The 55720-nt window shown below is 59.8% G+C and carries 37 protein-coding genes and 3 pseudogenes; 28 read left to right on the top strand and 12 right to left on the bottom strand.

Annotated features, from left to right (window positions below):
• The first annotated feature begins 683 nt into the window (after positions 1-683).
• The 6 genes from AC0L3O_RS19155 to AC0L3O_RS19130 all read left to right on the top strand — a co-directional run bounded on the left by AC0L3O_RS19155 (position 684) and on the right by AC0L3O_RS19130 (position 7549).
• Positions 684-2477 carry a putative bifunctional diguanylate cyclase/phosphodiesterase gene (locus AC0L3O_RS19155; RefSeq protein WP_473616291.1) on the top strand — a complete coding sequence of 598 codons (1794 nt, stop codon included), beginning with the start codon at positions 684-686 and terminating at the stop codon, positions 2475-2477.
• Between the two features lie 69 nt (positions 2478-2546).
• Positions 2547-3068: a ubiquinone biosynthesis methyltransferase UbiE gene (locus AC0L3O_RS19150; protein WP_287240397.1), complete on the top strand. Its 522-nt coding sequence runs from the start codon at positions 2547-2549 to the stop codon at positions 3066-3068.
• Positions 3065-4243 carry a class I SAM-dependent methyltransferase gene (locus tag AC0L3O_RS19145; RefSeq protein WP_128168955.1) on the top strand — a complete coding sequence of 393 codons (1179 nt, stop codon included), beginning with the start codon at positions 3065-3067 and terminating at the stop codon, positions 4241-4243. Before AC0L3O_RS19150 ends, AC0L3O_RS19145 begins: the two co-directional genes overlap by 4 nt.
• Positions 4244-4257: 14 nt before the next feature.
• Positions 4258-6624 carry a SpoIIE family protein phosphatase gene (locus AC0L3O_RS19140; RefSeq protein ID WP_287240522.1) on the top strand — a complete coding sequence of 789 codons (2367 nt, stop codon included), beginning with the start codon at positions 4258-4260 and terminating at the stop codon, positions 6622-6624.
• Between the two features lie 2 nt (positions 6625-6626).
• Complete coding sequence (locus AC0L3O_RS19135; protein WP_287240399.1) at positions 6627-7190, top strand: slr1658 superfamily regulator; 564 nt, start codon at positions 6627-6629, stop codon at positions 7188-7190.
• 20 nt (positions 7191-7210) lie between these two features.
• The gene (locus AC0L3O_RS19130; protein WP_023797948.1) at positions 7211-7549 is read left to right on the top strand and encodes a slr1659 superfamily regulator; all 339 of its coding nucleotides are present in this window, start codon (positions 7211-7213) and stop codon (positions 7547-7549) included.
• 230 nt (positions 7550-7779) lie between these two features.
• On the opposite strand, the gene melA (AC0L3O_RS19125) is transcribed toward AC0L3O_RS19130, so the two are convergent.
• The 6 genes and pseudogenes from melA (AC0L3O_RS19125) to melA (AC0L3O_RS19100) form a co-directional block, all read right to left on the bottom strand.
• Entirely contained in the window at positions 7780-9153 is a 1374-nt protein-coding gene (gene melA, locus AC0L3O_RS19125) for an alpha-galactosidase (RefSeq protein WP_473616289.1), read from the bottom strand.
• Positions 9154-9176: 23 nt separating this feature from the next.
• Positions 9177-10847, bottom strand: coding sequence for an ABC transporter ATP-binding protein (locus tag AC0L3O_RS19120; RefSeq protein ID WP_473616292.1), 1671 nt, complete (start codon positions 10845-10847; stop codon positions 9177-9179).
• A gap of 15 nt (positions 10848-10862) precedes the next feature.
• Positions 10863-11987, bottom strand: a pseudogene (locus AC0L3O_RS19115) (ABC transporter permease); the annotation flags it as partial.
• Positions 11984-12997, bottom strand: a complete 1014-nt coding sequence (locus AC0L3O_RS19110) for an ABC transporter permease (RefSeq protein WP_128173701.1) — start codon at positions 12995-12997, stop codon at positions 11984-11986. The pseudogene AC0L3O_RS19115 and the gene AC0L3O_RS19110, both read right to left, overlap by 4 nt.
• Positions 12998-13120: 123 nt before the next feature.
• A complete protein-coding gene (locus tag AC0L3O_RS19105; RefSeq protein ID WP_473616288.1) occupies positions 13121-15205 on the bottom strand; it encodes an ABC transporter substrate-binding protein in 2085 nt (694 codons plus the stop codon).
• A gap of 205 nt (positions 15206-15410) precedes the next feature.
• Positions 15411-16876 (bottom strand): annotated as a pseudogene (gene melA, locus AC0L3O_RS19100) (alpha-galactosidase).
• 232 nt (positions 16877-17108) lie between these two features.
• On the opposite strand from melA (AC0L3O_RS19100), the gene AC0L3O_RS19095 reads away from it, so the two are divergent.
• From AC0L3O_RS19095 to AC0L3O_RS19080, 4 genes are all read left to right on the top strand, one after another.
• Positions 17109-17975: an AraC family ligand binding domain-containing protein gene (locus AC0L3O_RS19095; protein WP_473616287.1), complete on the top strand. Its 867-nt coding sequence runs from the start codon at positions 17109-17111 to the stop codon at positions 17973-17975.
• 465 nt (positions 17976-18440) lie between these two features.
• Positions 18441-19655, top strand: coding sequence for a glycosyltransferase family protein (locus tag AC0L3O_RS19090; protein ID WP_023797956.1), 1215 nt, complete (start codon positions 18441-18443; stop codon positions 19653-19655).
• Between the two features lies 1 nt (position 19656).
• The gene (locus AC0L3O_RS19085) at positions 19657-20901 is read left to right on the top strand and encodes a glycosyltransferase (RefSeq protein ID WP_287240405.1); all 1245 of its coding nucleotides are present in this window, start codon (positions 19657-19659) and stop codon (positions 20899-20901) included.
• Complete coding sequence (locus AC0L3O_RS19080) at positions 20898-22088, top strand: glycosyltransferase family protein (protein ID WP_473535951.1); 1191 nt, start codon at positions 20898-20900, stop codon at positions 22086-22088. The genes AC0L3O_RS19085 and AC0L3O_RS19080 overlap by 4 nt, the downstream gene beginning before the upstream one ends.
• Positions 22089-22179: 91 nt before the next feature.
• Here the strand turns inward: AC0L3O_RS19080 and AC0L3O_RS19075 are convergent, their stop codons facing one another.
• A complete protein-coding gene (locus AC0L3O_RS19075) occupies positions 22180-22854 on the bottom strand; it encodes a class I SAM-dependent methyltransferase (RefSeq protein ID WP_473616285.1) in 675 nt (224 codons plus the stop codon).
• A complete protein-coding gene (locus AC0L3O_RS19070; RefSeq protein ID WP_473535948.1) occupies positions 22796-23287 on the bottom strand; it encodes a hypothetical protein in 492 nt (163 codons plus the stop codon). Before AC0L3O_RS19070 ends, AC0L3O_RS19075 begins: the two co-directional genes overlap by 59 nt.
• Positions 23288-23316: 29 nt before the next feature.
• On the opposite strand from AC0L3O_RS19070, the gene AC0L3O_RS19065 reads away from it, so the two are divergent.
• The 3 genes from AC0L3O_RS19065 to AC0L3O_RS19055 all read left to right on the top strand — a co-directional run bounded on the left by AC0L3O_RS19065 (position 23317) and on the right by AC0L3O_RS19055 (position 27773).
• Positions 23317-26031 carry an ABC transporter transmembrane domain-containing protein gene (locus AC0L3O_RS19065; RefSeq protein WP_287064591.1) on the top strand — a complete coding sequence of 905 codons (2715 nt, stop codon included), beginning with the start codon at positions 23317-23319 and terminating at the stop codon, positions 26029-26031.
• A 302-nt stretch (positions 26032-26333) separates the two neighbouring features.
• Positions 26334-26783 carry a cyclic nucleotide-binding domain-containing protein gene (locus AC0L3O_RS19060; RefSeq protein WP_091594718.1) on the top strand — a complete coding sequence of 150 codons (450 nt, stop codon included), beginning with the start codon at positions 26334-26336 and terminating at the stop codon, positions 26781-26783.
• Positions 26784-26918: 135 nt separating this feature from the next.
• Positions 26919-27773, top strand: a complete 855-nt coding sequence (locus AC0L3O_RS19055; RefSeq protein WP_473535946.1) for an MBL fold metallo-hydrolase — start codon at positions 26919-26921, stop codon at positions 27771-27773.
• A gap of 1 nt (position 27774) precedes the next feature.
• On the opposite strand, the gene AC0L3O_RS19050 is transcribed toward AC0L3O_RS19055, so the two are convergent.
• Both AC0L3O_RS19050 and AC0L3O_RS19045 read right to left on the bottom strand, forming a co-directional pair.
• Positions 27775-28539, bottom strand: coding sequence for a polysaccharide deacetylase family protein (locus AC0L3O_RS19050; protein WP_128173707.1), 765 nt, complete (start codon positions 28537-28539; stop codon positions 27775-27777).
• Positions 28536-29624, bottom strand: a complete 1089-nt coding sequence (locus AC0L3O_RS19045; protein WP_128173708.1) for a glycosyltransferase family 4 protein — start codon at positions 29622-29624, stop codon at positions 28536-28538. Before AC0L3O_RS19045 ends, AC0L3O_RS19050 begins: the two co-directional genes overlap by 4 nt.
• A gap of 73 nt (positions 29625-29697) precedes the next feature.
• On the opposite strand from AC0L3O_RS19045, the gene AC0L3O_RS19040 reads away from it, so the two are divergent.
• The 8 genes from AC0L3O_RS19040 (at position 29698) to AC0L3O_RS19005 (ending at position 40701) form a co-directional block, all read left to right on the top strand.
• Positions 29698-30876 carry a DUF3095 domain-containing protein gene (locus AC0L3O_RS19040; RefSeq protein ID WP_473535945.1) on the top strand — a complete coding sequence of 393 codons (1179 nt, stop codon included), beginning with the start codon at positions 29698-29700 and terminating at the stop codon, positions 30874-30876.
• A gap of 111 nt (positions 30877-30987) precedes the next feature.
• Positions 30988-32331, top strand: coding sequence for a nucleotide sugar dehydrogenase (locus tag AC0L3O_RS19035; protein ID WP_128173812.1), 1344 nt, complete (start codon positions 30988-30990; stop codon positions 32329-32331).
• Positions 32332-32536: 205 nt separating this feature from the next.
• The gene (locus AC0L3O_RS19030) at positions 32537-33877 is read left to right on the top strand and encodes an adenylate/guanylate cyclase domain-containing protein (protein WP_128173710.1); all 1341 of its coding nucleotides are present in this window, start codon (positions 32537-32539) and stop codon (positions 33875-33877) included.
• Between the two features lie 165 nt (positions 33878-34042).
• Positions 34043-35938 (top strand): ABC transporter ATP-binding protein, encoded by a 1896-nt coding sequence (locus AC0L3O_RS19025; protein WP_023797969.1) that lies wholly within the window; start codon positions 34043-34045, stop codon positions 35936-35938.
• Positions 35939-35964: 26 nt separating this feature from the next.
• Positions 35965-37833, top strand: a complete 1869-nt coding sequence (locus AC0L3O_RS19020) for an ABC transporter substrate-binding protein (protein ID WP_473616284.1) — start codon at positions 35965-35967, stop codon at positions 37831-37833.
• A gap of 2 nt (positions 37834-37835) precedes the next feature.
• Positions 37836-38834 (top strand): ABC transporter permease, encoded by a 999-nt coding sequence (locus AC0L3O_RS19015; RefSeq protein WP_023797971.1) that lies wholly within the window; start codon positions 37836-37838, stop codon positions 38832-38834.
• Entirely contained in the window at positions 38831-40012 is a 1182-nt protein-coding gene (locus tag AC0L3O_RS19010) for an ABC transporter permease (RefSeq protein WP_091594734.1), read from the top strand. Before AC0L3O_RS19015 ends, AC0L3O_RS19010 begins: the two co-directional genes overlap by 4 nt.
• Positions 40013-40221: 209 nt before the next feature.
• The gene (locus AC0L3O_RS19005) at positions 40222-40701 is read left to right on the top strand and encodes a class I SAM-dependent methyltransferase (RefSeq protein WP_473535943.1); all 480 of its coding nucleotides are present in this window, start codon (positions 40222-40224) and stop codon (positions 40699-40701) included.
• A 51-nt stretch (positions 40702-40752) separates the two neighbouring features.
• Here the strand turns inward: AC0L3O_RS19005 and AC0L3O_RS19000 are convergent, their stop codons facing one another.
• Positions 40753-42168 (bottom strand): DUF5939 domain-containing protein, encoded by a 1416-nt coding sequence (locus AC0L3O_RS19000; RefSeq protein ID WP_473616283.1) that lies wholly within the window; start codon positions 42166-42168, stop codon positions 40753-40755.
• Positions 42169-42359: 191 nt separating this feature from the next.
• Between AC0L3O_RS19000 and AC0L3O_RS18995 the strand changes: the two genes are divergently transcribed.
• From AC0L3O_RS18995 to AC0L3O_RS18975, 5 genes are all read left to right on the top strand, one after another.
• Positions 42360-43184, top strand: a complete 825-nt coding sequence (locus AC0L3O_RS18995; RefSeq protein WP_473616282.1) for a hypothetical protein — start codon at positions 42360-42362, stop codon at positions 43182-43184.
• Between the two features lie 74 nt (positions 43185-43258).
• Positions 43259-43783: a GNAT family N-acetyltransferase gene (locus AC0L3O_RS18990; RefSeq protein ID WP_128168936.1), complete on the top strand. Its 525-nt coding sequence runs from the start codon at positions 43259-43261 to the stop codon at positions 43781-43783.
• A 58-nt stretch (positions 43784-43841) separates the two neighbouring features.
• Positions 43842-45227 carry a hypothetical protein gene (locus tag AC0L3O_RS18985; RefSeq protein WP_473535940.1) on the top strand — a complete coding sequence of 462 codons (1386 nt, stop codon included), beginning with the start codon at positions 43842-43844 and terminating at the stop codon, positions 45225-45227.
• A 288-nt stretch (positions 45228-45515) separates the two neighbouring features.
• On the top strand, positions 45516-48815 hold the full coding sequence (locus tag AC0L3O_RS18980; protein WP_287259416.1) for an ATP-binding protein: 3300 nt from the start codon (positions 45516-45518) through the stop codon (positions 48813-48815).
• An 18-nt stretch (positions 48816-48833) separates the two neighbouring features.
• On the top strand, positions 48834-49514 hold the full coding sequence (locus tag AC0L3O_RS18975; protein ID WP_023797979.1) for a redoxin domain-containing protein: 681 nt from the start codon (positions 48834-48836) through the stop codon (positions 49512-49514).
• 59 nt (positions 49515-49573) lie between these two features.
• Here the strand turns inward: AC0L3O_RS18975 and AC0L3O_RS18970 are convergent, their stop codons facing one another.
• A complete protein-coding gene (locus AC0L3O_RS18970) occupies positions 49574-52552 on the bottom strand; it encodes a trifunctional glycosyltransferase/class I SAM-dependent methyltransferase/polysaccharide deacetylase (protein WP_031254518.1) in 2979 nt (992 codons plus the stop codon).
• A 915-nt stretch (positions 52553-53467) separates the two neighbouring features.
• Between AC0L3O_RS18970 and AC0L3O_RS18965 the strand changes: the two genes are divergently transcribed.
• Positions 53468-54133 carry a coiled-coil domain-containing protein gene (locus AC0L3O_RS18965; protein ID WP_031254520.1) on the top strand — a complete coding sequence of 222 codons (666 nt, stop codon included), beginning with the start codon at positions 53468-53470 and terminating at the stop codon, positions 54131-54133.
• 7 nt (positions 54134-54140) lie between these two features.
• Positions 54141-55720, top strand: a pseudogene (locus tag AC0L3O_RS18960) (OmpA family protein); the annotation flags it as partial.

Genomic DNA, 55720 nt, shown 5'->3' with positions numbered 1-55720 from the left:
ATCGCAACGTATGTCTTCTTTTCCATGCCAAACCAGCGCTCGCATGCTTAATCTCCGTAGGCCCGGTTCGCGGCGTCATGAGAGCGACCTCGGCCGCTTTCCTTCAGGCTGCGAATTGGCTTTCCGGGGTCCAACCGCGAGGCAGCATCCATGTTCCCCGCCTCCGTTAAAAAACTTAGGCCGGCTTTTGTAGGTGGGGCTGTTGGCAGTGTCGGAGCGTCGAGAAGGCGGTGGCCGCCCTGCCGGACATCGTTAAGAAGGTCAAGGAAGATTCGCGGCTTCGCCGTGGGCGTGGTGCATGGCGGCAACGTGAAGGGGCCGGTTGCGAGTCGGGGTGGAGAAGGTTGGATTTCAGGTGCTCTCCCTCTACCACCTTCAAAATTGCCCAAACAATTCTCCGGCCCCTTCATGGCTTCCCGGAAGCCCAGCGTTTGCGGGATGTGCGGCCGAAAGCTGGGGAGAGCGGAAACAACTTTCCCTTCAATCTGCTCTCCGAATGTCCATCATTCTCCGAAGCTGGGGAACCTTTTGGATCTTCGGTCCGGCCCATCCGCGCACAAACTTTGCGTTTCCGCCAATGGTTCGGCCAATGGCGTCTCTATGACTTGCCCGCAAGCACCGCCGCAACCTATAGGTTTGCAACTAGCCTTATGGTTTGCTAGCTTCACCGTAGGGATGAGGAGATGCGGATTTTGTACCGCCTTTGGAAGTGGCTCTTACGTCCGAAAGCGCTGGGTGCCGGAGCGAGCAGGGAGGAGCTATCACCGAGTCATCCGTCCTCCATCAGCGAAGCACGTCTCCTGGACTTTTTGGCGAACACGACTGATGGTGTGTCGTTCTATGATCAGGACTTCCGCCTGACGCACTACGCAACCAACCTCAAAAGCATCCACAGCCGCCCGCCAGTTGCGGGCGACGCTCTGTGGGAGATTTATCCGAACGTCGACACTGAGCTCATCGAAAAATTTGTTCGCGTGCTGCGCGGCGGCACTCCAATAAATGTCAATCTCCAGCGATCGCTGGGGGAGGCGCCCCGTTCCGCTGTCGTTTTCGGCGCTGCGAATGGAATTGGAATCATTGAATCCAGAGAAAGGGAGCGGGGCGGGCGGGGCTCACCGGAAGAGCAAGAGCGTATGATGCTCCTTCATCAGGCGACGCACGACGCATTAACCGGATTGCAGAACCGGCGGGGGTTCAGCGAAAACCTGCAACAAGCTCTGTCGGTGGTCGATGAGCCAAATGCCACTGCCCTGCTGCAAATCGACCTTGACGGTTTCAAAGCGGTCAATGACACGCTCGGCCATGGCACGGGCGATACGTTGCTTCAACTGGCAGCAGGCCGGATCCGGGACACGCTGCAGGACGGCGAACTCGCATACCGGTTAGCTGGAGACGAGTTCGCCGTCATTCAATCGCGTACGGGACAGCCCGCCGAAGCGGAACGCCTCGCGGGGGCGTTAATTGAAGCATTCAAGGCGCCGTTCATGATCAACGACATCCCCGTCTTCGTCGGCGCGAGCATCGGAATTGCATTCGGACCGGGACACGCGACCGAGGGCGAGCAGTTGATGAAGGCCGCGGATATCGCCCTTTATGCCGCCAAAAGAGACGGACGCGGCTGTGCGCGAATTTTCAATCGCTCGATGCAGCTCCTGCTCGAACAGCGTGAAAACCTGAGGCGCAGTCTTCGAATGGCGCTGGACCGGAACGAGCTTTATCTTGAATATCAACCGCTCATTCGGGCTCCCGCGTCGGTCGTGGGCTTCGAAGCGCTGCTGCGATGGCGGCATCCCGAAGTCGGGACCATTCCTCCGAGCGTGTTCATACCGATCGCCGAAGCCGACGGTCTCATGGACGAGATTGGACGATGGGTGATCGAAGAAGCCTGCCGCCAAGCAACGAGATGGCCGTCTTCACTGACGGTCGCCGTGAACCTGTCGCCGGAGCAGTTCCTGAGCGGTTCGCTCACGGACACGGTTGCTCAGATCGTCGACGCAGTCGGAATCCGCGCCGACCGGCTTGAGCTCGAGATTACCGAAACCGTTCTTCTCGAGCAAACCGTCGACAACATTGACACACTGAATACCCTGAATGTCCTCGGGATAAGGATCGCGCTAGACGATTTCGGCACCTACTACTCCTCGTTGAGTTACCTTAAGAACTTCCCGTTCGACACATTGAAGATAGACCGATACTTCATAAAAGACTTAGAAACCGATCGAAAAAGTCAGACGATCGTGCGATCGATCATAGGCATGGCGCACGGCTTGGGGATAAGCGTCACCGCGGAGGGGGTTGAAACGCCGGGACAAGCACAGTGGCTGATCAGGGAAGACTGTGATTACCTCCAGGGCGATTTCCTTGGACGGCCACTCGGAGCCGAGGCGACGCGCGATTTCATCAGGCGATCTCCCAAGGAACTAATACGCGAAAGTGGGGACGAAATCTGGCGATCCAGCGTCCGGCCCCATGCATAGCGGCGTGGACGAAACTGAGGGGTCGCATCGCTTGACTAAAATGCAGCCAGAAACGAGTGAGGAACGCCAATGAATATTGCTTCTCATGCCGAAGATGGCGAAGCAGTCTTTGAGACAATGATCCAGATCGATTTGGACGTCAAAACTTTTATGTCTGATTGGATACTCTGCGATCAACTCTCGACCTACTCGGCGCGGATGATCAGCCATAACAGAACTGACTCCGTACGGCATTCAAACCTCTTTTCCTCTGCGTTGAACGAATTATTGGAGGTCGCCTTTCGTACGCGGCATTACGGCGGTGAAATAGCCTGTAGAGTGTCCCGCCGGGGCGAGACGGACAGGATCGAACTGACGTTCCCTTGCATGCCCGAAGAACGACAATTCTTTGAAGAAGCGGTGTTTCAAATTACGGGATCCGAGGCAATGGAGCGCTATCTCAACTCAGTGTCCGGAGACCTCGCGCCCAGTCGTGAAGTCGTTCTCCTGGAACTCGCCATCGACTACAACGCGACCCTTCGAGTCGAGCAAGTCGGCGCTGAAATCATCACTCTTGTCGTCGATCTTCCGCTTGAGGGCATGCCAAGTTGAGCGCGTACAACCTTTTCCCGCGTTTCAGAGCGCAATACGATGCAAACGATCAGGAGTTCTCGATATCGGGAATACTGCGGCCCCAATCGATCGATGAGCTTGCGCCCAGCATTGCCCTGTTGAAGGAATCAATCGCTCGTGTACGCGGCACTCTGTACGTAAACGTCAAACGATTGACGCAAATGAACAACACCGCATTTCATGCTTTCTCGCGGGTCATTATTGACGCCTGTCGCGTTCGACCAGATCTCAGGTTCGTACTCGTAACGTCAAGCGTTGTCGGGTGGACGACCAGAAAATTCGGGCGCCTGAACGGAATCGAAGCGAACATCACTGTTCAAGAGTATGACAGTGATTTCTATCCGGGGCAGAGCTTCCTCGAAGAAGGCGGGTTCATTCCGATCCTCCGCACACAGACGAAGATGACTTGGCGCCACGAGCGCACAATCTTGCCGCGACACGGCATGCAACCCGGTATCATCATGGCCGACATCTGTTGCGGAATTGGTGATTTCGCCGTACTCGTGCAGAAAGAATTTCAGCCATCACGGATTGTCGCTCTCGACCATTCCAGATCAAGCCTTGCTTATGCGCGAAGCGTGGCTGCGGCGTTCGATATCGGAGGAATTGAATACACCTATGGCGACGCGTCAGAAATGCTGCTCGACCAAGATCAGTTTGACTTGGTCACATGCCGACACTCCCTGCAGGTGTTCAACAAGCCCGAACTGATTCTCAAGGAACTCTTTCGCATCTGCAAGCCGGGGGGACGCGTCTACATCACGAATGAAAAGAACTCGCACTGTCTGGGCGAACCGCGCGCCGATAGCATCCAGTGGACCTATAATGAAGTCGCCAAGCTTTGGGCGCACTTCCAGATGGATATCGAGCTTGGCCCCAAAAGCCGTCGATACCTGGTCGAAGCGGGGTTCGAAGACATTCGAGTCGAGTCTTTCGTGGTCACCAACCACGACGGCGATCCGCAGGACTTCGCAGATGTCGTCGCGGCATGGGAGAACGTCTATGCAGGCGAGATGGCGACAAAGCGAGGTGACCCGCCGGCGTTCATCAGACGGTTCCGACAGGGTTTCCAGGATCACATTTTCGCTGCGCTCCACCCCAAGGGATATGCCGGCTGGCCAATCTGGGTTGCATCGGGACGTAAGCCACTGTGAGCGAGTCGCATGCCATTTCCCCCAAACCCTGGTCCGTTTTCCGGCCTAACAGCTTCCGCGCGAAATTCATAATCGTTGTAGGCGGGGCGGTGCTGTTCGACCTCCTGGTCGGTGGGAGCGTCGCCCTGTGGAACGTCAACCGGCTTTCCCGCGACGCGACGTACCAGATCGAGAGCGGCCTCACCAAGGCGAGCCAGGAATACCTCCAGAATTATATCGAGACGACTGCTCTGCGCGCCGATCTCCTGTTCGACCAAATGCACTCCGAGGTTACCGCACTTGCAGGCTCCATGCAGAGACTGATCGATCATCCAGAGGCGAAGGAGGCAATCGGCAACGCGCTGGCGACGGACTCCTATTTCAATGCGCCGCTTATACATGACCCCAAGGGAAACTGGATGCAGAGCCCACAAGGGTCGCCTTCGGTCTTGAGTATCTGGGGATATCTTCTCTCCCCCGATGGCCGACCGAAGCCCGAAATTCTCCACAAAATTCAGGAGAGTGCGGCGTTCGACATTTTTGGCCCAAGCCAAATGGCAACAGGCGCCAGGAAGTTGCAGGTCTATTACGTTGGACCGAAGGCAGCACCTATCATGCGCACGACTCCTTACTCCGATCAGGCGCAAACCTTCGACAAGCTCTATCCGGGCCACAACAACGCAAATTTCTGGGATTTCTTCTTTCCTGGCGTCTATGAGCGCTGGCAGGGGTGGATCAGGGACCCGAATTCGCGCCCCGTAAAAGGCGATGACATCACGGCGACTGCCCCATATATCGATGCGATTACCGGTAAGCTCATAGTGAGTTTCTTCCATCCGCTCTGGACGAAGGACCGCAAGGATGTCGCCGGCATGGTCGCTTCCGACGTAACGCTCGATCAACTCGCTGAAATCGTCGAAAGCGTGAAGGTCGCTGAGACGGGCTTCGGTTTTCTCACCATGTCGAATGGCAATGTGCTCGCGATCAAGCCCGAAGGCGAGAAAACGCTCGGGCTCAAGATTGCAAGCGGTGCGGCGGGTCAAGGCGTTACCGGACTCGATCGCTCGCTCAAAAAGAGTACGCATTCGGCCGTTGCGGCGCTCGAACTTCCTGCCGACGACAAGACGGTCATCAAGCATATTTCGATTTGGGAGGATGGCGAAGCCGAACCTCACATCGTCGCGCTTCGCCGACTGGAGGCAGTCAATCTCTGGAACAGCACGGGGTCCATCACAGCCGAAAACCAGATGCTCGGCTTCGTCGTCCCGGAGCGGGAAATCTATGCTTCCCTGCTTGCAGCGCAACAGAGCATTTCCAGCGCGACCAACCGGATCCTGGTCTCCCAGATCATCGCAATTATCATTTCGCTCCTGATTGTCTTTGCGGCTGTCTTCGGAATCTCAAAGCGGATCACCGCAGGCCTCAGCGCGCTTGCAGCAGCCGCAAAGCGGCTCCAGGCACAAGACTATTCAGTTCGAGTAAGCATTCCGACGCATGACGAAGTGGGAGAGGTGGGGGTCGCGTTCAACCGGATGGCGGAGGAGATCAGCTTCCATACGGAAAATCTCGAGCAAATCGTCGATGAAAGAACGAAGGAGCTTGAAGACGCAAATCAGGAGATTTCCGCCCTCAACAGCAAATTGCGAGATGAGAACCTCCGCCTTGGTGCAGAGCTTGCAGTTGCCAAACATATCCAGATGATGGTTCTGCCGAGAGCCAGCGAACTCGAAGCCATCCACGGGGTCGAAATCGCCGCTTATATGCGGCCGGCCGACGAGGTCGGCGGCGACTACTACGACGTCTTGCAAGAGGGATCGCGGGTCAAGATCGGGATCGGCGATGTGACAGGCCACGGGCTCGAAAGCGGTGTGCTGATGCTGATGGTTCAATCCGTTGCACGCGCACTGCAGGAGACTGGCGAGGACAATCCACGTCAGTTTCTCGATCGACTGAACAGAGCCATCTATAAAAATATCGAACGGACCAACACCGACAAGCATCTCTCGCTGGCCTTTCTTGACTTTGAGAATGGGAGGGTGACCCTGTCAGGGCAGCATGAGGAGGTTCTCGTCGTTCGTGCAAATGGAGAGATCGAGCGTATCGATACCGCCAATCTTGGTCTGCCGATCGGCCTCGAACGCAACATCTTGCCGTTTATCGCAACGCGCGACATTCCGTTCAACAGCGGCGATGTGATCGTGCTCCACACGGATGGTGTGACCGAGGCGGAAGATCAGGAGGGAAAATTGTTCGGTTTGATACGCCTCTCTAACAGTGCGCGCCACTATCATCGCAGGAGCGCCGAGGAGATCAAAACTGGAATTATTGAGGACCTGATGGCGCATATCGGAACACAGAAAATCCACGACGACATCACGCTCGTGATCATGAGGCACAAGTAGGAATGACAACACTGTTCGGAACAGCCGACTTTGCAATTGGAATGAGAGAGAGCGTCAGCCGCGTGCGATTGTTCGATGGACCTCTCGACCTGAGTTGGCATCATTGCGCTACTACTTCGGACTTCATCGCGGACGTTTTTGCCCTGCGCTTCCAGTCTTCTCGCAACGACTACAGGGAAGTGCGACACAGCATTGGCTATCTAGTCAACGAACTGATTGAAAATGCGGTCAAGTTTCGTGCGCCAGGCGAGATCACGATCGAGGCGGCCATAGAATCGGAAAGCTTTAAAATCAAGGTTTCGAATGTTGTTGACGTCGAAACAACCGCTAAATTTCAAAATCTTCTGTCGGAGATCACAGCCGGCGATCCGGGTGAGCTCCTGATCCAGCGAATCGAAGAGAATGCCGCGGACCCTCAGACAACAAATTCCGGTCTTGGATTGCTGACGTTGATGAACGACTATGGCGCGAGCCTGGCTTGGGTCTTCAGCCCCGCCGACGAAAGGGACCAGGTTCGCCTGGAAACATATGCTTCAATTGTGGTATCATCAGAAACTTATAACTAAAACGAAATGAAGACAAAATCGTGGACATAACAACGACAAATTATCGCGTGTGGAACGAAGGAAGCGATGTGTATTTTGACGGCGTAATGAGGTTGTCCAGTTCTGAGGCCTATGCGCCCATTTTGCAGCTAATGATGAATGTCCTTACCTCCAATCCTACTACTATAACGATACATGTATCAGACTTGGAGTTCCTTAACTCGTCGGGCATCAATTTATTGGCCAAATTTACCATAGAGGTCAGAAAGCATCCAGAGATCCAACTCATTGTCCGGGGAAGCTCGGAAATACCTTGGCAGTCGAAATCGCTGCCAAATCTCAAAAAACTACATCCTGCGATGGTACTCTTCGTTGGCTGACAGGCGGGTTTATCCAGGCGCCAAAGACCATTCGGCTACACTTTCCGGACGTCTGCCTTTTGAGATGCGAATCGAAAAGGACGGGAGCGGGCTCATACGCTCTGGCATCCGGCTGAATGCCGCTTCCGAGGCGGCGGCCGAAAGGCCGGTCAGGGTCATGACTTCCGGTACGGCTGAACGTCGGCGTTGGAGACGCCATATCGCGGTTCCAAACCAGGACCGTTCCGTCCTTACGCTGCCTGCACGTTTTTCGAGATCCGCGCCCACTCCGGAATCCAGTCGCGGTGCGCGGCGAGCAGGTCGTCGACCAGCGACCAGATCTGGTCGAGATCGAGCTCGGCGGCGGTATGCGGATCCATCATCGCCGCGTGATAAAGATGCTCGCGGTTTTCCGTCATCAACGCCGCGACAGTCAGTTCCTGCACATTGACATTGGTGCGGATGAGCGCCGTCAGTTGCGGCGGCAAGGTGCCGATGAAGGTCGGCTGGATGCCGGACGCATCGACCAGGCACGGCACTTCGGCCGCGCAATTTTCCGGCAGCGAGGTGATGCAGCCATTGTTGCGGACATTGCCGTAAATAACCGAGGGCTCGCCGGTCCAGACCGAGTTCATGATCGAGGAAGCATATTCATGGCTCTCCTCGATCTCGATGTTCTCGGCGCTCCGGTAGGCGGCCGCCTGCCCTTTCCACCGCTCGATCTGCTCGATGCAGCGCTTGGGATATTCATCGAGCGGAATGCCGAATTTCTCGATCAGATCGGGCCTGCCGTCCTTGATGAAATAGGGCGTGTATTCGGCGAAATGCTCCGAGCTTTCGGTGACGAAATAGCCGAGGCGGGTCAGCACCTCGTAACGCACCTTGTTCGGGCAGCGCGGATTCCAGTGGCTGGGTTTCGGAAATCGCCCGTCGCGGTAGCCGCGCACGAGATCCGGATAAAGGTCGCGGTAGCTGCCATCGGCCTGCCGATGCTCGAATTTCAGGTAGAAGGCCATGTGGTTGATGCCGGCGGCACGGTAACGGATTTCCTCGAGCGGGATTTCGAGATCTCGGGCGAGCTCGAAAGCCGTTCCCTGCACCGAATGGCAGAGACCGACCTGCTTGATGAGCGGATACTTTTCCGCAATCGCCCAGGTGTTGATCGCCATCGGGTTGACGTATTGCAGGAGGATTGCGTCGGGGCAGATTGCCATCATGTCTTCGCAGATTTTCCAGAGGTGCGGAACGGTGCGCAAACCCCGCATGATGCCGCCAACGCCGAGCGTATCGGCGATCGTCTGGCGCAGGCCGTATTTCTTCGGCACCTCGAAATCAGTGACCGTGCAGGGCTCGTAGCCGCCGATCTGGAAGGCAACGACGACGAAGTCCGCGCCTTCCAGGGCCTTGCGCTGGCTGGAATGCGTCTCGATCGTCGCCGCAGAGCCAAGCGTCTTGACCAGCTTTCCGGCGACGATCTTGCTTTCTTCCAGGCGCTGCGGATTGACGTCCATCAGCGCGATGGTAGCGCCCGAAAGAGACGGCCGCTGCAGCACATCGCCGATGACATTCTTCATGAAGACGGTGGAACCGGCCCCGATGAACGTGATTTTGGGTTGTCTCGTCATGAATTGCGCCTCTTGTCTGCGATTTACGCGGCTACCTCGAACGCGGCCCTGACGAGCCGTTCAGTGTAGGCGGTCCTCGGATGGGAAAGAACCTCGTCGACGGGTCCCTCCTCGACGATTTTACCGTGCTGCATCACCACGACCCGATGACAGAGCGCGCGTACGACCTTGAGATCGTGGGAAATGAAGAGGTAGCTCAGTCCGCGCTCGTCCTGCAGCTTGCGCAGGAGGTCGATGATCTGGGCTTGAACGGAGAGATCGAGCGCCGATGTCGGCTCGTCGAGCAGGATGAATTCCGGCTCGAGTGCGATTGCCCGCGCAATAGCGATGCGCTGGCGCTGGCCACCGGAAAACTCGTGCGGAAAGCGCGACAGGATGTTGTGCGGAAGCCCGGCGCTGACAAGCGCCTGCTTCACGCGCTGCAACCGATCACTTTTGTCGTCGCCGAGCCGATTGACGATCAGCCCCTCCTCGATGATCTGGCCGACCGACATGCGCGGATTGAGCGAGGAGAACGGATCCTGAAAGACGACCTGCATGCGCGATCTGAGCGGCCGCATCTGGTCACGTGTCCTTGCGTGGATCGGTTCGCCGTCGAAGAAGATTTCGCCGCCGTCGGCCGTCAGAAGCTTCACCAGCGCCTGCCCGAACGTCGTCTTGCCGGACCCGGATTCGCCGACCAGCCCCAGCGTTTCGTACCGGTGAAGCTTTAGGCTGAGGCTGTCGACGGCGACGAGTTCCTTGAGCCGCGGCTTGAAGAACCCACCATGCTTCAGCATGAACGACACCCGCACATTGCTGCCCTCGAGAATGACGGCTGAGTCCACCGGCGTCGGATTGGCCATGCCCTTTGGTTCGGACGCCAGAAGATGGCGTGTATAGGGATGCTGCGGGTTCTTGAAGAGCGCTTCAGTGGTGTTGTGCTCCTTCACCTCGCCCTGGCTCATGACATAGACGTAGTCGGAAAACTGGCGAACGACCGTCAGATCGTGAGTGATCAGGATTACCGCCATACCGACCTTCTGCTGCAGATCACGGATGAGGTTGAGTATCTGCGCCTGCACGGTGACGTCGAGTGCCGTCGTGGGTTCGTCGGCGATGAGTACGTCCGGATTATTGGCGAGCGCCATGGCGATCATGACGCGCTGGCGCTGACCGCCTGAAAGCTGGTGCGGATATTGGTTGAAGCGGCTTTCCGGGTCCGGAATCTGCACCTGCCGCAACAGCTCCAGCGTACGCTCCGCTGCTTGCCTGCGGCTCATCTTCTGATGAACGCGGATCGCCTCGATGATCTGCGCGCCGACCGTGTAGACCGGATTGAGCGAACTCATCGGCTCCTGGAATATCATCGAAATGCGGTCGCCGCGCAGCGCCCGGCGCTGCCGGTCGGAGAATTTCAGCAGATTTTTCCCATCATATTCGATCCGCGAGTGCACGGCCACGGCGGCGCGCTTGGTGAGCAAGCCCATGACCGTGCGCGCCGTCACCGACTTGCCGGAGCCGGATTCTCCCACCACAGCGATGGTCTCGCCGCGATAGAGCTGAAACGAGACATCCTTGACCGCGTCGACCGTCCCGCCTTCTACCTTGAAGGTCACCGCGACATTGCGGGCGTCGATGATCGGACTGCCGGTCCTCACCGCATGATCGTGACGTTCGTCCGGCGCCATCGAGGTCTTTTCCGTCAGAGCCATGGTGCCGGCCTTCTCATAGGGATCGACGGCGTCGCGAAGACCATCGCCCAGCGCATTGAACGCAAAGACGGTGACCAGCACGAAACCCACGGGGGCAAGGATCCAGGGATAGGACCCAATGACGGAGTATGTCGCGGTATCCTGCAGCATCAGCCCCCAGGAGATCAGCGGCGGCTTCACCGCGAAACCGAGGAAGCCGAGGAAGGATTCAAGCAGCACGACATTGGGGATCGCCAGCGTGACGGCGACGATGACGTGGCTCATGACGTTGGGGAAAATATGCTGAAAGATGATCCGGCGGTCGGTGGCGCCGATCGCCATCGCCGCCCGCACATAGTCGATCCGCGCCAGCGCCAGCGTCTTGCCTCGAACTTCGCGCGACAGCTGTGCCCAGCCGAGCGCCGACATCACGAAGATGACGAACGCGAGGAAGACATTGGTCGGCGCCGTCACCGGAATCAGCGAGGTGAGCGCGAGATAGAGCGGCAGTTGCGGAAAGGCGAGCACCAGTTCGACGAAGCGCTGCACCCATGCGTCGAACCTTCCGCCGAAATATCCGGACACCATGCCGACCGTCGTGCCGACTACCGTGATGATGAACACCACGGTCAGGGCGATCATCAGCGAAATGCGCGAGCCGTAGATGATGCGCGACAGCACATCGCGGCCGAACTTGTCGGTGCCGAGGAAATTGACCGGGCTTCCGTCGGTGGCGCCGAAGAAATGCCGCTGCGCCGGGATCAGTCCGAATAGCCTGTAGCCGAACCCCTTGACAAAAAAGCCGAGCGTCTGCGGGTTATCGTAGTCGGGGCCGACGATCGGCTGGAACGTGACGGGGTCGAATTCATCTGTTTCACGAATCGGATAGCTGCGCGGCGGAAAGACGAAGTTCCCCTCCCGATCCGTCATGCTGATTGTCTGCGGCGGCGCGAAACCGACGCCGGTCAGTTTCGGATCGACGGGTGCGAAGAACTCCGCGAAAATCGTCATGATCATCAGGAGGCAGACAAGGATCAGCCCTATCATGCCGGTCCAGGATCGCTTCAGACGGCGCCAGACAAGCGCGGTATAGGTTTCATTGCCGTTGCCTTTGGCCGGCGGCACGGAGGCGCAGACTACAGATTGGACGTCGGCTTTCATGCGTCGGCCCCTCCCCCAAGACGAACGCGCGGGTCAAGTGCCGCGAGCAGCATGTCGGCGATGATGTTGCCGACGATCAGCGTCACCGACAGAACCAGCATGAAGGTCGCCGTGACATAGACGTCGCCGACCCACATCGAGCCGACGATGGCCGGGCCGACCGTAGGCAGGGCGAAGATGATCGCGGTCTCGATCTCGCCGGTCAGCATGTAGGGCAGCACGACGCCCTGATACATGACGAGCGGATGCAGCGCGTTCGGCACGGCGTGGCGCATGACCACCGCGCCCTCGCTCAGGCCCTTGGCCCGAGCCGTTTCGACATATTGGGCGTTCAGCGTATCGAGAAGATTGCCCCGCATGACGCGCATGTTGTAGGCGAGCCCGCCCAAAGTGGCGATCGCGATGACCGGCCAGACATGCTTGACCAGGTCGACGAACTTGCCCCACGACCAGGGCGCCCCGCCGTAGCGAGCGGAATGGAAACTGTTGATCTCAGTGACATTGAAGTGGAACACCAGGATATAGACGATAATCAGCGCCATCAGGAATCGCGGTATCGTCATGCCGAGAAACGAGATACCCGACAGCAGGCTGTCCACCCAGGAATATTGCCGGGTTGCCGCCAAAACGCCGAAGGTGATGCCGATCACCGAAGCCAGGATATGGCAGACGAGCGCCAGCGCCAGCGTACGGGGCAAACGTTCGCCGACCACATCGGCGACAGGCTTGTTGTAGAAGAGACTGTGGCCGAAATCGCCGCGGGTGACGATGCCCGTGATCCAGTTGACGTACTGGAGGGGCAAGGGCTTATCGAGGCCATGCGCGATCTTGTAGGCCTGCGCCTGGGCGTCGGCCTTTTCGAAGGATGCGCCACCCTGGTTGATCAGTTGCGAGCGCACATAGTCGCTGTAGTCGCCCGGCGGGGCCTGGATGATCGCGAACGTCACGACGCTCAGGACGAAGAGGACAGGAATCGCCGAGGCGATACGCACAAGCAGAAATCTGAACATGATCGTGTTTGCTTCTCTTGTGGCTCGTGGGCGATCTGCTCCTTCACGAGGCGCGGTATCTCCACGGTTCAATTCGCAACCTCCCCTCCGGCGGATGCTCGCCGGAGGGGAAATCGACTGCGGTCAGTTGATCGGACCGCCTTCACCGGGCTTGCCCGGAAGCTGCTCGGGGAACAGCTCGTAGTCGCCCTGCTTGTCGGCAGCGACGAAGACCCGTTCACGGATGATCGTGTCCTCCGCCCAATTGAACATGAAGATCGGCACGCCTTCCGGAATGTTAGAGAAGCGCTTGTTGATGATGAGCGCACCCGGATATTCTGTCAGGCCGATCGTATCGAGATTCGTCGTCGAGACCTTCTGGAACTGCTTCATCAGATCAGCCCGCTCGTCATTGTCGTTGCTGGAGATGAACTTGTTGACGACGTCCACGAGTTCCTGTTCGAACGGCATCAGATCGACCGTGCCGTCCGTTCCTGCCCTGTGATGCCAACTCGTGCGCGGACCGGTCGGGGCAAGCTGGGTCGTGTTCTGCACAACTGAGGTCTGTTCCTGCTCGTTGCGGCCAACAAGCCAGTCGAAGCGCCCGGCATACTGGGTTGCGTCGCGCTTCGCGCCATCGATTGTGTTGAGCACGACCTTGAGGCCAAGCTGTTCCATCTGGCCGACCAGACCTTCCGCGAGATTGCGATCGGTGCTGTAGTCGGAATTCACCAGAAGCACGATCTGTACGTCCGAGCCGCCAGCTGTACCGGCCGGAAAGTTGACGGCGCCGTTGCCGTCCGTGTCCTTCAACCCGACCTTCTCCAGCAGCGCCTTGGCGCCTTCCAGATCGAACGGGTAGTACACCGTCGAGGCGCGGTCGTAAAAGCTCGTGCCAGAGGAAATGCCGCCGGGATAGATCGCGGTGAAGGGTCCTTTGACGAGGGATTCGCCGAGTTTCTTGCGATCGATGGCCATGGTCACGGCCTTACGGAAATCGACGTTGCGGTTGAGCTCGCGTACGGCCTGCGCCCGCTCGTCCGGCTCGCCCCAGCCATTGGCTGAAAAGTTCATGCGCAGATTGTAGCCGATCAGCCGGGCGCTAAAGGCCAGCCGCGCGGGAGCCGTTTCCTGTGCGGCGCGCTTCAGCGATTCCACGAAATTTTCAGGTTGCTCCAGGTTCGAGATATCGCCGGACCCGGCGATCGCCTGCACGTCACGATCGGCCCAGGTCGAAAGCTTGTAGTGCAGTTCGTTGAGATAGGGCAGCTGATTTCCCTCTTCGTCCACCTTCCAAAAGTAAGGATTGCGGCGAAGCACGATGACATCGTCCGAACGGTATTCGATAGGCACCCAGGCGCCCATGACGGGCATATTCAAGTATTCCGGCGGAAAGCCGTTCTTGTACTCGTCGTAGGTGGTGCCCGCATATTTCGGATGCTTGGTCTTCAAAATGTGCGAGGGGCCAGGGCAGAAGGTTCCATAGGCCATCGCATAGAGATGCTGGCGCGGGAACGCGTCCTTAAAAGTCCATTCGATCGTATATTTGTCTACCGCCTTCAGGGTGGTGCCTTCTCCGAACGTTTCCGGTGTTGCACCGTTCAGCGGCGAGACGTTCGGATCGACGACATTGTCGTCCCAATAGAACATCACGTCATCGGCGTCGAAGGGATCTCCGTCGGACCACTTTGCGCCTTCGATCAACTTCATCGTCAGTGTGTGGCCGTCTTCCGACCACTCCCAGCTCCGGGCAAGATTGGGCAGCGGCTCGACGTCTTTGGCATCGACCTGGAAGAGCGGCGCGGTGCGCGTCAGGCATTCGAACATCGCAATGTCAATGCCGCCCCAGCCTTGCGTCTGCCCGGCACTGTAGTTCCAGCCTTCCGGCCGGCCGCCGATGACGTGGCGCATAGTGTCGCCATAGACGCCTATCCCGTCGGGCATGTTGCCTGTCTTGAAGACCATCGGCTCCTTCGGCAGCCGCTCGGCCAACGGAGGCAGTTTCCCGGTCTTGACGAATTTTTCGGTGACCCACTCCGGCTCGCGATATTCGGATAGCGCCTTGAATTCCAGAATTGAATCGCGCGGCACGTAATTGATCTTGCCTTGCGCCGGAAACGGCGGCTGTTCCGGCACGATCGTCGGCTCGGAGGCCACGGCCTGGATCGCGAACGCCGATACACCAAACAGGAGCGCGGCGGCGGTTTTCATGCGGCCAAAAATGTTCATTGTCCTGGTCTCTCCCTTATGCTTCGGGCCTGCCGCGATGGCCTGGCTCTCCTCCTACAAGCATTCGATCGAAGCGGTATTCCGCTTTCTCAGAAGCGGTATTCCGCTTTCTCGGATGACAGTGCCGTGCTGCCCGGGCGCATTCGCCGAGGCACGATCCTGGCCGCCCGGTTTTCCGGAACATTGGCTTATCGCAACCAATGTCTCAGCCGGCCGCGCGCAATGCGTCCTTTTCGGCCCTGATCTCTTCGATCGAGCGAACCTCGCGGCGGGCAACGCCCTTCCATTCCCGCGTTTTTACCGTCGCGCGGCTCAGCCGCTCCTTGGCGCTGTCGATCGCATGGGCGAATTGCGGCAGCCATTGCGCTTGCGCCACAACCATCTCGTCGACCATCTGCCAGACCTCTTCCGGCGTGCAGATGGCGCCAACCAGCGGATCGTGCAGCACGGCCAGTTTCAGGAGGTCGATGTCGCCGGAGATTGCCGCGTGGACGGACATGCGCTGGACATTAATCGACGAAATGCAGGTCGCGGCGCAGGCTTCCGGAAGCGTGATGCCGGCCACCATGTTGATGCCGAAGCGATCGACGAAACCAGGCGATTCGATGATTGCATCGGACGGAAGATTGGTGATGACGCCTTCGTTCTTGACGTTGAAGTGACCGCGATAGACCCGACCGGTCTCGAGCGCCTCCAATATGTGGCTGGCGTGCTCGTTCGAGCGGCGCCCGGGATCGAAGGGCTTTCCTGCATCTTCGAGGAATTGCGGGAACTCGGTTTCGAACCAGTTCCGGGTTTCGGTCGAATAGCGCAGATAACCGCCGGTTTCCCGTGGATCCAGTCCGACATATCGATCCACTTGGCAGTCTCCTCAGGCCGTTTGCGATACCAGGGCAGATATTCCGACAGGTGGCCGTTACTTTCGGTCGAATAGACGCCGAAGCGCTTCAACACGTCGATCCTGAGTTTCTCCTGCCGCGAGAAGACCGGATGCGCCTCGAAGGCGGCGACGAGCTCATCCCTGCCGATCTTGCGGCCCTTGACGCGAACGTCGACGAACCAGGTCTGGTGGTTGATGCCGGAGCAGACATAGTCGAGCTCGCCTTCCCCGGCGCCGAGGATCTCGGCAATCTGCTCGGCCCCATGCTGGACCCCATGGCAGAGACCGACCGTATCGACCTTGCCGAATTCGATCGCCGCCCAGGTGTTCATCGCCATCGGGTTGGCATAGTTCAGGAATTTGGCGCCTGGCTCGGCCAATTCGCGAATGTCCTTGCAGAAATCCAGAATGACCGGGATGTTGCGCTGGCCGTAGAGAATGCCACCGGCGCAGATCGTATCGCCGACGCACTGGTCGACGCCGTATTTCAAGGGGATGCGGATATCGTCGGCATAGGCGGCGAGACCTCCGACGCGCACACAGCTAATGATGTAGCGCGCGCCCTCGATCGCCTTGCGGCGGTCCGTCGTCGCGGTCACCCGTGCAGGAAGCTGACTCGACTTGACGATCCGCAGGAGAATTGACTCGATCATCTTGAGATTGTGCTCGCTGATGTCGGTCAGTGCGAACTCGATGTCGCGCAGCTCCGGGACACACAAAATGTCCGTGAACAGCTTCTTGGTGAAACCGACGCTGCCCGCGCCAATGATTGCGATCTTAAATCTGCTCATTCGAACCTTCTCCCGCAAGCGGATTGGACCGATAGGTAAAATCGGTTCGTAGAAATCCAGTCCAGGCGTGTTATTCGGAAGACACGCAACCAAGCGGCGTGCAACCGGGGTTTCATCCTCATCTCTTTTGTTTTTTGGTCAATATGCGTAAGATCACGCCCCTCCGGTAGGGCGTAGATGTGCTTTGTAGGGTAATTTTGTGCTGCAAAAACTCGTCGACCTTGGACCGGTGATGAAAATGATTTCCCTGCCGCGCGCTCGGCAGCGATTGCACACCATGCCGACGAGCACCGGCTACGACGTGAGAACGGATGCCGGCTATAGCTGGGATGGCCGCAGACGCGGGCAGACGCCGTTCACAGTGATACAGCACACCATCAGCGGCACCGGAAACCTGCGTTACGGAACCAGGTCCTACCGCATCGCTCCGGGCGAGACGATGCTGTTGGTTGTTCCGCATTCGCACCGCTACTGGGTCGAAAAAGGCGGGCGCTGGGAGTTTTTCTGGATATCGATGCATGGGGCGGAAGCGTTGCGCATCCATAGAGAAGTCCTGGCAACGAAAGGACCGGTGTTCAGCCTTCGGGCAGGGACCGTCGATAATCTGGCCGACTGCGCCTACCGGCTGGTCAAAGGCGACGGCTCAACGCCGGCACGCGCCTCGGCAATTTCCTACGAGGCGGCCATGGCACTCTATGACGACGTGTTCGAACTGCACGGAAATGACGTGGCGAAGAATTCGGTAGTGCGTCAGGTGACTGACTATATCGGTGCGCATCTGCATCTGCCGTTGCCGGTCGATGAGCTGGCGCGGCTTTCCGGTCTCAGTCGCGCGCATTTCTCACGTGTGTTCGCAGCGCATGAAGGTATTCCTCCGGCTGAGTTCGTCCTCAACAGACGCCTCGACCGCGCCGCAAAGCTACTGACCATGTCCGCCGACCTTCCGGTGAAGGATATTTCCGGCATGTGCGGCTTCGAAGATCCCAACTACTTCGCCAAGGTATTCCGACGTGGCTTCGGCGTCAGTCCGACAGAATTCAGAACCACTGGCATGTATGCAAGCGCCGGTTATCAGCAGGGGCAGATTTTGGACAGATGACAAATAGCGCTGACCTGTCACCCTTTGATGGCTGCTTTTAGCGCGAGAGAGACCGTCAACCTGGTCACTCGGACATCGGCTTTCAGGAGGCGGCAAAGCTGGCCTTGTAAGCAAAAAGCGTCCCGAAAGGCGCCTCTCAATAGCTTGATTCCCTTGAGAGAACTTGGAGCGGATGAAGCGATTCGAACGCTCGACCCCAACCTTGGAAACGTCTATTTCTGCCAACGCCGCCTTATCCGAATCTTCGCTGCCAATCCGAGATGATCAAGACCAGAAATGATGCAGGTTCTTCTGGACCAGCGTGGCAGCTGAGCAGACGCAGCTTCCTGGCTTCTGCATATGGACCCTCTTGGGTAATTGATAATTGCGCCGTCATGCTCCAAAACAGGTCGGCAGACCCGCGAGGATGGTTTCGTGCGGGGTCGTCCACGGTCCTCAGGCGAGAATTCCAAAAGACGTTCAACAATGACCCAGCACGTACAAAATGCTCGAATTCTCATGTACAGCCACGACACGTTCGGGCTCGGCCACTTGCAGCGCTGCCGGACGATCGCGCATTCGCTGGTCGAGGATTTCCGCGGACTTCAGGTGCTTATCATTTCGGGTGCGACTATCGCTGGCGCCTTCGACTACCGCGCCCGTGTCGACTTCGTGAAGATCCCCAGCGTCATCAAGTTGCGCAACGGCGAATACACCTCGCTGGAAAAGGATATCGATCTGCATGAGACGCTAAGGATGCGCCAGTCGATCATCCGCCACACAGCCGAGACCTTCCGGCCGGATATCTTCATCGTCGACAAGGAACCGCTTGGCCTGCGCGGTGAGATCGAGGACACGCTGTCCTACCTTAAGACGCGGGGCACCACGCTCGTGCTCGGCCTGCGCGAGGTGATGGACGCGCCGCATCTGCTCGAAGCAGAGTGGGCACACAGGGATGTGATGCGCAAGATAGGCCTGTTCTACGACAAGGTCTGGGTCTATGGTCCGCCGGATTTCTACGATCCGCTGATCGGTTTGGACGTGCCGCCGGCTGTCAGGGCAAAGATGAAGTTCGTCGGTTTCCTGCAACGGAGCCTGCAGAAGAACGAGTTGCCCGGCCACCGGCCCGACGGCGATTATATCCTCGTTACCACCGGTGGCGGCGGTGACGGCGGCGACCTGATCCACAGTGTCATCGATGCCTATCAGCAGGATCCGCAATTGCAGCATAGGGCGCTGATCGTGCTTGGGCCTTACATGCCGGCGCGCAAGCGCAACAAGCTGCTCAAGAAGGGGGCCAAGATCCCCTATATCAAGATCATCGAGTTCGACAACCGCATGGAAGATCTCATTGCCGGCGCCAAGGCGGTCGTGGCGATGGGCGGTTACAACACCTATTGCGAGATACTGTCTTTCGACAAGCCGGCGCTGATCGTGCCGCGCGTCAAGCCCCGCGAGGAACAACTGATTCGAGCACGGCGCGCAGCCGAACTCGGCCTCATTGAGATGCTTTTGCCGGAAGAAGCCGAGGATTCCCAGCGGTTTGCCAATGCGCTGGAGGTGCTGCCGGCCCGGCCCGGCCCATCGCAGAGCCATCCGCATCTGACGCTGGAAGGGCTGCCTCACATTTCTGAAATCGTCTCGGAACTGCTCGACCGGCGGGGCGGCCATCACCTTTCGGTCATTGAAGGCATGATCTGAGTTGCAACATCGCAAGATCGTCGTGGTTCTGAAGGGCTATCCGCGGCTGTCGGAAACCTTCATCGCGCAGGAACTGCTCGGTCTGGAGCGTGCGGGGTTCGACCTGATACTCTTCGCGCTCAGGCGGCCGACCGACGCAAAACGCCACCCCGTGCATGACGAGATCAAAGCGCCCGTCCATTATCTGCCGGAATATCTGCATGAAGAGCCGCTGCGCGTGGTTCGCTCCCTGTTTGCTTATCTGCTTCGGCCGGGCTTCTGGCGCGCGCTCGGATCGCTGGCTATCGACCTCGGCCGCGACTTTACGCGCAATCGCGCGCGCCGCTTCGGGCAAGCGCTCGTGCTGGCGGCCGAATGGCCGGAAGACGCGGGCTGGCTGCACGCACATTTCGCGCATACACCGGCATCGGTGACGCGCTATGCCAGCCAGCTTCGTGGCCTGCCCTGGAGTTGCTCGGCCCATGCCAAGGACATCTGGACTTCGGCGGACTGGGATCTGGCTGGCAAGCTTTCCTCGGCCCGCTGGACGGTAACTTGCACGAAAACCGGCTTCGACCGTCTGAAAAAACTCGCTAACGGCAACGCGTCTGTGCATCTGAGCTATCATGGGCTGGACCTTGATCGCTTCGGCAGTTTCGGCGAGGCGCGAAAACAGCATGACGGCTCGGCGCCGGACGAACCGGTTATCATTCTGAGTGTCGGGCGCGCCGTTGAAAAGAAAGGTTACGATACGTTGCTGGAGGCCCTTGCCCTCTTGCCTGGTGATTTGGCGTGGCGTTTCGAGCATATCGGCGGCGGCGAGGAACTGGAACGGTTCAAGGCGCTGGCGCAAAAGCTCGGCTTGGATGGCCGCGTCTTTTGGAAAGGCGCGCTTGCGCAGGAGGAGGTGCTTGAGCACTACCGCTGCGCCGACATCTTCGCCCTGGCCTGCAGGATCACCGCAAATGGCGACCGGGACGGTCTGCCGAATGTTCTGGTGGAGGCGGCGAGCCAGCGGCTTGCCTGCGTGTCGACCGATATTTCCGGCGTGCCGGAGCTTCTATCGCCGGATGAAACCGGGCTGCTGGTTCCGACGGAAAACCCAATTTCCCTGGCGCAGGCGCTGGAGCGCCTGATCCGTGATCCCGTGCTGCGCGCCCGCCTCGGCGACGCCGCAGAGCGGCGCGTGCGCGGTAATTTCGATCATTTGGCAAGCATTGGACAGCTCAAGGAACTGTTCGAGCGGGAGTGGCGGGCCGCCGAATGAAGCGGCTGCGCGCTCTCTTCTATGTCCAGCACCTGCTCGGTATCGGCCATCTCGCGCGCGCCAGCCGCATCGCGGCGGCTCTGGTCGATGACGGGTTTGACGTAACCGTCGTGACCGGCGGAGCGCCGATCGCGGGGTTTCCGGGCGTGGGTGTGAAATCTGTAACCCTGCCACCTGTCACCTCCGGTGATGAAGGATTTTCCGGACTTGTCGACCTGCAGGGCAAACCCATCGACGATGATTTCAAGAGATGGCGTTCAGAGATGCTGCTGCAGGCGTTCCGGGATTGCAGGCCTGATATCGTCATTGTCGAGGCGTTTCCATTTGGACGCCGGCAGATGCGGTTCGAACTCCTGCCGCTGATCGAGGCCATCGACGCGACGTCGCCCAGACCGCTGCTGGCGACGTCGGTCCGTGATATCCTTCAGGAGCGCGTCAAGCCCGGCCGAAACGAGGAAACGGTCGATCTGATCAACAGGCATTTCGACCTTGTCATGGTCCATGGCGATCCGGCTTTCGCAACCATCGACAAGACATTTCCACTGGCTGGGGCGATCAAGGCCGAGGTCACCTACACAGGGCTCGTTGCCGCGCCGCCATCGCCCGCGGCCTCCGAGCGCTTCGACGTTCTGGTGTCGGTTGGCGGCGGGGCTGCCGGAAAGAGCCTTGTCAGCTCCACCATCGCAGCGGCGCGGAATGCCAACAAAGCTTGGAAATGGTGTTTGATCACCGGCCCAAACCTGCCGAAAAACGAGTTTGACGCGATCGCACGCGATGCCTCGCCGGTCCTGTCCATCTTCCGGTTCCGCGAGGATTTCGCCAGCCTGCTGACCGGCGCCCGCCTGTCGGTCTCGCAGGCGGGTTACAACACGGTCTGCGATGTCCTGCGCGCGGGTTGTCGCTCTCTGCTCGTTCCATTTGCAGCCGGCGGGGAAACCGAACAGACGGTTCGCACCCTGAGGCTCGAAGAACTCGGTCTTGCAACGGTGCTGATGGAGAAGGACCTAACGCCTGAAGGTTTGGCGCAAGCCATCCAACAGGCGCTTGCGGGACCGACGCCAGCCGCGCATCGTCTCGATCTGGAGGGCGCGCATCGCTCGGCGCAAATTCTGCGCCAGCGGTATGGAACATGGTCCCTAAAAGTGGGGCCCGGTTTCGGAGAAGTTCATGATCAAAACAGACGATAGATGCTAACGCGCGTCGCGTCTGGCGAGGTTCGTGCGACGCGCTTCAACTCCTCGTTTATGCATGTCGTTGTCCCAAACCGCGCGAAATGCGTCAAACAGTTCCAATCAGCATAAAGCGCGTATATTTTTTTGTCGGCAGTTCGCCGGAGAACCCCACCTCCCGTAACGCCGCCATTGCTTCGAAGGCTGCAAGCGAAGCCACGCAGTTGATGTGCGTCGGCTCGCTGAAATAATCGTTCGATTGCAGCAGTACAGTCGTGCCCCGCGGAAGCAGAGCAAGCCAGGCGCGCAGATCGGCTATGTGTTCGCAGCTCGTATTGACCATCAGGTCGGGCCGCCCGGCCGCATAGTCGAGTGCGTACATATCTGCCGTCAGCGCCCGGAACCGGTCGCCGGCTTCCCGGTTGAGGGTCCGGGCGACCGGCGCGACTTCGGGATTGATGTCGATGCTATCGACTGCCGCGATGTCGAAGCGGGCGTCGTTGAAAAGCATAGCCGGCAATACGCCGTACCATCCACCCAGAACCCATATGCGCCCGAACCGGCCGCCGCAGCTTTCGAACAGCCTGTCGAGCGCCCACATCTTGCAGGCGACCTGCTTGTGGTTGAAGGCGTTGGCGATATCGGCGTTCGGATGCCTGGTGATGACGCGCGCCAGCCCTGCCACCAGGGGGCACTTGACATAGGCAGCAATTCCCCGCGTCAGGTCAAAGGCTTGCTCGTGCCAGTCCATGCCGGCATTGCGTGGTTGCGTGACATCCATCATATTCGTCTTGTAGGTTGGGATTTCGGGCGACACAACGCAATCTTGCCTCCCGGAAGGCTGTTGATTCGCGGACGTGATTATGCTGCAAGCCGCTTCGCCATTGCCCGGTGCCGGAGAGAGCCTGTTGCATCTGTCCGTACCATCGGCGTCCATTCGCCAGCACCAGCCGCTCAGCTGCGGCTTCGTGCTGCTCTTCTATTCGCCGAAACCCTACCGAAGCCGCGAACCGTTTGGCCAGCCGCCTTCTTCGATGATCAGCAATGCCCATGTCGTTGTCATCGACCATGCGCCGGAACTGGATCGCGCCGCGTCGCAGGTTCCTTCCATCGTTGAGCGCAGGACAATTTCCGTGCGCTGCAGCTTCGAGCTTGTTCTTGGTGACGAAGAAATTGCCGACACGCCATTCGCCGGCAGGTGCTTTTACATCCTGCATCGTTCCAACTGAAGGGTCCACAGCCGCATATGGAACCCAGCCTAGCCCGCTATATCTGGACGCACACCAAGAAGCAGCAGCTCTGGATATTGATGATCGTCGTGCTTTCGATGATCCCGTATTTCATGTCCTTCGACCTGCCGAAGCTGATCATCAACGGCCCGATCCAAGGTAGCGGGTTCGAGCAACCGGGCGCGACCCAGCCATTTATGAGGCTGCACTATAACCTGCCGTTCATCGGAGAGGTCCAGTTCTTCTCCGGTTTTCAGCTCGACCGCGTGGCGACGCTGTTTGCGCTGAGCCTTGTGTTCCTCTTGCTGGTCGTCATCAACGGCCTGTTCAAATTCTATATCAACACCTACAAGGGCCGCCTCGGCGAACGCATGCTGCGGCGTATCCGCTTCGATCTGGTCGATCGTGTGCTGCGGTTTCCGCCGTTTTACTTCAAGCGGGTGAAATCCGCCGAAGTGGCGACCATGGTGAAGGACGAGGTGGAGCCGCTGGGCGGCTTCATCGGCGATGCCTTCGTGCAGCCGGTGCTGCTCGGCGGCCAGGCGCTGACGGCCATGCTGTTCATCGTGGTCCAGAATTTCTGGCTCGGAATGATCGCGGCCGGGATCGTGGCGGTCCAGATCGTGCTCATCCCGCGAATGCGGCGGCGGCTGATCGTGCTCGGGCGCGAACGGCAGTTGACGGCGCGCGCGCTTTCGGGCCGGGTTGGCGAAATCGTCGACGGCATCGGCGCGGTACACGTCCACGACACATCAAACTACGAGCGCGCCGACATAGCTGCCCGGCTCGGGCTCATCTTCAAGATCCGCTTCGATCTTTACCAATGGAAATTCATGGTGAAGTTTCTGAACAATTTTCTCGCGCAGCTCACGCCCTTTCTGTTTTACATGATCGGCGGATATCTGGTCATCCAGGGGCGGCTGGACGTCGGTCAGCTCGTGGCCGTGATCGGCGCCTACAAGGACCTGCCCGGACCGATGAAGGAACTGATCGACTGGGATCAGGCGCGGCAGGATGTCCAGGTCAAGTATCAGCAGGTCGTTGAACAATTCACCGTCGATCGGCTCATTGCGCCGAGGATCGGGGCATTGACGATCGACGATCCCGATCCGATGACCAAGCCCCTGTCGGCGATCGGTCTGTCGATAGCAGATGATGGCGGTGCAATGCTCCTCGACCGTGTCTCCCTCAAGATCAAGCCGGGTGAGACGGTGGCGCTGCTCAGTACCGCAACAGGTGGAGCCGAGGCGCTTGCAGAAGCCTTCGCAAGGCTGAACTGGCCGGACAGCGGAAGGGTCGCTTCGGGCGCCGACGACTTGCTTGAACTCCCCGAAGCAGTGACCGGCCGGCGCATGTCCTATGCCTCGTCGGATGTTTTCCTGTTCCAGGCAAGCCTACGCGATAACCTGCTCTACGGGCTGAAGCATGCGCCGCTGACATCGGTGCCTTATGACGATGCTGCGGCAGACCAGCACCGCTGGAACATGCATGAGGCGCGCCTGTCGGGCAATCCGGATCTTGATATCCACAGCGACTGGATCAACTATGTTTCCGCCGGCGCTACCGGCCCGCACGACCTCTTTGAAGCCGTGCGCCGGGTACTCGACGCGGTTGTTCTATCGCGCGATATCCTGGATCTTGGCTTGCGCTCTTCGGCCGATCTCACGCGTCACAGCGAGCTTGCCCGGCGGATCGTCGAACTGCGTGCGGCGCTGCGAGCCCGGCTGGAACACGAAGGGCTGAGCGGACTGGTGGTTCCTTTCGAACCGGGCGCCTACAACAAGGAAGCAACGATCGGCCAAAACCTGCTCTTCGGCGCTGCCGCCGGCCCCGAACTGGCCGACAGGGCTCTGGCGGCCAATCCCTATTTTGCTTCTGTTCTGAGGCAAGCCGGCCTCGACCGCACGCTCTACGAAATGGGCATGGAGATCGCCGAACAGGCGATCGAGCTGTTTGCCGACCTGCCGCCCGATCACCCGTTCTTCCAGCAACTTGCCTTCATGAGCGCCGAGGAGATACCCACCTACGAAACCTTGCTGCAACGGCTCAAGAACCGTCCCCACGAGGCGGTTTCGGAGAGCGACCGCGCCATGATCGTCACCTTGAGCTTTGCCTATATCGAGCCCCGGCACCGCTTCGGCCTGCTGAGCGACGAACTGATGAGCAAGATCGTCGCTGCACGCAACCTGTTCTATGAAAACCTGCCGCCCGAGCTGCAGAATGCCATCGAACGGTATGATCCCGCCAAATACATTGCCGCGGCCACCGTCATGGATAATGTCCTGTTCGGGCGTGTGGGCAACAACCATCCCGACGCGCCGGATCGCATACGCTCCATCGTCTATGACATTCTTGACGAACTTGGGCTTTATGCCGAACTTCTGGATGTCGGCCTGGACTTCAACGTCGGCTCCAGCGGCAGGCGGCTGACCAGCGGGCAGCGACAGAAACTCGATGTTGCCCGGGCCCTGCTCAAGCGTCCTGATTTTCTCATTCTCAACCGGCCGCTGTCGGCGCTCGACCAGCGCATGCAGGACAAGGTGCTGCGGAACGTGCTCGAGGAAGCCAGGCGCGACGGCCATTCGCCGGCAATTGTGTGGGTCGTGACGAATCCGGCGATGGCGATAATGTTCGATCGCGTTATCGTCTTCGATTCGGGTAAATTGGTGGAAGACGGAACACCCGAGACACTTTTGGCAGGGAACGGTACATTCAAGGGACTGTTGTCATAGAGCAGCGGACATTCAGATGGGATCATTCTGCCGGTGGGAATTTACTGCAAGGTCAAGGGATTCGACGACGGGCGCAGCGAAGCCACATCCCGCCGAAACCCGAAGGGTTTGCCGCAGATTCATCCGGCTCTTCGAGTTTCCGGTTGGCGGACGCCATTGCCAGGTGGCATCGCCCGATCGCACGACATCGGGCTCGCCACCTTTCGCGCGGTTCGTCTCGCCATCCCGGAAACAGAATTCATTCCATCTGGGCGTCCATTGCTCTAGTCTGGCAAACGCGAATTTTGGGAAGGTTTGCGACAATGCTGCTCAAGGATGAAGTTGCAATGCTGCAACGCGTTCCCTTGTTCTCTGCCATCGACCCGACAAAGCTCAAGCTGCTTGCGTTCACATCCGATCGTGTGAGCTACAGCGCCGGCCAGATCCTATTCCGGCAGGGCGACGAGGGAGACGCCGCCTATGTCATCCTTTCAGGCAGGGCGGATATTCTGGTCGATTCCGACAGCGGACCGATAAAAGTTGCCGAACTGGAGCCAAATTCGATTGTTGGCGAGATCGCCATATTGTGCAACAGCTCTCGCACCGCCACCGTCAGAGCGGCAAGTCCGCTGGAAGTCTTGAGGATCCGCAAGGATCATTTCCTGAGGCTTATGAGGGAGTTCCCGGAAATGACCATCGAGATATTGCGGGTTCTTGCCGATCGCCTAAGCCATACGACCGCGGATCTGATCGACGCACGAAGCACCAAATAACGGATGACGTGCGCTCGATCCTCGCCGTCGCGATGGCACTGGCCTCTTGCTGAGAAGGTTACCCCGGAGAAAACCTGTCTCGCCTAGCAGCAGTTGTTTGGCTACGATGGGCGACGGGGACTGGGAAGGGGTAGCATGGACTACGAAGTTTTCCTGGTCAGGTTTTGGGGCGTGCGCGGCAGCACTCCGGTATCAGGGCCAGAATTCTCTCGCTATGGCGGCAACACGAGCTGCATTGAGATGCGATGCGGCAAGCATACGCTTCTATTCGACGCGGGCTCTGGCCTACGGCCTGCCGGCGCCGCACTTCGGGCGTCAGGCGTGACCGATTTCGACCTGTTTTTCACCCATTGCCATTACGATCACATCATCGGGCTGCCGTTTTTTGCGCCGATCTATGACCGGAGCGTCAAGCTTACGCTTTGGTCCGGGCATCTTGCAGGACGCATGACGACCCGGCAGATGGTCGATGAGTTCATGCGGCCGCCGTGGTTTCCGGTGAAACTGGAGATCTGCAAGGCAAGCCTCGACTGCCGCGATTTCGTATCCGGAGACGTGCTTCGCCCGCGCGATGGGGTGGTGGTCCGAACCGGCAGTCTTATCCATCCGGGCGGCTGCATAGGCTACCGGGTCGAATGGGGCGGCCGGGTCGTGGCGGTGATCACAGACACTGAGCACGAGCCGGACAAACTCGATCAGGCGGTGCTCGCCCTGATCGAAGATGCCGACCTCGTCATTTACGATTGCACCTACACCGACCAGGAAATGAAACGCCGCCGCGGTAACGGGCATTCGACGTGGCAACAGGGCGTCAAGCTCTGTGAGGCGGCCGGTGCGCGGCGGCTTGCGCTGTTTCACCACGATCCGACACGCACCGACGAGCAACTGGACGAGATCGAGCAACTGGCCAAAGACAGGTTTGCCGGCGCTTTTGCCGCTCGGGATGGCCAGACGCTCCAATTTCCGGGCTCGTTGCACAAAAAGCGCTGAGCTATTTTCCTCTACTGGCGCTGCGCCCGATCAATGTCCCGATCGGAAGCCATGCGCACGCTTCAGTCTGTGCGGTGACTGTGAACAGCCGTTCGAGGAACAGCCAGGCCGATTCATCATGTACGAGATGGTGGGTGAGCAGGCCGACCGGTTCGCCGCCGCCGAGTGCACGCTGCAATTGCGCGATGATAGCCTGAACCAATAGGCCATGATCTCGGCAGCCGCGCGTGCCATGCCAATCCATGATGTCGACATTGCTGTTGATGACCGCCAGTGGAGCCGGCTTCGGCGGCCCATAGACCGACAATGCCGCAAATCCTATCGATCCAAGGTTGGGTACCAAGCCGGCGTCGATCCTGTTCCAGGGTGGCACCAGCATCGGAACGGCACGTGAGCCGTGCAGGCCGGTTATATGCGACAGCCCGCGAGCCAGATCATCGAGCACCGCCTCGCGTGGCCGATGCGCGCCGAGCTCCTGCTTTTTCTGGTTCTCGGGCGCATGATTTCGGTGCGCCCAGCCATGGATGGCGACCGCGGCATGCGGCGCCTCGTCGAGCCGGACGACAAGCTTCTCATCAGTCAGGGCCGGAATGACGGCCAGAGTGACCGGAACTGCGAATTCACCGGTGAGGTCGAGCAGCCGATCAAGCGCAGGCGTCGGATCCACGGCGTCATCGTCGCGGAGCCAGAACTCTGCCTTACGGTCCGCCCGTTGCCGGCACGCCAGTTCTTCCACCAAGGGCTGCCAGATCCGATCGGATGTCATGAAACCGGGATCTTCGCAAGAAGTTCGGCCAGACGCCCCGCTGCAACACCGAGGGAGCGTTCTTCGAGGATGAAACGTCTGGCTTCCGCGGCCATGATGGTTCTTTCGTCGTTACGGGTGAGAAGCCTTTCAATGGCAGAAGCGAACGCCGCCACATCGCCCGGCGGGGTGAGAAACCCGGTCTGGCCATCCCGCACGACCTCCGGCACGCCGGCGATGTCCTGAGCCACCACCGGAAGGCCGGCGGCCTGTGCTTCAAGATAGGCAACGCCATAGGCCTCGCCGTAACCCGGCCAGACGTAAATTCCCCCACTGTAGAGGACATCCGGCACGGCGGCCGGCTCAATCGCGCCAAGCCATACGATACGGTCGGCGGGCAAGCCGGCGAATTGCGCTTTGACCTCGTCACGGGCAGGCCCATCCCCGACGACGGACATGGTCCAGGGCAGGTGGCCGATCGGACCGAGCGCCTGCGCCAGCATGCGATAGCTTTCGACTTTGTCGCCCGGGCGCATCATGGCGACGGTAACGAGGCGCGTCGGACAACCCCGTGCCGGCATTTCCCAGAATGCCGATGTGTCGATGAAGGGCGAAAGCAGACCGAGAGCGGCGTCGGGAATCGCATCAGCCAGTCCCTGACGATCCCTTTGCGTGAAGCAGATGTTCAGCGCTGCCTGTTCGACGGCTCGCGCCACCAACGCCTGCGTGTCGGCCCACAAACCGGCGTTGCGCCGCCTTGAATAGGAGGCTTCCGCTGTCACACAGGGGATAGCAAAGGCCGACGCCAGTTCGGGTCCGATCAGGTCGGGCGCCTTGTAATAGGGATGATAGCAGAACCAGAGATCGGGCTTGCCGTCACGATCCCAAAGCTTTGTCAGCCGCGCGGCTTCCTCTCGGGCTTCGATCTTGAGCGCATCGAAACTTTTCGGAACCGGTTCGCGTAGATAGAAGCGCAATTCGGATGCCAGTTCGACGCTATGCCCTGCATGCTCCAGCGCCTTGACCAGCGTCCGTGCCATCTGGCGGTCGCCGGAGGCAACGGGATGATTGGGCGACTTCAGCGGCGCGTAGAAGGCAATTCGCATCGTCGGACCCTATCATCGGAAAGCCTGCGCAAGTCAATTTCGAAGCATGATCGACTCACTTTCAAGCAGTGGAATGTGGTATCTGATGCTCATGGAAACAGCTGCAGCGTCCGATCCGTTTGTCGCTTCTTTGCCGGTCTTCGCAAGGTTCGAAAGCGTTGCCGATATCGATAACTATCGGCCTCTCCCGGATGGCTGGGCGCTGGCCACCGCCGACATCGTCGGCTCGACCAAGGCGATCGACGCTGGGCGCTATAAAACCGTCAATATGGCCGGCGCCAGCGTTATCTCGGCGCTGCTCAATGCGCTGGGTCGGCGAGATATTCCCTTTGTCTTCGGCGGCGACGGCGCGCTCGTGGCGTTTCCCGGCTCGGCACTGGAGATCACCCGCAACGCGCTGGCCGCTGTCCAGAGATGGGTGGCGGACGAACTGGACCTGACCTTGCGTGCCGCAATCGTGCCGATAGAGGATATAAGAGCGCAAGGCCTCGACGTTCGCGTGGCGAGGTTCCGGGCCTCCGAAGCGGTCTTCTATGCCATGTTTGCGGGCGGTGGCGGCAGTTGGGCGGAAGCCGAGATGAAAGCGGGGCGCTACCGCATCGATCCTGCGCCAGCCGGCACACGGCCGGATCTTACCGGCCTCTCCTGCCGCTGGAACCCGATCGACGCCCGGCACGGCGAAATCGTCTCGATCATAGCCATCCCGGGGCCGTCGCGCGACTTGCGCGGTTTTCAGTCTTTGGCTTCCGACATCATCGCCCTTGCCGGGGGGCAGGAACGCGATGGCCACCCGTTGCCGGTGAACGGTCCGGCCTACAGTTTTTCGCCCGCCGGCCTCGATATCGAGGCGCGGGCCATGGCGCCGGCAGGATGGCGGTGGCTGTCGAAGCTGTGGATATTGTTCCAGCTGACGCTTACGGCTGTCACCGATAGATATGGCTGGACGATCGGCAGCTTCGATCCGAAGATCTACAAACGCGACGTGGCCAGCAATTCGGATTTCCGGAAGTTCGACGACGGCTTGAAGATGACTATCGACGTTGACGCGGACGTGTTGCAACGGATCGAGAACCGGCTGAAACAGGCGGAAGAGGCGGGCATCTGCAACTATGGCCTGCACCGCCAGAAATCGGCCTTGATGACATGCCTCGTCGCCTCGCCACTGCAGCGCGATCACGTTCATTTCATCGATGGCGCCGCCGGCGGCTATGCGATGGCCGCCGCAAGCCTGAAGGCGAAGGTGCCGGTCTGACGACAGCTTGCGGAAATCGATTTTCCGCAATATGCCTCGGGGTTCTTGGGGAACCAGGTGAGCCTCGCCATGGGCGCGGACGGCCTGTCCGAATTGACGGAAAGCAGATTTTTGGACGCCTCACGATCGACATATGACCGTCTTCTGAACCTGATTTCGACGCGCGCCGCGCAAGTCGGCGTGATCGGGCTGGGCTATGTCGGGTTGCCGCTGGCAGTTGCGATCGCACGCGCCGGCTTCCCGGTTTCCGGCTTCGACATCGAAGCCCAGAAGGTCGAGAGCCTGAACAACGGCCAATCCTACATTGAGGCGGTGACGTCGACAGCCCTTGCCGACCAGGTGGCGAGCGGACAGTTCCGCGGCACTGCGGATTTTGCCGAACTGGACGTCTGCGATGTCATCATCATCTGCGTTCCGACACCGCTGACGAAAAACCGTGAGCCGGACCTCTCCTTTGTCAGGAACACGGCAGGCACCGTAGCGAAGCATCTGCGTCTCGGCCAGCTGATCGTGCTGGAATCGACCACCTATCCCGGCACCACCGACGACGTGATCAAGCCGATACTGGAAGAGACCGGCTTGCAGTCGAAGATAGACTTCTTCCTCGGTTTCTCGCCCGAACGCGAGGATCCCGGCAACCGCAGCTTTGAAGTCGCGACAATCCCCAAGGTCGTGGCAGGCGACGGCATTGAAGCGGCGATACTCGTGCAGGCTTTCTACCAGGGCGTGGTCAAGACCGTCGTTCCAGTTTCCACCACGGCGACCGCCGAGGCGGTCAAGCTGACGGAAAACATCTTCCGCTCGGTCAACATAGCCCTGGTCAACGAGTTGAAGGTCGTGCTCGGTGCGATGGGTATCGACATCTGGGAGGTGATCGAGGCGGCAAAGAGCAAGCCCTTCGGCTACATGCCTTTTTATCCTGGCCCCGGACTCGGCGGGCACTGCGTTCCGATCGATCCCTTCTACCTGACGTGGAAGGCGCGCGAATACGAAATGCCGACCCGCTTCATCGAGCTGGCGGCAGAGATCAACACGGCCATGCCGCGTCATGTGGTCGATGAACTGGCGAAGGCGCTGGACCAGCGCTGCGGCAAGGCGCTCAGCCGCTCGCGCATTCTCATCATCGGGCTCGCCTACAAGAAGAATGTGCCCGACATCCGCGAAAGCCCCTCGTTGCGGCTCATTGAACTCATCGAGGAATGGGGCGGCAAGGCGGAATTCCACGATCCGCATGTTACCGAGATCCCGACCACACGGGAGCATATGACGATCAAGGGGCGGCGCTCGGTCGAATTGACCGAGGCGGCATTGAAGGATTTCGATGCTGTCGTCATTGCAACCGACCACGACGCGATCGACTATCAGGCGATCGCTGATCACGCTCTTCTGATCATCGACACACGCAATGTTTTTGGCCGCCTCGGGCTGGCCCGAGAGACGGTGGTGAAGGCCTGACCGCGTCTGAGCCGGCGAGTTTTTTTGCCTGATGTCAGGATCGTGATTGCACTCCCCCGGCAGCCTCGCCACATAATGCCCCTCGCCGGCTTTTGCCCAAAGCCGGCTTCATTGACTTCGAGGGTCTTATCCCTGGGGTCGTTAGCGGACCGTGTTGGGGCGGATCAAAGGAGAATGGCTCGTCTTCGACGGGTCTCAAGACAGCATGAGCACAGCGCAAGCAGAAATTTCCAGCATTCTCATGGATAAGGTTGCCGATTGGCTCACCCAATCGGCGCTGGCGGGCGACGCCCTGGAAACATTGGTAAAGGGTTTTTGTGAACGGCTGGCTGCTGCCGGCCTGCCGCTGAAGCGGGTGCATTTGAGCTTTTCGATGCTTCATCCGCTTTATGACGCGCTTGGCTTCACCTGGATTCGCGGCCAGGGCATGGAAGTGGAAGGCTTCCGCAAAGAGGACGGCGCTCATTCCGACAGATTCCTGACCAGCCCATACTACCATCTGCTCAGCAACAAGCTCGACCATCTGCGGCGCCGGCTCGACCCGTCGGTACCGTCGGAATTTCCTGTTTTCGATGACCTCAGGCTTATGGGCGTGACCGACTACATGGCATTCGTGCATCCCTTCAACGGCAATACCAGTCAGGGCATGCTCGGGTCCTGGTCGACCGACAGCGCTGCAGGCTTCAGCGACAGCATGATTTCAGCGCTGCTGCGCATCCAGAACCATCTCGCTATCGCAACGAAGATGGCGGTGCTCACCAAGCTGGCCGACAACATGATGACCACGTATCTCGGCGGCGACGCAGGCAGGCGCGTGCTGGACGGCCAGATCAAGCGCGGCGAGGGCGACACAATCCGGGCCGCACTGGTCATGGCCGATATGCGCGGCTCGACAAGGCTTGCCGAAACTTCCGGCCGCGAAATCTACATCGATACGCTGAACCAGTTCTTCGATGCCATTGCTGCACCTTTCAATCGCAGAGGCGGGCAGATCATGAGTTTCCTGGGGGATGGCTTCATTGCCGTCTTCCCTTGCGAAAGGCACCGCTCGCAGTCCGAGATCGCCTGCCAGGCTGCTCTTGCGGCAGCGCACAAGGCCACGGCGCGCATGAAAGATCTCAATCTGCGCAGAAAGGAGCAGGGATTGGGCGACATAAACTTTGGCATCGGCCTGCATGTCGGCAATGTGATGTTCGGCAATGTCGGGCTTACGGACCGGCTCACATTCTCTGTCTTCGGCTCGGCTGTAAACGAGGTCCAGCGCCTCCAGACCCTGACCAAGAAATATCCGCACAGCGTTCTCGCCAGCAAAGACTTCGCCAGCTATTGCGGCGCCAACAGCTGGCTGACGCTCGGCAACGAGGAACTGGCGGGCGTCAAACAGAAGCTGACGGTGCTTTCACCCGATCTGTCGGGTGCTCTCGCACTCGATGAAGACGGTGCGCTGGAGCCGATTCACGACCGAATATCCGACGCCGAGCAGGTCATGCTGCTTCATCGCGATGCAGCGCGGCTGTCGGCGGCCGACCGGAGGAAGCTCCAGTAACCGCCACGATCTGATCCGAACGCCTTTGGTGCGCAGTCCGGTCGCCGGTTCCGCCAGGGAACTGGCGACCGATTTCGAATCCAAGTTGCTCTGCGCTGCCAATGCGTTAGTCTCGCTTTCTGGGCCCGCCGCCGGGCGGGCTGCCAGAGTGGGGCTGGTGTGAGAATGAATTCGGGTGTTGATCTGCTGCGGATCGAGGATGTTGGCATCTCTTTTGCCATTATCGGCGGACCGTTGCATGCCGTCAGACGTGCAAATCTTCGCGTCTTGCCCGGCAAGGTCACTGCGCTTGTAGGCGAGTCCGGTTCCGGAAAATCGGTTCTCAGCCAGGCAGTGATGGGCATTTTGCCGAACACAGCCCATGTTCGCGGCCGTATCCTGTTTTCCGATCCTGAAAAGCCCGGCACGACGCAGGATATCCTGCAGATGCCGCGTGACGGACCCGAAATCCGGGCGTTGAGAGGCAGCCGCATCGGCAAGATCTTTCAGGAGCCGATGACATCACTGTCGCCGCTGCACACGGTCGGCAATCAGGTCAGCGAATCCCTGCAGATTCATACGCCCATGGCGCGGGCGGAGCGCAAGGCGCGGGCCGAGGAAATGCTCGACCTTGTCGGCTTTCCCAACCCCAAGCGCGCCTATGACATGTATCCGTTTGAACTTTCGGGAGGATTGCGTCAACGCGCCATGATCGCCATGGCGCTTATCTGCCGGCCCGCCCTGTTGATCGCCGACGAGCCGACAACGGCCTTGGACGTCACCATCCAGGCGCAAATCCTGCAATTGCTGCGCGGGCTTCAGGCCAAGCTGAACATGGCGATGCTGCTGATCACGCACGACCTTGGCGTGGTCGCCAATGTCGCCGACGAGGTGGTGGTCATGTACCATGGCGAGATCATGGAAGCGGGACCTGTCGAGGCGATATTCCGCCGGCCAGGCCACCCTTACCTGAAGGGCCTGATGGCAGCCGTTCCGCATTTCGACCTGAAGCCTGGCGAAAGGCTAAAGGCGCTCCGCGAGGTGCCGGTGAATGTCGGGAACTTGCTCGGCAAGCAGACGGCGCCGGCATCGAAGGGGCCGGACGACATCCTGCTGTCGGTCAGGGATCTGACAAAGACCTTCACCATCCGCAAGTCCGGATGGTTCGGCGGAGATCATCAAACCTCTGTTCGCGCCGTCGACGGCGTGAGCTTCGATATCAGGCGGGGTGAGTGTCTGGGTCTTGTCGGCGAAAGCGGCTCCGGCAAAACCACCGTCAGCAAAGTCCTCATGCGGGCTGTCACACCAAGCGGCGGCTCTGTGATCTTCAACGGCAGCGATGGTCCGATCGACGTCCTGGAAGCCGAGGGAGACGCCCTGCGCATGCTGCGCGCGAAAATCCAGATGGTCTTCCAGGACCCGGTTTCGTCGCTTTCACCTCGCATGACGGTGGAGAACATCTTGAGCGAGCCGCTGGAAATCCATCAACGTGGCAATGCCGCGTCCCGACTCGTCACGGTCAAGAGCCTGATGCAGGCAATCGGGCTCGATCCGCGCTTCATAAAGCGTTATCCGCACAGTTTCTCCGGCGGGCAGCGTCAGCGTATCGGCATCGCGCGCGCGTTGGCGCTGGGGCCTGAACTCCTGATCTGCGACGAGCCGGTTTCGGCACTCGATGTCTCCGTCCAGGCGCAGATCCTGAACCTTCTGAAGGACCTGCAGAAGGAACTGGGCCTGACCTACCTGTTCATATCCCACAACCTGGCGGTGGTGGACTACATGGCAGACCGCATCGCGGTGATGTGCGGCGGCCGTATCGTCGAGCTCGCGCCGCGCGAAATTCTGCTTAGGAAACCGGTCCACCCCTACACGCGCTCACTGGTCGCCGCAGTACCTTTCCCTGATCTCGACAGGCCGATGGACTTCAAAACGCTGAAGCTCGACGGCGCTTCCGACACCAGCGCATGGGGACCGCAATTCCGCGACGAGAGCGACAAGGATATGCTGTCGCCGCTCGACCTTGGCGGCGGCCACCTCGTGCTGGCCCGGCGTACGGCCGATGTCAGCGAGTTACGCCATTGATCAGCCGGCGCACCGTCCTTGGACTTATGGCTTCGGCATTTCTGCCGGGCACGTCGCGCGCCGGCGATCTGGAGCCGGAATTTCTTCAGCCGCAGCTGAAGGCCAAGGCGCTGCCGGCACTCGCCGAACGCTTGCCCAAGAGCCCGCGCGCGTTGAACCTCGCCGCGATGGGCCGGCAGCCCGGCCAGTATGGCGGCACGCTGCGCACGATCATCGGCAGCCAGAAAGATATCCGGATGATGACGATCTACGGGTATGCTCGCCTGGTCGGCTATGACGAAAAGCTCAACTTGCAAGCCGACATTCTCGAAAGTTTCGACGTAGCGGATGATCGCGTCTTCACTTTCAAGATTCGGGAAGGCCATAAATGGTCTGACGGTAGCCTGCTGACGCCGGAGGATTTTCGCTATTGCTGGGAAGATGTCTGGCTGAACGATGAGCTTTCGCAAGGCGGGCTTGCCCCTGCCCTGCTGGCGAACGCCAAGCCGCCACGCTTCGAGATCGTCGATCCGTCGACGGTCCGCTATAGTTGGGATGCGCCCAATCCCGACTTCCTGCCCAAGCTTGCTGCTGCTTCGCCGCTATCGCTGGTTCTGCCGGCCACCTATCTCAAGCAGTTCCACAAGAAATACCAGGATCCATTTCGGCTCGCCGGCCTGATGAAGGAGAACCGGGCCAAGAAATGGACGCTCCTGCATATCCGCATGTCGCGGCAGTATCGCCCGGAGAACCCGGAACTGCCGACGCTCGATCCATGGCGGAACCGGACCAAGCCCCCGGCCGAGCAATTCGTCTTCGAGCGCAACCCGTTCTTTCATCGAGTAGACGAGAATGGCCGGCAAATGCCCTATGTTGACCGGATTGTCATGAATGTCAGCTCGCCGGCGATCATTTCCGCCAAGACCGGTGCGGGCGAGAGCGACCTGCAAAGCATGGGAATTGACTTCACCGACTACTCCTTCCTGAAGGATGCGGAGAAGCGCTACCCGGTGAAGATGCATCTCTGGAAACGCACACAGGGTTCGCGGCTGGCGCTGCTGCCCAATCTGAATTGTGCCGACCAGGTGTGGCGTGGCCTTCTTCGTGACGTTCGCGTGCGCCGCGCCCTTTCGCTCGCTGTGGATAGGCGCGAGATCAATTTGGCCGTGTTCTACGGACTGGGGCAGGAAAGTGCCGATACGGTCCTGCCGGAGAGCCCGCTCTACCGGCCGGAATTCGCGAAAGCCTGGGTCGCCCATGATCCCGACCAGGCCAATGCCCTGCTCGACGAGGCCGGGCTTCAGACGCGTGACGATGACGGCCTGCGGATACTTCCCGACGGACGCCCAGCGCAGATCATAGTGGAGACGGCCGGCGAAAGCACGCTGGAAACCGACGCGCTCGAACTCATCACCGATCACTGGCGCAAGATCGGGATCGCCCTGTTCATCCGGACTTCGCAGCGCGATATCTTCCGCAGCCGCGCGCTTGGCGGCCAGATCATGATGTCGATGTGGTCGGGCATCGACAATGGCGTGCCGACCGCCGACATGAACCCGTACCAGTTGGCCCCAACTATGGACGACCAGCTGCAATGGCCGCTCTGGGGTGCTCACCACTTGTCTCATGGCAAGGTCGGTGAGGCGCCCGATCTTCCGCCTGTGGTCGAGCTGATGGCTTTGCTTAAACGCTGGAAGGCATCGACCGAAGCCACGGAGCGTGCCGAAATCTGGAATTCAATGCTGTCGATCTACACCGACCAGGTGTTTTCGATCGGCACCGTGAACGGAACGCATCAGCCGGTTCTGGCGTCCTCGCGGCTGCGCAATCTGCCTGACAAGGCGCTCTACGGCTACGACCCGACCGCCTATTTCGGTGTCTACATGCCGGATACATTCTGGCTTGGAGAGTCCTGAGCGTGCTTCGATATTTTGTCTGGCGCATTGCCGTGATGGTTCCAACGCTGCTGGTCATATCGGCACTGGTGTTCACGATCATCGAACTTCCACCCGGCGACTATTTCGACAGCTATGTTGCCGAGCTTCGGGCTCAGGGCGAAGCCGTGGATTCCGATCGCATCGAGATGATGCGCAAGGACTATGGTTTCGACCAGCCACCGGTCATTCGCTACTTCTACTGGGTCGGCGGGATGCTGCGCGGCGATTTTGGCTATTCCTTCGAATATGAGCTGCCGGTCCGCGACGTCGTCGGGGACCGAATGTGGCTGACCGTGCTGGTTTCCTTCGTCACGATCATCTTCACCTGGCTCATCGCCTTTCCGATCGGCATGTACTCCGCCACGCATCAATACAGCTGGGGCGACTACGGCCTGACTCTCTTCGGCCTTCTCGGCCTTGCCATTCCGAACTTCATGCTGGCGCTGATCCTGATGTATTTCGCCAACATCTGGTTCGGCACATCCATCGGCCATCTCATGGACCAGCAATATCTCGGCGAGCCGATGAGCTGGGCCAAGGCGAAGTCGATCCTCGCCCATCTCTGGATTCCGGTCTTGATCATCGGCACCGGGGGCACGGCAAGCATGATCCGGCGGCTGCGCGCCAATCTTCTCGACGAGCTACACAAGCAATATGTCGTGACCGCGCGCGCCAAGGGACTTCATCCGTTCAAGGCGCTGGTCAAATATCCGCTGCGCATGGCGCTCAATTTCTTCATTTCCGACATCGGCTCTATCCTGCCGGCCATCATCTCCGGCGCCGAAATCACGGCGATCGTGCTGTCTTTGGAAACGACCGGGCCGATGCTGATCAAGGCGCTGCAAAGCCAGGACATGTACCTGGCAGGGTCGTTCCTCATGTTCCTCGCCTTCCTGACGGTCATCGGTGTCCTGATTTCCGACCTGGCGCTGGCGCTGCTTGATCCAAGAATTCGTTTGCAGGGCGGTAGCACCAAATGAGCACGCATTCGCCGCTGCCCGCTCCGGGTGCTCCGCTGCAACACTACGTTTCCACCGCGCCCTTTGACCTGGAGTCGGTCGAGGCGATGACGCCGGAGCAGTCGAAGGTCTTTCAGGCGTCGCAGTTGCGGCTGATGTGGTGGAAATTCCGGGAGCACCGGCTTGCCGTTATTTCAGGCATATTCCTGGCAGCGCTTTATTTCGGAATACTGATCTGCGAGTTCCTGGCCCCCTACAATCTGCACACGCGCAACATGGACTACATCTATTCGCCGCCGCAGCGGGTGCACCTGTTCCACAACGGCCAGTTCGTCGGGCCGTTCGTTTATGGCCGCCAGATGACGCTGGATATGGACACGCTCAAGCGGAACTACATCGAGAATCAAGATGATGTTCAGCGGATCCGTTTCTTCTGCAAGGGCGACAGTTATCGGTTCTGGGGCCTGATCGAAGGTGACAGGCATTTTGTCTGCCCTGCCGAAAACGGCCAGCTCTTTCTGGCCGGCACTGACAGGCTGGGGCGCGACGTGCTCTCGCGCATCATCTATGGCGCACGCATTTCACTGACAATCGGCCTCGTCGGCATCAGTTTCAGCTTCCTGCTCGGCATCGTCATCGGCGGACTGGCCGGCTATCACGGCGGTATATTCGACCTGATCGTTCAACGGATAATCGAAGTTCTGCAGTCAATCCCCAGTATTCCGCTATGGCTGGCTCTGGCGGCGATCATGCCGATAACCTGGAGTCCGATCCTGATCTATTTCGGCATCACCGTCATCCTCGGGCTACTCGACTGGACCGGATTGGCGCGGGCCGTGCGTTCGAAGCTTCTAGCGTTGCGCGAGGAGGATTACGTTCTGGCTGCGCAATTGATGGGCGCCAGAAGCAGCCGCATCATCGGGCGGCATCTCATTCCCGGCTTCATGTCGCATCTGATCGCGACGGCGACGATCTCCATACCCGGCATGATCCTGGGCGAGACGGCGCTGAGCTTCCTCGGGCTCGGCCTGAGGGCGCCGATAACCAGCTGGGGCATCCTGCTCACGGAGGCGCGCAGCGTCAGCGTCATCGCGTTCTATCCATGGCTGCTTTTGCCGATGCTCCCCGTCATTCTCGTCATCCTGGCGTTCAACTTCCTCGGCGACGGCCTGCGGGACGCCGCAGATCCCTACAAGTGAGATCGCTATTCCGCCGCGCGCCGGGCCACCCGCTCCACCCGGTATGATCCTGTCGGCAGCCTGTTCGGTTATTGCAGGGTTCATCGTTCGCCTCTATACGTGCCGGGACGCGATCGGCGGTTAACATGTCGCCCTCGGGTTTCACCCGTGAACCGCTCTGGTCGCGGGCATTGCTGATCTCTTGAGCTGGTTTCAGGACACACACGCATATGACTCGCCTTGAGAATTTCATCAGCAGGATGACCGCACAGCGCGACATTCTCGATCAGGTTTGCCCCGAGGTGGCGAAGATGGAAGGGCCGGTGCTCGAGCTCGGCCTCGGCAACGGCCGGACGTACCACCATCTGCGCGAGCGCCTGCCCGGACGCCGGATCGTGGTGTTCGACCGTGAACTTAGCGCACACGCCAGCTCAATTCCCGACGCTGAAGACTTCGTGCTCGGCGAAATACGCGAGACGGCGAAGAGGTTCATTGGCATCGACGCGGCTCTCGTTCATGCTGACATCGGCACCGGCTATGACGATCGCGACGCAGTGACCTCTACCTGGCTTCCCGATCTGATCGCGCGCCTGCTTCGCGTCGGCGGCTTCGCGGTCAGCGGCACGCCCCTCGACCACCCGCTGTTGCAACGCCTCCAGCCGCCGCCTTCGGTGCCCGCCGATCGTTATTTTGTCTGCAGGCGCGTGTGAGGGGCCGAGACGACCCAAACATTTGGCGGCCAAATCTTCGGGGCCAAATCTTCAGGGGATCATAAATACTGCTATCTCCCGCTCAATGCCGCGCAGCGAGACGTCGTGGGGCACGGGCGTCAGCGCGTTCCTGTGCAACAGATCGGCGGTGAGATTGTCGCCGACCACGGCACGAGTGGCGAAGATCGCCTGTGCATTGGCAAGGTTCTGGACCCGCGAAGCAATGTTGACCGTCTGGCCGAAATAGTCCTGTCGCTCGTTCATGGACACGGCGATGCACGGGCCGGCATGGACTCCGATCTTGAGCAGCAGATCCTCGCCCCCGCTCTTGTCGTTGAGCTCACGCATGGCATCGCGCATCCTGAGGGCCGCAGCAATCGCACGATCAGGCGTCGCGAAGGTCGCCATCACCGCATCACCGATCGTCTTGACCACCGCGCCTGCCTCCGCCGCAACGATCTCGTGCAGAACCTGGAAATGCACGCGCACGAGATCGAAGGCCGAAAGATCGCCCACCCGCTCGTAAAGCTCGGTCGATCCGCGCAGGTCGGTGAACAGGAAGGTCAGGCTGGTGATTTTCAGGCGCTGGTCGATGTCGAGCGTATCCGTGCGATAGAGATCGCGGAACGTCTGGTTGGTGAGCAGGCGCTTGGCGGTCAGGAAGGGCCGGCGTTTACCCAGGAGACCATGCAATTCCTGGCCGGCGATGAAGACCGTCGGCAGCACGCGTGTGTCGGTCCTGTTCTCCAGCGAAATGCGCAACGGGCCGGGTTGCATCTCCAGCGTCTGGTTCTGGACATGGTCGCGGTCGAAGACCAAAGAGAGGCTTCGGCGCTCTTTTGTTGGTTCGCCCTTCACGTCGATGAACTGTGCTGAATGGGTGACCGGCTCGAAGACGATGACGAATTCAGACGGAAGCTGTATGGGCAGAACCGCCTTTTCGCCGGGGGCAAGCTCGATATCCTCCAGCGAGAACGCTTCGATCTTTTTCGCGAAATCCTCTTCCGGCAGATCGACGCCGGACGCCCAGTAGATCTGGCGGTAATATTCCAGCAAGGGCAGTTCGTGTGGATTGTGGGCGGCAATCCTGCGCACGCGGGGACTGACGGTGAATGTCACCTCGACCATCTCGTCGAGGGTCGGCGAATAGCCCTCGGAGCACAGCGCGCAGGTGTATTCGTCCTTCTGCAGGGTTTTCAGCGTGGCGTTTGTGTCGAGCACGCCGCCACAGCCGGGGCATAGAACATTCCAGGAAATGTCGAAGATGCCTACCCGTGCCGCATGGAGAAAGGCGCTTATGGCGCGTTCCTCGTCGAGGCCATGCTTGCTGGCGAAGGCTGGCGCATTGATGCGGCAAAGTTCGCGATCCTTGCCCTCCGCGATGGTTCGCTTGATCGCGTCGATTGCCTGCGGATCGACACCGGTCGATTGCCGCAGAAGCGAGAACAGATCCTGAGCTTCGTTCATCGTGCAGGCTCCGGAAAATGCGCCCCCGGAGGCGTCTTTGGTCCCAGTACTCCATCTTACTTCGAAACGCATCCTACGGCCAATCGAATAGATGGGCATGGTGACAGTTCAATTTCCATTCGGCGGATTTTCACCGGCCGCAAGCGGCACTATGATGGTCCATGGGGCATTCATCTTGGGGACTTTCTCCCATGCCGACATCCAACAACCCGCCATTTCCCGCGGCCCTGCGCCTATTCTCTGTGGTGGTCATCATCGTGCTGATCGTAGGCGCCGGCCTGTTTTTCGCGCCTGTGCTGGTCAAGCCGCGCTGGCCTTGGGCCGTCACGCCGTTCAATGCCCGCTTCCTCGGCGGCTTCTACACCGCCGAAATGGTCGTGATGGCGGCGCTGCTGGTCTGGAATCGCTGGTCGCCCGGCAGGCTCGTGCTCGTCATGGCCTTCATCTTCACCGTCATCGTGTCGCTGGTTTCGTTCATCAATCTCGGCTATTTCAACTTCGAGCGCAAAGCGCCCTGGCTCTGGTTTTTGGTCTATCTCGCTTCTGTCGCGGTATCCGGGCTGTTCCTGTGGAGGGCCAAGGCCCGTCCTTCTGCAAAAGGCGTGACCTTAAATCCGGCATGGCGCGGCTACATGCCGGTGGAATCGGCGATCCTTGGGCTCTATGGCCTAGGCCTGTTGCTGTTTCCCCTGACATTCGGCAGCCTCTGGCCATGGCCGATCGATGCCTTCCATGCTCAGGTCTACAGCGCCATCTTCCTGGCCGGTGCGGCCGGTGTATATCTCGTCTGGAGAAGCGCGCCGCGCGAGGAACTGCTGGTGCTCGGCCTGGCGCAGTTTCTCACTGGCCTGCTTGCCATCCTTGGCCTCGTTATCACCGACGCTGCGGTGCACCGGATTGACTGGACAGCGACCAGGACATTGTGCTGGCTCGGCCTTTTCGGCTGGATCGGCATCAGCGGCGTCTTCAAATTCTACGCCGCCTCTCGGTATTTTAGCTCGCAATCGGCGTCATAGGTTGAAGAGACCGCTGGATTTTCAGGTGACGTCCGGTGCATCGTGCCGGGCCGATCGCCTTTGCCGGGAAAGCCATGACCAGCACGACCTCGCCATCCCCAAAGAAAATCCAGCCGCAGCTCCGGTCCGTCCGGCTAAGCGATGCGGAGGCGCTTTGCGCTATCTTCAACATGCCGGGCTTCCGCTGGGGCACGCTCAGGATGCCCTTCGAGATGGTGGAGCAGGTGGAGCGGCGCATCGCCAAGTCCGGCCAGGAAACCACCTGGATCGTTGCCGAGTTGGACGGCAAGGTCGTCGGCCATGGCAGCCTGGTCGTGCAGGGTTCGCCGCGCCGTTCGCATATCGGCGAGATCAATATCGGGCTTGACGATGCCTTTGTCGGCAAGGGTATCGGCTCTGCCATACTTGGCGCGCTGCTTGACGTGGCCGACAACTGGCGCGCCCTGAAGCGAGTCGAATTGACCGTCTTTGCCGACAACGAGCCGGCCGTCCGTCTCTACACAAGCCACGGCTTCGAGGTCGAAGGCCGGCATGTGAAGGCCGGGTTTACCGACGGGCAGTACCACGACCTCCTGAGCATGGCCCGGCTGCGGTTCTGATATCCGCTGTTGTCTGGTCTCCCTTGGCGTTTGCACCGCAAGCGGCTAGACGGGACCAATGACCGCCGTCTTTGACCCAACCCCTACGCCTCCGGTGGAAATTCTGGCGGTGCTGTCGCTGCTCTGCCCGGAAGTCGTGCGTGACATCGAGCAGAACTGGAATGCGCCGGTTTCAGATTATGCCCGCCATGTGTGGCGGCCGGTGGCAAGGCCTGCATCGGGCCCGGCAATCGCTGCCCGCTCGATCCTGCGCGAAGTCCTGCATCAGCGCCTTGAGGTGTTCATGCAGCCCGAAGAGATCGGCAAGGCCCTCGAAGAATTCGAGCACAGACCGGTGATTCAGTCCGGCCTGCACTGCCTGCTTCTGATGGACCGGATCACCTTCGATGCCCTCCTGCTTGCCTGGCTCGGCGCGGTCGAAAACGGGCTGTCGGCCTTCTTCAGCTTCATGGGAACGACGATGACCATGGAGACAATTGGCCGGGAGGGGCCGGGATGGCTCGATGTCGGCGACGACAAGGTTAACCTGTTTGGAATGGGGCGCCACAAACTGTGCCGCAAAAGCGCCTGCGTGGCCGGTCCCGTCTCCCTCAACAAGCGCGCGCTCGAAGCGGTGGGCGACGAAACGGATGCCAGCCGCTGGCTGGGTACACTGCTTGCCAGCCAGGACAAGGTGTTTGGAACCGCCGCCGATGCGCTGATAGCCCTCAACGAGGATCTGGTCGCCGATTGGGATCGTTCCGGCATGGCCCAGCCGATTTTCATCGATGATCGGCTCGCCGCGGCTGCCATGGCGCGGCATCTGGAACATGACGGCAGCCTTGTTTCCAGGCTGCTCCTTGAGCCCGCAAGGCGCCAGCGTCTCGAACGTGCCTTGCAAGCAGCCGCATCGAGCCCATTTGGCAGGTTCCTGCCCAATGCCACGGCCTATTTCTGGGGCATCCGCGAGGAGCGCGTGCGCAAGCTCGTCCTCGAGAACGGGCACCTGATCGAGCCTGGCAGGCCGCATGGTCTTTCCATTCCGTTCGAGCGGCCGCATCTCAGGCAGGCGCTGCTGGACGGCGTGCTGCTGCCGAACTTGTTCCTGATGTTCCTGGTCCTTGCCATATTGCCGCGCGTGCGGGTTGTGGGCGGCCTGAGACAGATTGGTTATGTAGCGCTTTTCCACTCGATCCTGCTGGCTGCGCTAGATGAAAACGCGCCGGAAGAGCGCGATCTGGCTGCGGAATTGCAGGTTCGGGAAAATGCCTGGGGCATGCGGGTCATCGACGAAAAGATCTCGGTCCGCGAGCAGCTTGCCGGCCTGCCGGAAGGGGCGCTCTTCCCGGCCCTGCTCCGGCAATACCGTTTGCGGACGTTTGCCGAGGCGACCGACGACCTGAAGCTGGTTCGCGAAAACGCCCGATGGCGCAAGATCGGCCAGGCAGAGATCAAGGAGAACTGAGCCTACTTCAGGTTGATTTTCTGGTGCGCAACCGCAAGCGACGGCGATCTATCGGTGAGCCTCTGGCGTCTGATCCGGCCGCTTCCTCGACGCTGATGCCTTTCGGGATTTCGACGACGGCTTCCGCCCTCGATCGGCAGCGCTCTGCCACCGGACCCACACGGATCGCTCGATGCCCATTTGCGCTGCCGCTTGCTGGTCGACGGCTATCGGTTCATTCTTGTGAACCTTGGCCGTGAAGTGCGTAGCGAGATCACGCCGTCACGGCCCCTAGTGAGGTCTTGTTCGATGGACTGCTCGGGCTGCGGTTTCGAGGTTGAGGGCGGTTACGCTTTCTGTCCGAGGTGTGGCAGGCGCCAGCCCGTGCCATGCGCCAGTTGCGGCTACCGCTGCGCACCTGATTTCGAGTTCTGTCCGAAATGTGGGGCAAGCGTCGGTGCGCCCGCAAAAGCCGTCGAACGGCCTGCTCCGACGCCAAGCCGGACCATTGTGCAGCCTTCTCGAACTCCGTCGCTGCTTCCGAACATCGAAAGCGAAGATGGGCAGTATCCCGTCTCTGACGCCGATCGCCGGACGGTAACGGTCCTGTTCGCCGACCTTTGCGGCTTCACAACACTCAGCGAGCAGCTCGACCCCGAGGTCATGCAAGCGCTGCAGAACGAACTGTTCAAGGAATTGACGGCGGCCGTGCGAAACTTTGGCGGTTTCGTCGACAAATTCATCGGCGATGCACTGCTCGCTTTGTTCGGTGCGCCGGTCGCGCATGAGGACGATCCGGAACGTGCGCTTCGCGCCGCTCTCGACATGATCGCCCGGACGGCGCGGCTCGGCGAAAGCACCCCCCACTCCGGCTCGCCTCTGTCGCTCCATATCGGCATAAACACTGGTCCGGTCGTCACTGGCGGATTGGGCGTCGGCACCGCCAAATCCTATTCGGTGACCGGCGATACAGTGAATACGGCGCAACGCCTGCAATCGCTGGCCGCACCGGGTGAGGTGCTGGTAGGCGAGCTCACTCACAGGCTGACCCGGCACGCCTTCTCTTACGAGTCGCTGGGTGATGTCGTGCTTCGCGGCAAGGCTGGCAGTGTGCTCGTCCATCGACTGGATGCACCGCTTGCGGCGCCGCGTGCAGCGCGTGGGCTCGAGGCGCTCGGCCTCAGTGCGCCGATAATAGGTCGTGGTGCGGAGCTCAATAGAATGCTGGCGAGCCTTGACCAGGCGTGCGGCGGCTCGGCCCAACTTGTCCGCCTCGTCGGAGAAGCCGGTATCGGGAAATCGCGGCTGGTGAACGAGTTCGTCGCCCGCGTCGGCGACGAGGATCGTTTTCGCAACGTCGCCGTGCGGCAGGCCACGTGCTCACCGCTGGGCGAACAATCATTTGGCGCCTTGGGCGCAGTGGTGCGCAGCGCTGCCGGGATGATGCAAAACGACAATGGGGACGAAATGCGGGGGAAGCTCGCAGGCTTGCTTGCCGATCTCGGCCTGCAGGGCGAGGAGGCGAAGCGGCTGATGCCTTTGCTCTACCATGTGCTTGGCCTTGGCGACCCCGATACCACCTTGCAGCATGTCGAGCCCGAGCAGCTGCGGCGGCAAATTCTCTACGCAGTCCGCACAATCATCGAACGGCGGCTTGCGTTGTCGCCGCTGTTGATTGTCGTCGAAGACCTGCACTGGGCCGACGCCGTGTCGCTCGAGGCACTACGTTTCGTGATGGACAGGTTAGTGCGCACGCGGTTGATGGTGCTGGTCACGCATCGTCCGGCGCCGGACAATGACCAGCTCGACTCAAGTCGGGTCAGTCACACAGCGCTGAGGCTTTCGCCCCTCAACAGCGATGACGGACGCAGCCTGCTGGCGGCGCTTTTCGGCGAGAGCTGGGTAAACTCCGCGGGAGGGCTTCTCGACCAGATCCTCGAGCGCGCGGGCGGCAACCCCTTTTTTGTAGAGGAGATCGTTCGCGGCCTTATCGATCGCGGTGTACTGATGCGCGAGGGCCAGCGATGGCGGACTGTGGCAGGCGAAGTGGCAACCGGCATTCCCGCCACTATCCAGGCAATGTTGCTTGCTCGCGTCGACCGGCTGCCCCAAGAGGCGCGCCGGTTGGCCCAGGAAGCCGCGGTAATCGGCCCGCGCTTCAATGCCACACTTCTGAAAACCGTCACAGCCGACCCTGGCCGGCTAGAAGCCGGCTGCGAACTGCTTTGCGATGCGGAAATCATCGAGGAAATTGCCGGATCAGGCTCGGTCTCGTCGCAAGGCTACCGCTTTACGCAAACACTGCTGCAGGACGTGATCTACCAGAATCTGCTCCTGCAACGCCGGACCGACATCCACGGGCGGGTCGGCGCTGCCTTGGAGCAACTGTGCGGCGACAAGCCGGAACGGCTCGAGGATTTGACCGTGCTCGGTTATCATTTCGCACAGAGCGCCGAGCGGGAGAAGGGCGCGCATTACCTGCAGGCGGCGGGCGATCGCGCTCGCATGATATACGCCAACGACGACGCCCTTCGTTTCTACGATCGAGCACTGACTGCGTTGGGCGCGATCGGGCAAACACCGCTCAAACTGGCAATTGCAGAGCGCATTGCCGATTTGAGCGGCCCGGTAGGCCGCCGCGAGATCGCGCACCACCACTACGAGACGGTGTTGCAGGCATACCGCGAGTCAGCCAATCGTGTCGCTTCGGCGCGAGTTTTGCGTAAGATCGGTCGGCTGCTCTGGGACGTCGGCAAGCGGGACAACGCAGAATCCCGCTATGCTGAAGCGGCAGCGCTCCTCGATGGAGCGGATGCTCCGATCGAGCAAGCGCAACTCTGGCAAGAACGTGGCCGACAGGCGTTCCGTAGCGGAGATCACGCTCTCGCGGTAAAATGGGCAGACGCGGCGCTGGATTGCGTACGCACTCTGACAACGGAGCATGTCTCCGAGGTAGGATGTGATGCCACTCTTGTGACCGCCGAGGCACTTAATACCAAGGCTGTTGCGCTGGCTCGCCTTGGGCGAAGCCGTGAAGCCGTGCGACAGGTTGAGCGTAGCATTGAATTGGCCGAAGCCGCCGGTCTACTGGGCGCGGCCTGTCGCGGCTACACCAATCTCGGCGTGCTTTACACGACTATCGATCCGGCACAGGCGATGGAGGTCTGTCGGCGCGGTCTTGAAGTGGCGCGCCATATTGGTGATTTGGGTTTCCAGGCGCGCCTTCTCGCCAATCTGGCTGTCGCTTGTTGTACTTTCACGGATCGCTGTCCAACGGAGGGCGTGCCTGCTGCCGAGAAGGCCATCGAGATCGACCGGGCGCTCGACCAGCGCGAGCACCTGGCGGTGCCGTTGATCGTGCTTGGGCAGATCCACCAGTGCCACGGCCGTCCGGAACTGGCGGTCGGCTTGTTCCACGAAGCACTGGACGTAGCCCGCGAAACGGGCGAACCCCAACTGCTGTTTCCGTGCTATGATGGTCTCGCAACGCTTAATCTCGACCTCGACAATCTGGCCGAGGCCGAACGCTACTTTTCCCTGGCGCAGGGCATATGCGCCCAGCACGGGCTCGACCCGGAAGCGCTTGTGGTGCTGCCTTTTCTCGACTAGCCGGGTTGGAGGTTGGAAATGTCCGCGCGTAGTGACTTGGTACCGCTTCAACCGGGCGACCGTGCGCCGAACTTGGTACTCGACGCCATTACCCAGGAAGGCAAGATCGCGCTTGACGACTATCGCGGACAAAAACCGGTGCTGGTCGGCCTGTTTCGAGGTCTGCATTGTGCGTTTTGCCGGCGCTATATCGCCGCCCAGGCGCGGCTTGATCCGGAGCTGCGCGAAAAGGGCGTGGAGAGCCTGACGGTGGTCAACACCCCGATCGAACGGGCGCGCCTCTATTTCCGCTACCACCCGATGCCGAATCTGCTTGCGGCCTCCGACCCTGAGCGCGCTTCACATCGTGCTTTTGGACTGCCCAATCTCGAATTCACCCAAAACGAGACGAACTGGCCGTACAAGGTCTCGATGGCAGCGGTAAAGGATATGCGGGTCGACGTACCAGGCGAGTTGCCCGGTCCTATGGATCCTATTGCGGCCACCGAAATCCTCAACAAGATGGACCATTACGAAGTGACCGAAGCCGACGAGCAGATGGTGGCAACGGGACACGGACAACTGGTCGGTCAGTTCCTGCTGGACCGGCAGGGGATCGTCCGCTGGAGCTTCACGGAGGTTCCAGAGGGTGGGCGATACATGTTTGGGGCGCCAAGCCCGCAGGAGCTGATGTCAGCCGTGTCCCAAGTCGCCCAATAGACTTGCGAACGAGGTAAGGTAAACGGGCGGGACACTGAAATGACACTGACGAGACGAGTTCACCGTTCTTCGAGCACGGCCTCGACCTTGGCTACAAAGTCATCGAGTGAGCGATCCCCGCGAATCTCGATGCGCGGAAGGTCGATGGGATCGCAATCGAGGTCCGCCGGCCCGTGTCTGCCGCCGAAGCCGATCCGATAGCCGCACTCCTTGGCCAGCCGGCCAAGCCGTCGGTCGGTGACAGAAAAGGGTGCCGCGAACGCCGTGGTTGGCCGACCGGTCCACCGTTCGATGAACATGCGAGAGCGCAGGAGCTCGGCGGCCAGGTCGGAGCTCGACAGACCATCGATGGCGCGATGCGTCGCCAGATGGCTTCCGAAGAACGCACCTTCGGCGGCGAGGCGTTGCACCGTCCCGGCGTCCATAAGCTGTGTCGGCGGACCGCTGTCGGCGTCCCACAGTGCACTTTCACCCACTAGGTCCGTCACCAGGAACACTTCCGCGGTCAGGTCGTTCGCTCGCAAGATCGGCCAGGCATGGTCGGCAAAGTTCTGGAAGCCGTCGTCGAAGGTGATGAGCACTGGGCGGCCAGCGAAAGGTTGACGGCTGGCGATGAACCGTTCCAGCTGCTCGGACCTAATCGCGTGAAACCCATTGGCGCGCAGCCATGCCATCTGGCTGTGGAATGCGGCGGGCGTGAGCCGAAAACGGGCGAGCGCGGCCGGACCTTCATCGGCGACGCTGTGATACATGAGGACAGGGATACGCTGCCGCCGCTCGCTACGCGCAACGTCGCGGCGCAGGGCCCGCGCCCCGCCCCAGACGATATTTCGCGCGACGCCGATTTCGAGGCGCGCGCGGATTGGCGCATGATCGATCATCGGTTCCGTCGCCACCTCGTCCGGTGACAGGCGGCGGAAGCGGTCTATGCGATAGAGCTCGGTCTGGATCGATTGATCGAGGACGAGGCCTTCGGTCCCTGCCAGCGTCTCTGAGATCGCTTGTGCACCGAATGTGTTCCAGTCGAAGCCGGTCCTTTCAACATTGTCGCGTAATACGAATGCGTGTGCGTTGATGAAACTGCCGCCAGGCGCCAATGCCTCGACGATTTTTTTGGCGATGCGCCGCAACTCGGCGAGATCATCCAGATAGTAGAGCACTTCCGAACACACGATCAGGTCCATCTCACCAGGCAGCGTGTCCGCGCAGAAATCCAGTACGCCGAACTCAACATTCGGCTGATCGCTGCATCGCGCGCGCGCTCGCCCGATAGCGACGGCGGAGATGTCGGTTGCGGTCAAATGGGCCACTCGCGGCGCCAGCTGCCGCGTGAAGTGCCCCTCCGCGCAGGCCAGCTCGAGCGCCCGTCCGATCGGACCGGCAGGCAGAATTTCGAGCTGCCGCTCATACTTTTCCTGCTCATAGGACGAACCGTAGTTCCAGGGATCCTCGGTCGCGAAACGGCGATTCCAGAACGACCTGCGATCATCGTCGTGCCCATCCGCAGCCGATGCACGGCGCGGTGGTGCAAGCGGCTCTGTAGCTTCGGCGCTCGACCGAACCAGCCTCCGCGCTTCCGCGGCCAACCGCGCGAATTTGCCGAAGTGGCTGTGCCGATCGGACCGGCGTCCGGCGATGGACAACAATGCCTCGGCTGCAGATATGTCTGACATGTCGGCACGGGCGCCCTGTTGCGGGGCACGTACAGGCGGTCGCCTCGCAAGCCGCGCGGCACTGTGTATAAGCCGCTCAGGGGGCACGAAATCCCGGGCCAATTCAATCCAATGGCGCCTTGTCACTTTCCCGAGTACGCCGAACTGCACGACAGCCTCGATCTGGCCATCCATCATCAGATAGGCATAAATTTGGTCGATTCCTTCCGGAAGTTCGATCGAGGTCGGATTTCGAATATCGACGCGAATTCCAAGCGTCCGCGCCAGCCGGCGCGGCGCGGCAAGATCGTCGAAGTCGAGAAGCATTTCCTCAAGGTGATACTGGACGCGGCGACCCGCGACGGGATCGTCCCAGACCTTGCCGAGTTCGGTGATCAACTCGGTGAGGGAGCCGCCGAACCTGTCCCATCTGGCAGCCAATTGCGCTGGCACCGATAGGCTTCCTACCATAAGGCCATCGAAGGCCACCTTGGCGATCTCACGCGCCCACTTACGTCCTGCCGGGAGCGCGCGCAGGGTCTGCGGGCTGATCGAGCAGCGGCCGCTGCCGCAATCCGACGCGGCGTTCCACAACGCGAACCACGCGAGTGCTTCGGAAGCGGTGCGGCCGTTCGTTTCGATCGCACCATTGGCATGAGCCGATGCTGGCTTTTTGACCCTGGGATCAGGAGAAAAGCCGCGGGCGATCACGATTTCCGCATCGGCCAGCATCTGTGTCGAATTGCGGGTGAGCGAGTTGGGACTGGTCCGATAGAAAGCGAGCGACTCGTCGACCATCACCCAACGTTTGCCTAGACGTGCCAGGCGCTGCCACAGATCCCAGTCCTCGCAGGTGCGCAGCGAAACATCGAAGCCGCCCAACTCGACAATTGTCTTCCGGTCGACGAGCAGCGCGTGAGTGCGGATGGGGCAACGGCGCGCGAATGTTTCGAAGGGCTGGATCGCAACCTCCGTCGGGATGCTCGACGGGGTGAGTTCGCCATCGGGCATCACGCGCCGGGAACCGCAATAGGCGGTGACCGCATCGGGCGCGGCTTCAAGCGCGGCCAGCATTTTCGCAAGGAAGCCGGCGTCCACCCAATCGTCCGCATCCAGGAACATGAGCCAACGTCCGCGCGATGTCGAAATCCCGCTATTGCGCGCGCCCGCGGCGCTATACGCAGAAGCGCTCAACGTCCGAAACCGGGCATCGTGCTCCACATAGCCGGCGATGATCGCGGCGGTGGCGTCCGTGGAGACGTCGTCGACGACGATCGCCTCCCAATCCACTATTTCCTGATCGACAAGGCAATCGAGTGCGCGCGGCAGCGTTACCTCCGCGTTGTGCGCAGGAACCACGATTGAAACCAAGGGATTATGCGCCACGCCGTCTTACCCGCGCCTGGTTCGAAGGTAGAACAAGAGTCCCGAAACATAGCCGGCGATTTCCTGCCAAAGGAAACGGTCCTCAGCGACACTGCGTCCAAACAGTCTCCTGCGAACACTTCCGAGCCGCCGCGACGCCGCCATTTGGCTGCAGAGCGAGCTTGCTCCTGTCGTGCTACCGATGTTGGAAGCCGGGCGCAGCATTCGCATCCGTGCCGCCGAGCTTGGGCGCCAGCTGTCGCAGAGGGACGTCAAGGCCAAGCATGCCGCATACTCATGTCGTCGATCCCCGGAGTCGGCGCCATGACCACGAGCTGCGGTCCCTGGCATCGTGCAATAGCTATGGCAACCTGACGTCTTTTGCAATCGGGACGCAATAGATGCAAGCCCACTGAAGCGTTGGGGGGAATGACTGCAGTGATTGGGACTATTGCTCCCCTGCTATCGACCGCAACGCCTCGATTCCGAGGTGCATTCTCGAACAGCCACTCTCCGTGCGAAACAAGACCTTCCTTCTACCGTTGGGCCCGCATCGGAAGCTGATCGTCGCAGTATACAGCCGGGTGCGAGACAGTATGTGCACCGCCAGACCCGCTATTTTAGATACTTCTAATGAATATGCGCTACTTAATTGAGTTCCAAGTAGCTATAGACTGACATTGTATTACTAATTTCTATAGTAGATTTCGTCAAATGGTCGATTAGCTTAGCCGGTTATGCCTGCTATCACGAAGAGATGTGCGAGCGACGTAACTCGGAACCCGTTCATTTGCCGCTAGTCAAGAGATGTAAAAGGGACCCACGAATTGGCTTAAGCCAAGAAGATTCCGGCTTGCGATCCGGCTATTTTGCTGACATGTTTGGGCGTTTTTGGGTTTTGCACTGTGGCAGGTGTTCAAATGAAGGGGCATAAGGATGGCTAAGGAATCTTCGAGTACCGCTTCTTCGGCAAGTAAAGCGGACGAAAATCTGATAAGCAATGCAGATGGAAACGGGCTGGCCTTCATGGGGGTCCAGGCCCGCGAGAGCGGGGTGTCCGGCGACGCTGTAGGTGTCGACAAGATACGTGATCTGCTGTTCGGCAACCAGATGCAGGACTACGACCGCCGTTTTTCCAAGCTTGAAGAACGGTTCTTGCAGCGCTTCAAGGATGTCGAATCCGAGGCCAAGCGCAATCTTGAAATGTACGAGTCGAATGCAAAGAAGCAGGTCGAATCGCTCGCGGCGCAATTGCGGAACGAAAAAGATGCACGAGCGGAGGCCGACAAGGAGATTGACCGGAATCTTCGCGAGCAAAATCAGGCGCTTGAAAAGCAGGTGCGCGCGTTGTCGGATCAATTGAGCGAGCTTGAGCGCGAAGTCGCGGACCGGATAAATCGAAGCGATCAATTGCTGCGTGAGGAAATCAAGCAAAAGAATGAAAGCATTCAGATGCTGATTGAGAAAATGTTTTCCGATCTCAGCAACGTCAAGACCGACCGAAATCTTTTGGCCGGCCTGTTTGTCGAGGTTGCAAAATGTCTAAATCAGGATCCCGTCGGCAGCAAGCACAACTCGGAACGCAGCTGGAAAGTGAGTTGATCGGAACTTGACGTCGACCGTCGACCCAATCAGCCTTCCTCAAAGAGCAGCTTCGAACGATCCAGAGATTGATCGCGAGGCTCTGGCTAATCTTTTGGTCGAAATTGCTCGGAACGTCGATCCGGACTACCGTGCGCGTCTCTACGGAGTTCCAACCGCCGATCCTCGCATGGAGACGCTGCGCCAGTTGCTGGTCGGCCGCGAAATTTCGGAGCTTTCACGAGTTGCGCACCTGCTCGACGAACCTGAGCAGCTTGCGGCTGCAGTGGGGGGTGTTCTCCCCAGTGCAGCCGCACGTGCGCCTCATGCGCAACTCGGCGAGGCCCTTGCGCCAGCTGTCGAGAGGGCCGTGCAGCGGTCCATCCAGAAGAGCCCGCGCACGCTTACGGATATATTATACCCGGTGTTTCTGCCGGCAATTCGCAAGTCGATCGGGGAAAAGATCGATCAGACCTTTCAGTCGCTGAATGAAACTCTAAGACATATATTTACCTGGCATGGGCTCAAGTGGAGATTTGAAGCTTGGAGAACGGGTGCAAGCTTCTCAGAAGTTGTTCTTAAGCATTCTCTTGTCTATCGTGTAGAGCATGTATTTCTCATCAACCGCAATTCCGGGATTTTGATAGCGCATGTAACAGCCGATAATGCAACGAGCGAAGATCCTCAACTCATTTCTTCGATGCTTAGTGCTATTCAAGATTTTGTGAAAGACTCATTTAACGAGAGAGAACAAAGCGGCCTGGACACTATCCGTTTCGGAGAGCTTCGTCTCTGGTCGGAAGTTGGACCGTTTGCGACCTTGGTCGCGGTGATCCGGGGAAATCCGCCAGAGGAATTACATGAAATCGTTCGCGATGTGTTGTTTCGCATCCATGATGAATACTCCCAGGCTTTAGAGCAGTTTGACGGCGACAGTTCGCAGTTGGCCGGCATAGAGACGCAGTTGCAATCCTGCGTTGAACTGAAGCAGGAGGACTCAAACCAGGGATTTCCGTGGCTGGTGGTGGCTGCAGTCCTGCTGGTTTTGATTCCGGCAGGCGGTTGGTTCTTTCTTTCCTGGCAATCCGGGCAACGCTGGCAGGCCTATGTGTCGCGGCTGAGTACCCAGCCGGGCATCATCGTTGCCGAACAAAAGGTGCGCGATGGCCAATTCTATATTGCCGGCCTGAGAGACCCGCTTGCCGCCGACCCGCAGTCGCTGTTGTCCGGAACCCAGGTCGATCCCGCCCGCGTTCATTCGCAGTGGCAATTCTATCAGAGCCTTGAGCCGGAGTTCGTGCTGAAGCGGCTGACGGCGTCGCTGACCCCGCCGAAATCGGTTCGGCTTTCGATCGTCGAGGATCGCATCGTTGCCGAGGGTGACGCTCCCGACACCTGGATAGATCGGGCACGCGCAGCGGCCCGACAGCTTGAGGCAGGCGGACCGGTATTCGACATCTCCAAGGTTCGTGATGTGAGCCCCGAAGCACGCGCGGCGGAGCACTGGCAGGCCTATGTGTCGCGACTGGGAACCCAGCCGGGCATCATCGTTGCCGAACAAAAGGTGCGCGATGGCCAATTCTATATTGCCGGCCTGAGAGACCCGCT

The sequence above is a fragment of the Mesorhizobium sp. WSM4810 genome, from assembly GCF_055811235.1.
This window is presented reverse-complemented; position numbering and strand designations above follow the sequence as displayed.

Coding starts and splice junctions, on each gene's coding strand:
- AC0L3O_RS19000 (WP_473616283.1), bottom strand. CDS start 42,168: ATGAACGAAGCTCAGGATCTGTTCTCGCTTCTGCGGCAATCGACCGGT.
- AC0L3O_RS19040 (WP_473535945.1), top strand. CDS start 29,698: ATGTGGTATCTGATGCTCATGGAAACAGCTGCAGCGTCCGATCCGTTT.
- AC0L3O_RS19025 (WP_023797969.1), top strand. CDS start 34,043: ATGAATTCGGGTGTTGATCTGCTGCGGATCGAGGATGTTGGCATCTCT.
- AC0L3O_RS18990 (WP_128168936.1), top strand. CDS start 43,259: ATGACCAGCACGACCTCGCCATCCCCAAAGAAAATCCAGCCGCAGCTC.
- AC0L3O_RS19060 (WP_091594718.1), top strand. CDS start 26,334: ATGCTGCTCAAGGATGAAGTTGCAATGCTGCAACGCGTTCCCTTGTTC.
- melA (WP_473616289.1), bottom strand. CDS start 9,153: ATGACGAGACAACCCAAAATCACGTTCATCGGGGCCGGTTCCACCGTC.
- AC0L3O_RS19070 (WP_473535948.1), bottom strand. CDS start 23,287: ATGCAGGATGTAAAAGCACCTGCCGGCGAATGGCGTGTCGGCAATTTC.
- AC0L3O_RS19050 (WP_128173707.1), bottom strand. CDS start 28,539: ATGACATCCGATCGGATCTGGCAGCCCTTGGTGGAAGAACTGGCGTGC.
- AC0L3O_RS19005 (WP_473535943.1), top strand. CDS start 40,222: ATGACTCGCCTTGAGAATTTCATCAGCAGGATGACCGCACAGCGCGAC.
- AC0L3O_RS19110 (WP_128173701.1), bottom strand. CDS start 12,997: ATGTTCAGATTTCTGCTTGTGCGTATCGCCTCGGCGATTCCTGTCCTC.
- AC0L3O_RS19120 (WP_473616292.1), bottom strand. CDS start 10,847: ATGGCTCTGACGGAAAAGACCTCGATGGCGCCGGACGAACGTCACGAT.
- AC0L3O_RS18980 (WP_287259416.1), top strand. CDS start 45,516: ATGGACTGCTCGGGCTGCGGTTTCGAGGTTGAGGGCGGTTACGCTTTC.
- AC0L3O_RS18995 (WP_473616282.1), top strand. CDS start 42,360: ATGCCGACATCCAACAACCCGCCATTTCCCGCGGCCCTGCGCCTATTC.
- AC0L3O_RS19055 (WP_473535946.1), top strand. CDS start 26,919: ATGGACTACGAAGTTTTCCTGGTCAGGTTTTGGGGCGTGCGCGGCAGC.
- AC0L3O_RS19080 (WP_473535951.1), top strand. CDS start 20,898: ATGAAGCGGCTGCGCGCTCTCTTCTATGTCCAGCACCTGCTCGGTATC.
- AC0L3O_RS19095 (WP_473616287.1), top strand. CDS start 17,109: ATGAAAATGATTTCCCTGCCGCGCGCTCGGCAGCGATTGCACACCATG.
- AC0L3O_RS18975 (WP_023797979.1), top strand. CDS start 48,834: ATGTCCGCGCGTAGTGACTTGGTACCGCTTCAACCGGGCGACCGTGCG.
- AC0L3O_RS19075 (WP_473616285.1), bottom strand. CDS start 22,854: ATGATGGATGTCACGCAACCACGCAATGCCGGCATGGACTGGCACGAG.
- AC0L3O_RS18985 (WP_473535940.1), top strand. CDS start 43,842: ATGACCGCCGTCTTTGACCCAACCCCTACGCCTCCGGTGGAAATTCTG.
- AC0L3O_RS19150 (WP_287240397.1), top strand. CDS start 2,547: ATGAATATTGCTTCTCATGCCGAAGATGGCGAAGCAGTCTTTGAGACA.
- AC0L3O_RS19030 (WP_128173710.1), top strand. CDS start 32,537: ATGAGCACAGCGCAAGCAGAAATTTCCAGCATTCTCATGGATAAGGTT.
- AC0L3O_RS19020 (WP_473616284.1), top strand. CDS start 35,965: ATGGCTTCGGCATTTCTGCCGGGCACGTCGCGCGCCGGCGATCTGGAG.
- AC0L3O_RS19065 (WP_287064591.1), top strand. CDS start 23,317: ATGGAACCCAGCCTAGCCCGCTATATCTGGACGCACACCAAGAAGCAG.
- AC0L3O_RS19135 (WP_287240399.1), top strand. CDS start 6,627: ATGACAACACTGTTCGGAACAGCCGACTTTGCAATTGGAATGAGAGAG.
- AC0L3O_RS19105 (WP_473616288.1), bottom strand. CDS start 15,205: ATGAACATTTTTGGCCGCATGAAAACCGCCGCCGCGCTCCTGTTTGGT.
- AC0L3O_RS19155 (WP_473616291.1), top strand. CDS start 684: ATGCGGATTTTGTACCGCCTTTGGAAGTGGCTCTTACGTCCGAAAGCG.
- AC0L3O_RS19090 (WP_023797956.1), top strand. CDS start 18,441: ATGACCCAGCACGTACAAAATGCTCGAATTCTCATGTACAGCCACGAC.
- AC0L3O_RS19010 (WP_091594734.1), top strand. CDS start 38,831: ATGAGCACGCATTCGCCGCTGCCCGCTCCGGGTGCTCCGCTGCAACAC.
- AC0L3O_RS19045 (WP_128173708.1), bottom strand. CDS start 29,624: ATGCGAATTGCCTTCTACGCGCCGCTGAAGTCGCCCAATCATCCCGTT.
- AC0L3O_RS18965 (WP_031254520.1), top strand. CDS start 53,468: ATGGCTAAGGAATCTTCGAGTACCGCTTCTTCGGCAAGTAAAGCGGAC.